General features: G+C 61.0%; 50 protein-coding genes and 1 pseudogene (1 of these 51 running past the window's edge). 21 read left to right on the forward strand and 30 right to left on the reverse strand.

Features of this window, described 5'->3' with window-relative positions; all coding sequences use genetic code 11:
• Positions 1-97 precede the first annotated feature (97 nt).
• From AW06_RS06145 to AW06_RS06155, 3 genes are all read right to left on the reverse strand, one after another.
• Entirely contained in the window at positions 98-349 is a 252-nt protein-coding gene (locus AW06_RS06145; protein WP_034947257.1) for a hypothetical protein, read from the reverse strand.
• Between the two features lie 124 nt (positions 350-473).
• Positions 474-890, reverse strand: coding sequence for a type II toxin-antitoxin system VapC family toxin (locus AW06_RS06150; RefSeq protein WP_246149052.1), 417 nt, complete (start codon positions 888-890; stop codon positions 474-476).
• Positions 872-1,102, reverse strand: a complete 231-nt coding sequence (locus tag AW06_RS06155) for a type II toxin-antitoxin system prevent-host-death family antitoxin (protein ID WP_138678907.1) — start codon at positions 1,100-1,102, stop codon at positions 872-874. Before AW06_RS06155 ends, AW06_RS06150 begins: the two co-directional genes overlap by 19 nt.
• 223 nt (positions 1,103-1,325) lie before the next feature.
• Between AW06_RS06155 and glnE the strand changes: the two genes are divergently transcribed.
• Positions 1,326-4,061 carry a bifunctional [glutamate--ammonia ligase]-adenylyl-L-tyrosine phosphorylase/[glutamate--ammonia-ligase] adenylyltransferase gene (gene glnE, locus AW06_RS06160; protein WP_034947262.1) on the forward strand — a complete coding sequence of 912 codons (2,736 nt, stop codon included), beginning with the start codon at positions 1,326-1,328 and terminating at the stop codon, positions 4,059-4,061.
• A 249-nt stretch (positions 4,062-4,310) separates the two neighbouring features.
• Entirely contained in the window at positions 4,311-5,417 is a 1,107-nt protein-coding gene (locus AW06_RS06165) for an EAL domain-containing protein (protein ID WP_034947264.1), read from the forward strand.
• Positions 5,418-5,571: 154 nt separating this feature from the next.
• On the opposite strand, the gene pbpC is transcribed toward AW06_RS06165, so the two are convergent.
• Positions 5,572-7,752, reverse strand: coding sequence for a penicillin-binding protein 1C (pbpC, locus tag AW06_RS06170; protein ID WP_273704439.1), 2,181 nt, complete (start codon positions 7,750-7,752; stop codon positions 5,572-5,574).
• Positions 7,749-13,559, reverse strand: a complete 5,811-nt coding sequence (locus tag AW06_RS06175; protein ID WP_034947267.1) for an Ig-like domain-containing alpha-2-macroglobulin family protein — start codon at positions 13,557-13,559, stop codon at positions 7,749-7,751. Before AW06_RS06175 ends, pbpC begins: the two co-directional genes overlap by 4 nt.
• Positions 13,560-14,044: 485 nt before the next feature.
• On the opposite strand from AW06_RS06175, the gene AW06_RS06180 reads away from it, so the two are divergent.
• A complete protein-coding gene (locus AW06_RS06180; protein ID WP_273704440.1) occupies positions 14,045-14,563 on the forward strand; it encodes a hypothetical protein in 519 nt (172 codons plus the stop codon).
• 154 nt (positions 14,564-14,717) lie between these two features.
• On the opposite strand, the gene ybiB is transcribed toward AW06_RS06180, so the two are convergent.
• Positions 14,718-15,704 (reverse strand): DNA-binding protein YbiB, encoded by a 987-nt coding sequence (gene ybiB, locus AW06_RS06185; RefSeq protein ID WP_034947273.1) that lies wholly within the window; start codon positions 15,702-15,704, stop codon positions 14,718-14,720.
• A gap of 17 nt (positions 15,705-15,721) precedes the next feature.
• Positions 15,722-18,457: a nitrate reductase gene (locus AW06_RS06190; RefSeq protein ID WP_034947276.1), complete on the reverse strand. Its 2,736-nt coding sequence runs from the start codon at positions 18,455-18,457 to the stop codon at positions 15,722-15,724.
• 304 nt (positions 18,458-18,761) lie between these two features.
• On the opposite strand from AW06_RS06190, the gene AW06_RS06195 reads away from it, so the two are divergent.
• Entirely contained in the window at positions 18,762-18,956 is a 195-nt protein-coding gene (locus AW06_RS06195; protein WP_034947279.1) for a YjfB family protein, read from the forward strand.
• A gap of 96 nt (positions 18,957-19,052) precedes the next feature.
• On the opposite strand, the gene mog is transcribed toward AW06_RS06195, so the two are convergent.
• A complete protein-coding gene (gene mog, locus AW06_RS06200) occupies positions 19,053-19,664 on the reverse strand; it encodes a molybdopterin adenylyltransferase (RefSeq protein ID WP_034947283.1) in 612 nt (203 codons plus the stop codon).
• The gene (gene yjgA, locus AW06_RS06205; protein WP_034947286.1) at positions 19,648-20,184 is read right to left on the reverse strand and encodes a ribosome biogenesis factor YjgA; all 537 of its coding nucleotides are present in this window, start codon (positions 20,182-20,184) and stop codon (positions 19,648-19,650) included. Before yjgA ends, mog begins: the two co-directional genes overlap by 17 nt.
• Before the next feature lie 138 nt (positions 20,185-20,322).
• Here yjgA and pmbA point away from each other — a divergent pair, with 138 nt between their 5' ends.
• From pmbA to AW06_RS06215, 3 genes are all read left to right on the forward strand, one after another.
• Complete coding sequence (pmbA, locus tag AW06_RS06210; protein WP_034947290.1) at positions 20,323-21,678, forward strand: metalloprotease PmbA; 1,356 nt, start codon at positions 20,323-20,325, stop codon at positions 21,676-21,678.
• 5 nt (positions 21,679-21,683) lie between these two features.
• Positions 21,684-21,809 (forward strand): hypothetical protein, encoded by a 126-nt coding sequence (locus AW06_RS20030; RefSeq protein ID WP_273704441.1) that lies wholly within the window; start codon positions 21,684-21,686, stop codon positions 21,807-21,809.
• A gap of 166 nt (positions 21,810-21,975) precedes the next feature.
• Positions 21,976-23,001, forward strand: coding sequence for a glycosyltransferase family 2 protein (locus AW06_RS06215; RefSeq protein ID WP_324547287.1), 1,026 nt, complete (start codon positions 21,976-21,978; stop codon positions 22,999-23,001).
• Positions 23,002-23,033: 32 nt separating this feature from the next.
• On the opposite strand, the gene AW06_RS06220 is transcribed toward AW06_RS06215, so the two are convergent.
• The 5 genes from AW06_RS06220 to rfbA all read right to left on the reverse strand — a co-directional run bounded on the left by AW06_RS06220 (position 23,034) and on the right by rfbA (position 30,208).
• Complete coding sequence (locus AW06_RS06220; protein WP_034947293.1) at positions 23,034-26,243, reverse strand: methyltransferase domain-containing protein; 3,210 nt, start codon at positions 26,241-26,243, stop codon at positions 23,034-23,036.
• Positions 26,240-27,685 carry an ABC transporter ATP-binding protein gene (locus AW06_RS06225; protein WP_138677253.1) on the reverse strand — a complete coding sequence of 482 codons (1,446 nt, stop codon included), beginning with the start codon at positions 27,683-27,685 and terminating at the stop codon, positions 26,240-26,242. Before AW06_RS06225 ends, AW06_RS06220 begins: the two co-directional genes overlap by 4 nt.
• Complete coding sequence (locus AW06_RS06230; RefSeq protein WP_246148253.1) at positions 27,675-28,466, reverse strand: ABC transporter permease; 792 nt, start codon at positions 28,464-28,466, stop codon at positions 27,675-27,677. The genes AW06_RS06225 and AW06_RS06230 overlap by 11 nt, the downstream gene beginning before the upstream one ends.
• 208 nt (positions 28,467-28,674) lie before the next feature.
• Positions 28,675-29,220 (reverse strand): dTDP-4-dehydrorhamnose 3,5-epimerase, encoded by a 546-nt coding sequence (gene rfbC, locus AW06_RS06235; RefSeq protein WP_034947299.1) that lies wholly within the window; start codon positions 29,218-29,220, stop codon positions 28,675-28,677.
• Between the two features lie 100 nt (positions 29,221-29,320).
• Entirely contained in the window at positions 29,321-30,208 is an 888-nt protein-coding gene (gene rfbA / locus AW06_RS06240) for a glucose-1-phosphate thymidylyltransferase RfbA (RefSeq protein WP_034947302.1), read from the reverse strand.
• A 260-nt stretch (positions 30,209-30,468) separates the two neighbouring features.
• On the opposite strand from rfbA, the gene AW06_RS06245 reads away from it, so the two are divergent.
• From AW06_RS06245 to AW06_RS06255, 3 genes are all read left to right on the forward strand, one after another.
• Entirely contained in the window at positions 30,469-31,383 is a 915-nt protein-coding gene (locus AW06_RS06245; protein WP_034947305.1) for a glycosyltransferase family 2 protein, read from the forward strand.
• A gap of 205 nt (positions 31,384-31,588) precedes the next feature.
• Positions 31,589-32,269, forward strand: coding sequence for an NAD-dependent epimerase/dehydratase family protein (locus tag AW06_RS06250; RefSeq protein WP_324546226.1), 681 nt, complete (start codon positions 31,589-31,591; stop codon positions 32,267-32,269).
• A gap of 52 nt (positions 32,270-32,321) precedes the next feature.
• On the forward strand, positions 32,322-34,235 hold the full coding sequence (locus tag AW06_RS06255; RefSeq protein ID WP_246148246.1) for a nucleoside-diphosphate sugar epimerase/dehydratase: 1,914 nt from the start codon (positions 32,322-32,324) through the stop codon (positions 34,233-34,235).
• A gap of 38 nt (positions 34,236-34,273) precedes the next feature.
• Here the strand turns inward: AW06_RS06255 and AW06_RS06260 are convergent, their stop codons facing one another.
• From AW06_RS06260 to AW06_RS06275, 4 genes are read right to left on the reverse strand one after another with little or no spacing between them, the layout of a single operon-like run.
• A complete protein-coding gene (locus AW06_RS06260; protein WP_034947446.1) occupies positions 34,274-35,227 on the reverse strand; it encodes a TerC family protein in 954 nt (317 codons plus the stop codon).
• A 29-nt stretch (positions 35,228-35,256) separates the two neighbouring features.
• Complete coding sequence (locus tag AW06_RS06265) at positions 35,257-35,490, reverse strand: carbonic anhydrase (protein WP_034947311.1); 234 nt, start codon at positions 35,488-35,490, stop codon at positions 35,257-35,259.
• Positions 35,491-35,540: 50 nt separating this feature from the next.
• Positions 35,541-36,419, reverse strand: coding sequence for a protease HtpX (gene htpX, locus AW06_RS06270; RefSeq protein WP_034947314.1), 879 nt, complete (start codon positions 36,417-36,419; stop codon positions 35,541-35,543).
• A 31-nt stretch (positions 36,420-36,450) separates the two neighbouring features.
• The gene (locus tag AW06_RS06275; RefSeq protein ID WP_138677252.1) at positions 36,451-36,861 is read right to left on the reverse strand and encodes an HPF/RaiA family ribosome-associated protein; all 411 of its coding nucleotides are present in this window, start codon (positions 36,859-36,861) and stop codon (positions 36,451-36,453) included.
• A gap of 118 nt (positions 36,862-36,979) precedes the next feature.
• Between AW06_RS06275 and nhaR the strand changes: the two genes are divergently transcribed.
• Complete coding sequence (gene nhaR / locus AW06_RS06280; RefSeq protein WP_034947317.1) at positions 36,980-37,903, forward strand: transcriptional activator NhaR; 924 nt, start codon at positions 36,980-36,982, stop codon at positions 37,901-37,903.
• Positions 37,904-38,005: 102 nt separating this feature from the next.
• Positions 38,006-38,872 carry a TIM44-like domain-containing protein gene (locus tag AW06_RS06285; RefSeq protein WP_034947320.1) on the forward strand — a complete coding sequence of 289 codons (867 nt, stop codon included), beginning with the start codon at positions 38,006-38,008 and terminating at the stop codon, positions 38,870-38,872.
• Between the two features lie 123 nt (positions 38,873-38,995).
• Here the strand turns inward: AW06_RS06285 and AW06_RS06290 are convergent, their stop codons facing one another.
• From AW06_RS06290 to AW06_RS06300, 3 genes are read right to left on the reverse strand one after another with little or no spacing between them, the layout of a single operon-like run.
• A complete protein-coding gene (locus tag AW06_RS06290; RefSeq protein WP_034947323.1) occupies positions 38,996-39,769 on the reverse strand; it encodes a DUF3047 domain-containing protein in 774 nt (257 codons plus the stop codon).
• Positions 39,721-40,410 (reverse strand): TIGR04282 family arsenosugar biosynthesis glycosyltransferase, encoded by a 690-nt coding sequence (locus tag AW06_RS06295; RefSeq protein ID WP_273704442.1) that lies wholly within the window; start codon positions 40,408-40,410, stop codon positions 39,721-39,723. Before AW06_RS06295 ends, AW06_RS06290 begins: the two co-directional genes overlap by 49 nt.
• A complete protein-coding gene (locus AW06_RS06300; RefSeq protein WP_034947326.1) occupies positions 40,385-41,095 on the reverse strand; it encodes a TIGR04283 family arsenosugar biosynthesis glycosyltransferase in 711 nt (236 codons plus the stop codon). Before AW06_RS06300 ends, AW06_RS06295 begins: the two co-directional genes overlap by 26 nt.
• 191 nt (positions 41,096-41,286) lie before the next feature.
• Here AW06_RS06300 and rplU point away from each other — a divergent pair, with 191 nt between their 5' ends.
• The 7 genes and pseudogenes from rplU (at position 41,287) to AW06_RS06330 (ending at position 46,814) form a co-directional block, all read left to right on the forward strand.
• Positions 41,287-41,622, forward strand: a complete 336-nt coding sequence (gene rplU / locus AW06_RS06305; protein ID WP_034947329.1) for a 50S ribosomal protein L21 — start codon at positions 41,287-41,289, stop codon at positions 41,620-41,622.
• A 19-nt stretch (positions 41,623-41,641) separates the two neighbouring features.
• Positions 41,642-41,905 (forward strand): 50S ribosomal protein L27, encoded by a 264-nt coding sequence (gene rpmA / locus AW06_RS06310; RefSeq protein ID WP_034947332.1) that lies wholly within the window; start codon positions 41,642-41,644, stop codon positions 41,903-41,905.
• Positions 41,906-42,001: 96 nt separating this feature from the next.
• Complete coding sequence (obgE, locus tag AW06_RS06315; RefSeq protein WP_046536870.1) at positions 42,002-43,105, forward strand: Obg family GTPase CgtA; 1,104 nt, start codon at positions 42,002-42,004, stop codon at positions 43,103-43,105.
• Positions 43,106-43,107: 2 nt separating this feature from the next.
• Positions 43,108-44,226: a glutamate 5-kinase gene (gene proB, locus AW06_RS06320; RefSeq protein ID WP_034947335.1), complete on the forward strand. Its 1,119-nt coding sequence runs from the start codon at positions 43,108-43,110 to the stop codon at positions 44,224-44,226.
• Between the two features lie 4 nt (positions 44,227-44,230).
• Positions 44,231-44,374 (forward strand): annotated as a pseudogene (locus AW06_RS20035) (helicase HerA-like domain-containing protein); the annotation flags it as partial.
• Positions 44,375-45,374: 1,000 nt separating this feature from the next.
• Positions 45,375-46,058, forward strand: a complete 684-nt coding sequence (locus AW06_RS06325) for a class I SAM-dependent methyltransferase (protein WP_034947338.1) — start codon at positions 45,375-45,377, stop codon at positions 46,056-46,058.
• Positions 46,059-46,082: 24 nt separating this feature from the next.
• Entirely contained in the window at positions 46,083-46,814 is a 732-nt protein-coding gene (locus tag AW06_RS06330) for a lipopolysaccharide kinase InaA family protein (RefSeq protein ID WP_171047193.1), read from the forward strand.
• Positions 46,815-46,847: 33 nt separating this feature from the next.
• Here AW06_RS06330 and AW06_RS06335 read toward each other — a convergent pair whose 3' ends face one another.
• The 3 genes from AW06_RS06335 to crcB form a co-directional block, all read right to left on the reverse strand.
• Positions 46,848-48,014 (reverse strand): MFS transporter, encoded by a 1,167-nt coding sequence (locus AW06_RS06335; protein WP_034947342.1) that lies wholly within the window; start codon positions 48,012-48,014, stop codon positions 46,848-46,850.
• 16 nt (positions 48,015-48,030) lie between these two features.
• Complete coding sequence (locus tag AW06_RS06340) at positions 48,031-48,384, reverse strand: DUF190 domain-containing protein (protein WP_034947345.1); 354 nt, start codon at positions 48,382-48,384, stop codon at positions 48,031-48,033.
• A gap of 63 nt (positions 48,385-48,447) precedes the next feature.
• Positions 48,448-48,834, reverse strand: a complete 387-nt coding sequence (gene crcB, locus AW06_RS06345; protein ID WP_034947347.1) for a fluoride efflux transporter CrcB — start codon at positions 48,832-48,834, stop codon at positions 48,448-48,450.
• Between the two features lie 271 nt (positions 48,835-49,105).
• On the opposite strand from crcB, the gene AW06_RS06350 reads away from it, so the two are divergent.
• The gene (locus AW06_RS06350) at positions 49,106-49,846 is read left to right on the forward strand and encodes an FkbM family methyltransferase (RefSeq protein WP_034947348.1); all 741 of its coding nucleotides are present in this window, start codon (positions 49,106-49,108) and stop codon (positions 49,844-49,846) included.
• 118 nt (positions 49,847-49,964) lie between these two features.
• Here the strand turns inward: AW06_RS06350 and AW06_RS06355 are convergent, their stop codons facing one another.
• Genes AW06_RS06355 through AW06_RS06375 form a run of 5 tightly spaced genes read right to left on the reverse strand, consistent with a single transcriptional unit; the run spans position 49,965 to position 55,103 of the window.
• Positions 49,965-50,486, reverse strand: coding sequence for a hydrogenase maturation protease (locus AW06_RS06355; protein WP_273704443.1), 522 nt, complete (start codon positions 50,484-50,486; stop codon positions 49,965-49,967).
• Positions 50,479-51,957 carry a Ni/Fe hydrogenase subunit alpha gene (locus AW06_RS06360; protein ID WP_034947350.1) on the reverse strand — a complete coding sequence of 493 codons (1,479 nt, stop codon included), beginning with the start codon at positions 51,955-51,957 and terminating at the stop codon, positions 50,479-50,481. Before AW06_RS06360 ends, AW06_RS06355 begins: the two co-directional genes overlap by 8 nt.
• 11 nt (positions 51,958-51,968) lie before the next feature.
• Entirely contained in the window at positions 51,969-52,532 is a 564-nt protein-coding gene (locus tag AW06_RS06365) for an NADP oxidoreductase (protein WP_034947352.1), read from the reverse strand.
• Position 52,533: 1 nt separating this feature from the next.
• Positions 52,534-53,265, reverse strand: a complete 732-nt coding sequence (locus tag AW06_RS06370) for a 2Fe-2S iron-sulfur cluster-binding protein (protein WP_034947355.1) — start codon at positions 53,263-53,265, stop codon at positions 52,534-52,536.
• Positions 53,262-55,103, reverse strand: coding sequence for an NAD(P)H-dependent oxidoreductase subunit E (locus AW06_RS06375; RefSeq protein ID WP_246148238.1), 1,842 nt, complete (start codon positions 55,101-55,103; stop codon positions 53,262-53,264). Before AW06_RS06375 ends, AW06_RS06370 begins: the two co-directional genes overlap by 4 nt.
• A gap of 336 nt (positions 55,104-55,439) precedes the next feature.
• Between AW06_RS06375 and AW06_RS06380 the strand changes: the two genes are divergently transcribed.
• Positions 55,440-56,855 carry a bifunctional enoyl-CoA hydratase/phosphate acetyltransferase gene (locus AW06_RS06380; RefSeq protein ID WP_034947357.1) on the forward strand — a complete coding sequence of 472 codons (1,416 nt, stop codon included), beginning with the start codon at positions 55,440-55,442 and terminating at the stop codon, positions 56,853-56,855.
• Positions 56,856-56,904: 49 nt separating this feature from the next.
• Here the strand turns inward: AW06_RS06380 and AW06_RS06385 are convergent, their stop codons facing one another.
• On the reverse strand, positions 56,905-57,671 hold the 3' portion of the coding sequence (locus AW06_RS06385) for a glycerate kinase (protein WP_138677257.1). The gene runs 448 nt beyond the window's last position; only the last 767 of its 1,215 coding nucleotides appear in the window; the start codon falls outside the window, past its right edge; it ends in the stop codon at positions 56,905-56,907.

Genomic DNA, 57,671 nt, shown 5'->3' on the forward strand with positions numbered 1-57,671 from the left:
ATCCGCCCGGCCGGGCGGATGGCCACAGGCACGAGTCCTCCCAGCACGAGCGATGACCACTCGTCTTGCTTCAGTCTGGACCCTTGCGCATTGGCATCTACCCGGCAATGCGCCGGTCGAATTCGTACTTCGGCGCCGATTGGGGCTGCGATTCGTCCTCGCCCAGAGTGGCGCCCTGCCTCTCCCAGAGTGGGGGCGCAAGGGCTTTCATCAGACGTGGCGGCGAGGTCGGTTCGCCCAGATGGGTCAGGATCTCGCGGACGGCACCGGCGTCGGTGATGAAGGTGATGATTCGCATCTCGCCGCCGTAGTGTGGACAGACGAGCGGAAAAAACTCATCGATCGGCACGAGCAGCAGCGCCCAGACGTTGCATGCGGCTCAATGGTGGATCGCTTCCTCCGGTGCTTCCCTCCATCCCCTGAGACGACCGGCTTGGCACAGCGGTCGCTGCGAGAAGGATGTGCTCCGGTCGTCACAAGCGCGCATCCTGTCGCGGCAAATGCGATGCCCACGCCAGTATGCTCACGTCGGCTGTGATCAGCGTTGCCTGGTGTTGCAACGAAGTAGCCACGATGAAACGGTCGGCGGGGTCACGGTGCATGTTTTCCAGTTGGGTGGCGAGGATGCCGATGCGGCCATCCAGCGCGAATTCCCGAAGGCCGGCCTGTAGCAGCTCGGAACGCCATTCTGTCGCTGGAAGGGGCAGCACGATACGCCCGCGCTGCGCGAGCATGGCCGCCTCCCAAAAGCTGATGGCACTCACGGCGACTTGACCTGCGCGCCAGACATCTTCGATCAGGCACCGCGCGAACGGGCCGAGAGCCGGGTCATCCCGATCCATCCAGAGCAGGGCGTGGGTGTCGAGAACGATCACGCCAGCGCCTTCCATTCGACCTCATCGAGCGGTTCGACAATGTCGCCGGATATTTCGAGTTTGGGGTGCAAGCCGAAGGGTGAGGTGGAACGTCCACCGCGGTACGGATGCAACTCGGCGATCGGGCGGCCGTTCTTTGTCACGACCCAGATTTCGCCCTTGCTGGCGACCTCGTCCATCAAGGCAAGGCACTTGGCTTTGAATTCGGAAGCTTGAATTGTCGGCATGGTACAGTCCAATCGATTAACCATATTGGTGACCATAGTCTTCAAAGTGGTCACCGTCAAGAGGCGGCACGGCTTTTTCAGAGGTGGCCAGCGCAGGGAGACTTTTGCCAACAGTCGGTAGGCATGACTAGAATGTCGGAGTATCTGGTCAGACCCACCCCCTGATTGTAGCGGCTTTGCCGGCCCCTGATCCGTTCCGGAAAACCCTTCTGTGAGAGACGAATTGGACACCACCCTCAATCCCCTCTGCGCCAACACAGCGGCAACCCTTTGGCCGGCCGCACAGAGGCACAGCCGCTATCTGCGCGATCTGCTCGCCGCCCGCCCGGAGATCGCCTCCTGGCTCATGGAACACGCCTCCTTGCCGCTCACCGCCCGACAGATGGGCGACTTTCTTGCCGCCGCCGCGCCGAGCAGCGAGGAGGGCCTGCAGCGCGTCCTGCGCCAGTTGCGCCAGCGCGTGATGGCCACGCTGATCATTCGTGACCTCGGTGGCGCGGCGCCGTTGAGCGAAGTCGTCGAAGGCATGACCCAGTTCGCTGATGTCACCACCAACTTCGCGCTCGACTTCCTCCATCGGCAATTGTGCGAGCAATTCGGCGAACCGCTCGACAGCCGTGGTCAGGTTCAGCGGCTGCTGATCATCGGCATGGGCAAGCTGGGTGGACGCGAGCTGAATGTCTCATCCGACGTCGATTACATCTTCGTCTATCCCGAGGAGGGGCAGACGGCAGGCGGTCGCCGACGCATCGACAACTACGATTTCTTCCTGCGCCTTGGCAAGCGCCTGATCGCTGCGCTCGGCGACTGTACCGCCGACGGACAGGTCTTTCGCGTAGACATGCGCCTGCGCCCCAACGGCGACTCCGGGCCACTGGTGGGTTCGCTCGGCTCGCTCGAAAACTATTTCATCACGCAAGGCCGCGAATGGGAACGTTACGCCTGGATCAAGGCCAGGGTCATGAATGAGGGAGTCAATCTGCAACAGGAATGGCATCAGGCACTGTACGACAGCGTACGCCCCTTCGTCTTCCGCAAATATCTCGACTTTGGCGCCATCAACGCGATGCGCGATCTGCATGCCCAGATTCGTCGCGAAGTGGCCAGGAAGGACATGGCCGAGCACATCAAACTGGGACCTGGCGGCATTCGCGAGATCGAATTCATGGCGCAGGTCTTCCAGCTGATCCGCGGCGGCCGCGAGCCGGCCCTGCAGATCCGGCCGACCTTGCAGGTCCTGGCGCTGCTTGCCGAGCGTCAGTGGTTGCCGGCCGAAAGTGAGCGAGAACTGACGGCCGCCTACGTATTTCTGCGCCGCCTCGAACACCGTCTACAGTATGTGCGTGACGCCCAGACGCACAAACTGCCGACTGGCGACGCCGATCGACTGCAGATTGCCGAATCGATGGGGTTTGCCGACTGGCCAGCCTTCATGGCGGTGCTCGACGCACACCGCGCGACTGTTGGCCGGCACTTCGAGCAGGTATTTTCGGAACCCGAGGAAGGCCGGCACCCGCTGGCCGGCATCTGGGAGGAAGCTGCGGCTGACGATTCGCTCGATCGACTGGCCAATCTGGGTTTCCGTACTCCGCAGGCGCTGCTGCAGCGTCTGCAGAGCTTTCGTCAGAGCGGTCGCTACCTGCAACTGCCAGCGAGCAATCGCGAGCGTCTCGACGCGCTCGGCCCGCGCCTGATCGATGCTGCTGCGGCGACGGCAACGCCCGACGCCACCTGGCAGCGTGGACTCGATTTTCTCGATACGATCAGCCGTCGCGGCGCCTACCTGGCCCTTCTGCAGCAGTATCCACAGGCCTTGATGAAACTCTGCGAACTGATCGGCAGTTCGGCGTGGGCCGCCGACTACCTGACCCGTCATCCGATCCTGCTCGACGAACTGCTCGATTCGCGCATCTTCGACGTCCGCACCAACTGGCAGCACTTCCAGCAGGAGCTGCAGATGCGCTTGGCGCAGCATGTCGGCGATGTCGAGCGCGAAATGGACATCCTGCGCGAAACCCACCACGCGCAGGTCTTCCACTTCCTGGCGCAGGACATCGTTGGCCTGCACAGTGTCGAACACCTCGCCGACCGGCTCAGCGAGCTCGCCGACATCATGGTGCAGACGACGCTGGACCTCTGCTGGCAAAAGCTGCGGCAGCGACATCCGCATCCCGAGCGGCCGCCGCGCTTCGCGGTCATCGCCTATGGCAAGCTCGGCGGCAAGGAACTCGGCTTCGCCTCGGATCTCGACCTGGTCTATGTGCACGATGATCCGGAACCCGACATCGGAGGACTCTATGCGCGTCTCGGGCAGCGCATGAGTACCTGGATGTCGTCCCAGACGCCGGCCGGGATGCTCTTCGAAGTCGATCTGCGCCTGCGCCCCAACGGTGATTCGGGAATGCTCGTCTGTCCGATCACAGCCTTTCGCGACTACCAGTTGCAACACGCCTGGCCCTGGGAGCACCAGGCGCTGACGCGTGCCCGCTTCTGCGCCGGTGACCCGGCCGTCGGGGCACAGTTCGAGGCCATCCGGATCGAGATTCTGCGCCAGCCGCGCAATCTCGCCACGCTGCGGGACGAAGTCCTGGCCATGCGCCAGCGCATGCTTGACCAGCACGCTTCGCGCAGCGAAGAAGACTTCGACATCAAGCACGATCGTGGCGGCCTGATCGATGTGGAGTTCATCGTTCAGTATCTGGTTCTCGGGCATGCGCATCGCCATGACCGGCTTTGCGGCAACCTCGGCAACATCGCGCTGCTCGGGATTGCCGTCGAAATCGGCCTGATTCCGGTCGAGCTGGCCGAACCTGTGCAGAGTGCCTACCGTGAGTTTCGCCGCCTGCAACACGTTCTGCGGCTCAACGCCAAGCGTCGGGCACGCGTCGAACGCGGCTCGGTCAGCCGCCGCATCGCAGCCGTTCGCGCACTCTGGGAGTGGGTATTTGCCACACCTTGAACTGCGCCTTTACCCCGGCTTCAGCCAGCGCAGCGGGCATGCCTGCCCATTTCGCACTCAACAGGATTGACAGTAACCGAGAGGGCTGGGCATACTCATGCGCGTGCCATGCGGGGGTCACGCCGACAGGCGATAGGCACCGTGACTTGCGCACGACCCGTCGGGGCAGAGTGGGTGAAGTTCGGCGTCCCGACCACATCCCATCGCGAAGGGCCGTGGCCTGTCAGCGGATAGTCTCTGGAGTGTCCTGTGGAGAGTAGTCATTGGTTTCTGGAATCCATTGCTGCCGATGGTTCTCATTTGAACTACGACATCGACGACCTGCCTTTCCGGATCGGTCGTGGTCAGGAAAACGATCTGGTTCTGGCGACGCCCGGCCTCAGCCGAAAGCATGCCATGCTCTACGATGACATCAGCGCGCAACTCCGCCTGACCGATCTGAACAGTACCAACGGCACCTTCGTGAACCGCAAGCGTATCGAAGGCTCCTGCCTGCTGCAGGAAAACGACATCATCCATTTCTTTACGGCGGAGTTTCGCCTCCGCCGGCACCATCCTGATCAGACGCGTTTCATCCCCTCGAACGACTCGCGAACCATGCTGATGCCGATTGGCGCGAACCTGTCCGAACTCTTCGTCGCGAATGAGGGCGAGTTTCTCGACCTGCTCAACGGGCAGGGGATTTCCGGTGCTGCACAGCCCATCGTCGATGCGCACAATGGCCGTATCTTCGCCTACGAGTTGCTCGGGCGAGCGAATCATCCGCAACTGTCCGGCAGCCCGATCCGCCTGTTCCGAATGGCGACGGCGCTGAACCGCGAAATCGACCTCAGCGTCGCTTTCCGGAAATTCGCGATCACCTCGATGGCTCCACGCTTGCACAAATTTCCCTTGTTTATCAACACTCACCCCAAGGAGACTTTCAGCAAGCCGTTTTTCGCATCGCTGACGGCCTTGCGCCGGCAGACACCGGAAATACAACTGGTCGTCGAGATCCATGAATCTGCGGTCACCGACCTGCTGCGCTTACGTGAATTAAGCGCTTTCCTGCGCGACATCGGTGTGCGTTTTGCCTACGACGATTTTGGGGCAGGACAGGCGCGGCTGAATGAACTTGGCGAAGCGCCGGCGCACTTCGTGAAATTCGACATGGGCCTGCTGCATGACATCCATCTGGCAAGCGAACGCAAACGCCAAGTGATCAGCGATCTGGTCAAGCTCGTGTTGAACCTGGGCTCAGTGCCGCTGGCCGAAGGCATCGAGCTCGAAGAGGAAGCGCAAATCTGCCGCGACATGGGTTTCCATCTGATCCAGGGCCACCTCACCGGCCGGCCGATTCCTGCCGACCGACTGTAGCACCGGGCTTCCGGCAACGAGTGTTGCATCGTCGGACACGGTAGCGATTTCAGCAGGATCAAAGGTCACGGATTGCAGCCATTCCCCCATCAGCCACGGCTGCGATCTCCAGCAGGAGTGCACCAATGCGCGCCAAGGCGTGCGCGACGGATGTTCAGCGCGAGGATGCAAGCCCCGATCCGGGCCTTCGCAATCCTCTCACCTCAAACCGTACCCGGTCGATTTCCGTGCCCTGCGCGTCCACCAGGGCCATCTCGTGACGGCCCGGTGTCGGCGGCCAGAGCTGCGGCGCATCCGCGCGCAGACGCGTACCGTCGTCAAACTCGAACCAGTGGCCGCGCGCTGCGGTACGCGCTGCGGCGCGTGCCCTCAGCGTCAAGCGCTGGCGGTCGCGGGGAATGTCCGGATCGACGGCGTAAATCGCACCGTTGGCCGGCGACTCGATACGCGGACGGCCGGCCATGGAACCTACCGGGGTGACCGTCGCCGTTTCGGTTCCCGCTACGAACCATTCCTCGCGCGCCGGCTCGCTGCCATCCGCATAGACGACGCGCTGGCGGACCAGGCCCTCCGGCGGCTCCCGCTGGGCAGGCTCGACGCCTTGCTGCAGAAAGTCCATCACCTCGCGCCAAACCGGCGCGGCGCCGGTGACGCCGGAGACATCATGCATGGGCTTGCCCGAGAAGTTGCCAACCCACACTCCCACCGTGTAGCGGTCGCTGTAGCCTACCGCCCAGTTGTCGCGCATGTCCTTGCTGGTGCCGGTTTTTACGCTTGCCGCGTAGCGCGTGGCCAGCGGACTGGCGAGACCGAAGGTCAGCGCACGCGCAGCCGGGTCGGCAAGGATGTCGCCGACGATGAATGCCGCCTGCGCCGTCATGACCTGCTCTCCTTCATCGTCCCGCGTCTGCGCAGTCGGCGTGGTGACCACAGCCCCTGACCAACCGCCATTGGCGAGCGTGCGATAGGCATTCGTCAGCTGCAGCAGCGTCACGTCTGCCCCCCCCAGCGCCAGTGCGTAGCTGTAGTGGTGGGCATCACGGTCGAGCGTATCGAAGCCCAACCCCTTCAATTGCCGATAGAATGCCTCGTGCCCCACCAGCGTGACCGTGCGTACTGCAGGCACATTCAGCGAAGAGGCCAGCGACTGCCGCAGCGACACGCTGCCTCGGAAACTGTGGTCGTAGTTTTGCGGTACATACAGACCTGCCGGTGTCGTGACCGCCAACGGCGAGTCATCCAGAATCGACGCTGCGGTCAGCAGTTGCTTCTCGATCGCCAGCGCATAAAGAAAGGGCTTGAGTGTGCTGCCCGCCTGCCGCCGTGCCGTGACGCCGTCCACCTCTCCGGCGTTCGACAGGCCGCCGCTGGAACCTACCCAGGCGATGATCTCGCCGGTGGGGTTGTCGAGCACGAGCAGCGCTCCGTCCTCGACCTGGCGCCCGTTCAGTTCATGCAGGTGCCGCGTCAGCGTTTCGACGGCAAAGCGTTGCACACGTGCGTCCAGCGTACTCACCAGCCTTTGTCCCGGCGCGGAGAGCAGCCGGCGCGCGAGATGCGGAGCATCGCCGCCGATGGCATGCCGCGCTGGCCCGTGCCGCAGTCCTTGCGCCGCCATCGACTGGATCAGCAGGCATTCTTCCGAGTCCACGCCAAGCGCCAGCAGCGCGCAGGCCCGGCGCGCAACCTGCACCAGGCGGGCATTCGGCGCGCGCACCAGCGACGCCAGCAGGGCGCTCTCGCTGCGGTCCAGCCCTGCCGCCCGTTTTCCAAACAGCGCGCGCGCGGCCGCGTCGGTGCCTTCGAGTTCTCCGCGGAAAGGCGTGAGGTTGAGCCACGCTTCCAGCACTTCGTCCTTGCGCCATGAGCGCTCGATCGCGAGCGCCTGTCGCATCTGCCGCCATTTCTGCAGCACGTCGCGCGCGCCGCTCCTGGCGAGTTTCGGGTGCACAGCCGCCGCCACCTGCATGGTCAGCGTGCTGCCGCCGCGCCGCCCCCCGGTCAAGGTCTGCCAGAATGCGCCGATCATGCCGGGCCAGTCCACCCCGGCGTGTGCGTGGAAGCGGCGATCCTCGGCGGCCAGCACCGCCGCCACGAATGCGGGCGACACCTCGGCCGGCGTAATCCAGTCGCCGCGGCGGCGCTGGTGGTCCACGCGCACGCGCGACAGCGGCTCGCCATGACGATCGAGCAACCAGGCATCGGAGGCGCGCCAGGCCGCGCGCACCGAGTCGAGCGGAACGACCGGATACGGCGCGATGAACATCGACAGGGTCAATGCGCCTGCGGTGACGAGCGTGCCACCGGCAAGCGCAAGGAGGATGCGGCGTTTCACGGCGCCACGGCCAGCACCGAGTTCGGCACCTCGCCGAACATTTCCGGGGCGTACATCGCCTCCACCCGTGTGGCTGGAAGGTCGAAGCGGCCAGGATTGTTCACGCGCACCGTGTATTCAAGCTTGAAATGGCCCTTGGGAACGAACTCGTAGTAAGCCCGGTAAGCCTCGAAGCTGCGCTCGATGAACATCGGCCCTGCCGTGCCAGTGTTCATCTCGCCCGCCGTCAGGACAGCGGCATCGCGGCCAAGACCGCTGCCCAGGATCGCTGCGCCGCTGGGGATCGGATCATCGACCACCACCCAGGTCATGTCGTTTTGCGCGTCGATTTCCAGCGTCACGCGGTAGACGTCGCCACGCGACCAGACCGCCTTGTCCTTCTGCTCCACCGGCGTCAGCGTGCGCTGGATGCGGTAGCCGGTGAACAAGGGCGCCTTCAGCGGCAGCGCCGCACGCGCCTGCACGATCGCCCACGGTGCACCCTGGCCGGTATGCGTCAGCGAGAACATTTCGCGCGCCGGGGGCCATTCGAAGTCGCGCGTCTGCTTTACGTTACTCACCGGGAGGTTGAGCGTCGAGCCGCCGAGCGTGGCGACCGCGCTGCCGCTTGCCGGCACCTGCTCGAAGGCCTGAGCGAAGCGCGCGATCGCGACCGTGCCCCAGGCATTCGCAACCGTGGTGCCCCAGTGCCCGCGCTTCTGCCGCGCCAGCGATCCGCGCACGAGGCGTCCCATGTCCTCACGCCAGTCGGCTTCGTTCAACACCGCCAGCAGCGCACGGTTGGCGTTCACGTCCGCCGACACCATGAGCCACCACAGTGCATCCGTGCGCTCGGTGGAGAAGGTCATCACCGTGCCCTGGAAGTTCAGGCGTCCGCGCAGCAGCGCCAGCGCTTCCTGCAGCCGCTCGGTGCGGCGCTGCAACTTGTCCACCCGCTGCAGGATGCCGATCCAGTCGAGCAAGGCCGAGGTCGGCCACAGCGCCGGGTCGATGCTGATGGACTCCAGCATCTCCGGTTTCGCGCGGCCGTGCCGTGCAAGGGCTTCGATGGCGGCGAGCTTGCGTACCGTCAGATCCGCCGTCGGCAACGCACTGCCGCGTACGATGCGGCCCGTCGCGAATGCTTCCAGTCCCCTCAGCATACGATCCAGCGCCTGTTCCGGCCATTCCCGGCCGCTGGCGTTCGCGATCTGTACCAGGTATGCCGTCAGCGCATCGCTGCCCTGAGCCGCGTCCACCGGGAAGTAACGGACCAGCCCGTCGTAATCCAGATAATTCGGCAGGCTGCCTGCGACGCTCTTCCACAAGGCGTCATCACCCAGGCCGATGGCCCGTGAGGTGCGCTGTTCGATGCAGGTGTAGGGGTAGCGCTGAAAATACTCGCGCACGCCGGACATTTCGCCGGCCAGGGTCCCCATCACTTCCACGCGGATGCCGCCGCGCCCCGGCACCGCGCCGGCTGGACGCTCTGCCAGGAATTCCAGACGTTTGTCGAGCTGAGCAAGCGTCGCCTGATGAACCCGCACCGGATGCACTTCGATGACCTTCTGCGCCACGCGCAGCCGGTCGCGCGTGCTCTCCTTGGCGGTCGCGGTCACTTCCCAGTACAGGCCGGTGATGTTGACCGGCACCTTGACCGGCACGGGGACGAGCTTCGCTTCATTGGCCGCGAGCGCCACCGCAGCATTGCCGTGGGCGATCACGTGGCCGTTGGGATCATCCGCTGGCAGGTCGCGTAGCAACCACTCGAAACGTGCCGCCAGCGCCTGGCCGGTGGTGTTGCGCAGCGTGAACATGCCGGTGAATTCGTCCTCTTCGCGCACCAATGGCGGCAGGCCGGAGAGCAGCATCAGGTCCTGCGTGGTGCGGATATTGGTGCGGCCGGTGCCGAACCGGTCGGCACCGGCCTGCGCGACGGCCACGATGCGGAAGGCGGACAGCACATCGTTGAGCGGCACGTCCAGCACGGCGTGACCCTGCGCGTCGAGCGGGACGCGAGCCTTCCACAGCAGCAGCGTATCGAACAATTCACGCGCGCCACCCTGTCCGCCACCGCCGCCGGGCGCCGCCGCCTTCTTGCCGAAGTGCCGTTTGCCGATCACCTGTCCCTGCGCCGTCGCGGTGCTCACTTCCACGGGACGCTCACCCAGCAGGGCATCGAGCAGATTCCACGAGGGGTTGTCCGACAGTTCCAGCAGCCCTTCGTCCACCGCGGCGAGTGCGATCTCACCGTGGGCAGCGGGTTTGCCGTCGCTATCCGTGACCTGTACATTGACTCGCGCCGTTTCACGAACCCGGAAAACGTCGCGGTCGGCGGTGACCTTCACCGCGAGCGTGTAAGCACGGTGCCCAACCTTGATCTCGGCCATGCCGAGCTTGTAAGCGGGCTTGGACAGGTCCACCAGCGCTGTCGGGCGGGTGTCGCGCTCGACCGGGATTTCGTCCACCAGGCCGAGCCAGTAGCCCAGACGGTAGAACGCGCGCTTAAGCCACGCGTACGGACCCGGTACCTCGGGGTCGACGCGCCCGCGCACGGCGAGAGCCGACACGAAGACGTTGGGACCATAGCTGCCGATGATCGGTACTTCGATGACCGGCGACTGGCCATCGAGCGCTACCACCTTCTGCTCCAGCACGCCTTCGCGCTCGACCGTCACCAGCACGGTTGCCGCACGGAACGGCATGCGCACCTGGAACTTCGCCGTCTCGCCTGGCTCGTAGCGCTTTTTCTCCGGAATCAGGTCGATGCGGTCGCTGTCCGAGGGTTCGAACCACCATTCGTCGACACCGCGGACCCAGACGCTGGTGCTTGCCTGCGTCTCGTGACCCTGCTTGTCCTGCGCGCGCGCCAGCAGGATCAGCTCGCCGGACAGACCGGGTTTGACCGTGCAGAACAGGAAGCCGCGCTCGTCGGTCGTGCCCGAGCAGCCGCCGCCGAGTTTTTTCGTTTCGGTCGTCGATTCGTAAGCGTAGAAGCCGCCGATCAAACGCCGCCGGCTGGAAAAGCTCTTGCGCTCGTAGAGATCGACCCGCACCGCTTGGCTGGCGAGCGGTTTGCCGGCCGGATCGAGCGCCACCACCTGCACCCGCACGCCGTTCTTGTTGGCCACCCAGCCGTCTGGCTTGAGGCCGAGGTAAAGCGCTGCCGGATGCAAGGCGACGCGGGTTGCGACGGCCAGGCGTTCGCCATTCGGATCGTTATATTCCATCTCGACGAACAGACTGGCAGGCCGAACGACCGGTGCGAGCTGGTCAATCGAAATCGCCGCTGTGCCGGCGCCATCGAGCGTCAATGTGCGTGCGGCCGTGGGGCCCGCGCTTTGGTTGCCGGGAGCACCGCCGTCCTCGTCAGGATCGTAGGTACCGAAGGCGTCGGTGGACGAGCCGATGACGATTCCTTCCTGCAGGGGTTCGCTATCGAAACGGAACCCGGGGTAACTCGCGAACGACACCCCGCGGTTCTCGATCCGATGGCGCACCTTCACCGGCAGGCCGGAGGCAGGACCGCCAGAAAGGTAATTCACCGCCGCGTCGAGCTTGGCCGCCGATGGGCGGATCAACGGCTCTTTCGGTGCGGCGAGTGCAGCACGCATCAGCGGCACGCGGAACGCTTCCACGCGGAACTCGGCCTGTCCCTGGATGGCACGCCCTGGCCAGTTGAGCCGGTAGCTGCCGAGCTTTGCCTCGGGCGGAATCTTCCAGGTACCGTCGGCCACGCCCTGGTCGTCGAAGTGCGTGGTGAGCTTGTATTTCTGGCCACTGCCAAGATGTTCGATCTCGATCGCGGACGGCAATTCGGCATTGCTTGGAACGCGGAAACCGGCACTGACCGGCACGCGCGCGACATGCTTCATGCTGACCGTCTCGCCGGCGCGGAACAGCGTGCGGTCGAACACCGTGTGGATGGACAGCGGCGTCCTGCGGTCGGCGTTGTGGCGCAGGTTGAAATTCCACGGCTGGATGCCCTCGTTCCAGTCCGAATACGTGAACGACAGGTCTTCGCCCACGCGCGCGAACGCCACCAGCGCGCGCCGGTAGTCGCCGCACCTCGCAACGTCCTGCGCGAAAGGCAGCTGGTCGCCTGCCCGTGCAATGCCGTTCGCATCGGTGGTGCCCGTGAACCAGGCCCGGCCCGTGCAGTCGCGCACGCTGACCTTTGCTTCGGCCACCGGTCTGCCGTTGTCGAGCGCGGTTACCCAGACCAGCGACCCTTCACGGCCATGTTTGAGGTGCACGGCAAGGTTCGTGACGAGCACGCTGGTCGACACGTAATAAGGCTTCTCCGCATCGTGCAGTGCGCGCCCGAGGCGTGGGCTTGCCAGCTCCACGATGTAAAACCCCGGCTTCGGCAGCGGAATGCCGATCACATCCATCGGCTTGTCGCCGCCAGCGCGCGGCAGCTCGAAGGCGGTCGCCTGGTCGCCCTCCCGGATGGCCGAGATTTCGCCCTCGCGCGGATAGGGGCGGTTCTCACCGCGCAGCCGGTCGAAGTACTCCGATTCCTTGTTCAGGAAGCGCTGCAGTCGCTGCATGATCTGCGTCTCGTCGTTGGCGAGGCGCAGCGAGCGGCCGGGAACAGCAGCGGTCGCCGGCAACGCGATCGTCTGCCCGGCCAGCGTGGGCTCCACATTGCGTACCGTCACCGGCAACACCGGCTCGGCCTTCAGTTCGAGGATACCGAAGCGGCCCGGAAACTTGACGAGCGGCGGGTGCTCGTCGGTGGCCGTGGGCAGCGGGAAGGATGCCTTGTTCTTCGGTTCGCGGCCGGCATCATCCTTGAAGCCGCGCGGCAGTTCGACGGTGAACCGGGTCTTTTCCGGGAACGGGCCGCGGAACTCGACGCTGTCAACGGTCTTGACGTGCGGCTCCAACACCGGTTCGAAGGTCTGCCCGGGTTCGCTTTTCAACCGGATGCCCGCCGCCGCTGCGCGCGGCACCGGCGCGTTGAATGCCAGCATGATTGGTGTGATCGGCAGACAGGCCGCATCCTTTTTGACGCGCTGGCAAGTCAGGTCGACCACGAAATCGGGCCGCACCCGGAACTTGAGACGCTGCGGCGCCCCGCGCGCAAGACCGGTCTTCGATTTCACCTCGGGGCCGATCACGATGGACACCTGCGCACCGGCCGGCAGCCGCCGCGCGCATTTCGCGCCGGCCACCGGCAGATCGCGGAAGCGTTTGTCCTCGACCTTCAGCTTGCCGATGGAGAAATCATGGCCATCCGGGAAATATAGCCTGAACAGGTTGAACGCATTGTCCCGGTTGGCCGTGAGCAATTCACGGGTTTCCTTTTCCGGCAGCAGCTTGAGCGGAATCTGTTCGTTGATCCCGTCCGCTTCGCACCAGGCACCGGCAAAGCTCGCCGGGTCGAGCGGTGCATCGAAAGCAAGCAGGAAGATCTGCTCTTCATCGATGTCTTCTTCTCCCTCGCCGGGGAGCGAAGACATTGCCGCCGGGCCACCGGTGTCGAACGTGAACTCCCGCTTGCCCGCCAATGCAGTCCCGGCTGCAGACTTGACACCCGCGTTCAGTGTGAAGCGGCAGCGCTGACCTGCCGGCAGGTCGGCAGCGAAGTCATAGATCCAGCTCCTCTGGTCGGCCCAGCGGCCACGCCCCTGGGTGCGCTCGGGATCGCCTTCGCACTTCACGCTGAAGGGATCGGCCAGCCGCGGGTCGCCGAAAGCAACCATAGACTCGGAAAAGCGCACGGCCACTTGGCGCACGCCCTTCGCCTGACCCTGCGGAGTAAAACGCTCCACCTGCGGCGTACCTGCCGCACCTACCACCAGCACCACCGCCAGCAGCATAATGACCTGTACAATCCTTGCCCACCACCCCGCACGTCGCCGCATGATCGCACCTTTCGATAATCGCATGACCTTGCACCCGCCGTGCCCACGACTGCGCGTTCAGTGAACACGGCCTTCCAGTCTAGCAGCCTGTCGGACTTTTCAGTTGTCCGGGGCTGGCCATGCCAAAATCATGGAGGTTCAAACCGCCGGGGCCTGCCATGCCCCATTTCATCGTCACCGACCGCAAGACCGCCTATCTGCCGCCGCCGTCGCTGGACGACTGGCTGAACCCGGATCACCTGGCGTGATTCAGATTCATCGTGGAGGTGGTCGATCAGCTTGATAGAAGGTCACCGACGAGTGGACGCCGGTTTGCCTCGCGTGGAACTTGAAGCGCATGGCCGTATTCCGTCCGCAGTAGGTAAAATGAGGGGGAAACCCTCCAAAAACCCGGCATCCCAATGCAGAAATTGCAGAGAGAGTTGCAGAGAAAGGTCCATATGGAACTATTCTACCCTTCGAAAAACGTTCTGGAGATCCGAAAACCATTTCCAATCCTTGCACGCCATGCGGGCAAGGTCCTCATCCTTTTCTCGGGCTTGTTCGGTGCGGTCGGTATGGTGACCGGATCTGGGGATATTCCCGTCCTCGTGCATGTCTCAAGCATTGTCGGTGTTCTTGTCTTTGGGCTCTACCTGTTGACGGGAGAGCAAATACTGCACATAGACCGTTCTTCACGTAGGATCAGTTCTGCCCATCGCGTTTTTGGTCGCGTATGGCAGCTTGCGGCTCGTTTCTGCCGGGCTTCTGGGGCGGGAGTAATCTCCTTACGATACCGGGAGTTTCAGGATGCCGAAAGCAGAAATGGGGGCTCTTATTTGTACTATGCCCGACTTAACGAAACGGGGCGCGCAATGGATTTGCTCTTTGGCTATTCAAAAGCGGAGATCGAGGAGATTGCCGACACGATTGGCAAGTGGCTCGAATTGCCGGTGCAGACAGAGTGGACGCCATGGTAGCGGTTTGTAAGACCGACCGGCGAAACTACTGAAATTGTTCGGGCGCAAGAGGTTCTCGGGGAATGAAGCCTGTTCCAACACGCTGGTTCGTCGGGGAACAGGGATGGGGTCGTGGTCAGAAGCGGGGCGCAGCACGGTCGATGACTTCGTCATTCTAAACCATTGCCACCCCCTTCCCTTCCACCGCTACCAGCGCCTTTGCCTGATAAAAGCTGCTTGCCCGACCGCAGGCATAAAGACAGCAGGCAAGCTGGTTGGCGATCGGTAGCGGCAGCGAGACTTCGCCGACGAGAACGCGGTGCATCCAGGCGACGGTAGCTTTGGCGTCACAGTTCTCGGGGAGTTGCGGCAGGTTTCTGAGACTGTCGTGCTCGGCTTCGAAGAGGATATCGTTGACACCGCCGTGGATGTGTTCGATCAGCGGGCGGCGCTTGGGATTGGCAAAGGGTTCGCCCTCGGTGCCGCGCAACAGAAGCGCATTGGCACCGGTACCGGTGAGCAGCGCGCGCATGCTGGTGAGGTAATCCGGGTGTGTCGCGGCGGTGACCAGCAGAGAGTCACCCGCGAAAGGGTCGATCATCTTGACCAGGCTGTGCGCGCTGTTGCGCAGGCCGAGGCGACTGCGCAGGGCGAGCAGGTGGTCGAGGCCAGGAGAAAGCAACGGCAGCGGCAGGTAGGCAATACGGCGTTGATCGATCAAATGCTGTGCCTCCTGCACACTGCCGCACGCCCGCAGGCCGTACTCGCACAGGATCTGCTCACTGGTGACCCGCCCGTAATCGTCGCTCAAGCCATGCAGCAGCACCGGAACATCGAAGCGTTGTAACAACAGCGCCAGCAGCGGCGTCAGATTGGCATTGCGGCGTGCCCCGTTATAGGTCGGGATGACCACCGGCCGGATCTTTCCACAAGGTGGACGTCGCAGGGTCGGCAGGCGCGCGTTCGCGGCGGCGAGAAAACCGCCCATTTCATCGACCGTTTCGGTCTTCATGCGCAACGCGATGGCAATCGCCCCGAGTTCGAGATCCGGAACCTCGCCATCGAGCATCGCACCGTAGAGTTGCTGGGCGTCGCTGCGAGACAGGTCGCGAGCGCCTGTCGCGCCACGTCCGACTGATCCGATGATCAACGAGAAATCCATGCCCTCTCCTGGTATGCTCACAGCACTGCGGCGTTACTGGCGCGCAACGCCTGGCCAGAAATCATCTGCCGAAGTTCCGGCAGACATGAGCCACAGAAGGTACCGCATTTCCGCTGCTTCTGCAGCACGGCCAGCGTCGCCCCAGCGGCGAGATCGCCTGTGATCTGCGCGGCAGTGACATCGGCGCATTTGCAGACCACATGGCTGCGTGGCGGCAGCTTGCCGGGGCGCTGGCCGATCGGAGCGACGGCCCAGCGAATCAGCTCGGCATCGAGCGTGTCGTCGGCCATTACCTCTTTGAGCCACACTTCTGCCTGCGTCTCGCCAGCAAGGCGAACACCGGTCAGCTTGCCGTCCGGTGCCAGCGCGCGCTTGCTGATCTGGCGGCGTGGGTCGGCATAGACGATCACTGCCGCGTTGTCGCCGAGGCCGAACAGGGTGTCAATTTCCTGCAGGCGACTTTCCGGCAGTGCCTGCGGGTGAGCGGCGCGAAAGATCACCAGCGGCTCGGCGCGGCCGTAGAGTCCAACACTGGCGAATGCGAACTCGCCGAGCAGGGTCCTTGCCTTGGCGAGCAGGGTAAGTGCGGACAGTTCGCCCAAACCGGTCTTGCGCAGGATCACCAGTTGCCACGGCAGGTCGGCCTTGTTGACCGCGACTGCGGCGTGCTTCAGTTCGGGTTGTTGCGAGTAAGGGTCGCGAGCCGAGGTAGTCAGCGTATTGACGCCGGCGCTGTTCATGAACTGACTGCCCCAGTGCATGGGTAGCCAGGCACACCCACGCGCCAACCCGACATCCGGCTTGACGCGCACAACGATGTCGCCTCGTGCGCTGTCCACCTCAGCCAGGTCGCCAGCGATGAGGCCGTGCTGCCGCAGGTCGTCCGGGTGCATCGACAGCAGCGGCTCGTCATCCAGGTTGAACAGCCGCGCGACGTTGCCGGTACGGCTCATGCCGTGCCACTGGTCGCGCAGACGTCCGGAAAGCAGGCTGATCGGGCGCTTGTCGCCGGTACTTTCGGCAGTCGGCTGGTGTTCGACCTGGACGAAACGGGCGCGTCCGCTGGGCGTCGCAAAGACGCCGTCTTCGTACAGGCGCTGGCGTCCTTGGCTGCTACCCTCGGGAAAGGGCCACTGCTGTGGGCCAGCCGTATCGAGCAGCGCATAGCTCAGGCCGGTGATGTCGAGGTCACGACCGCGCGTGCTTTCGCGATGTTCGATGAAAATCGCTTCGGCGTCGGCATAGGGGAACAGCTTCGTGGTCAGCGCTTGTTCGAGGCGGGTGCCAAGACGACGCGCGAAATCGACCGCGATCTGCCAGTCGTGGCGTGCCTCGCCGGGCGGGGCGACCGCCGGGGTCAGGTGGGTGATGCAGCGCTCGGAGTTGGTGACCGTTCCCTCCTTTTCGCCCCAGGTGGTCGCCGGCAACATAAGATCAGCATAGGTGGCGGTGTCGGTGCTGGCGTAGGCTTCCTGCAATACGACGAAATCGGCAGCCTGCAGTGCGGCGCGTACTTCGGCCTGGTCGGGCAACGATTGCGCAGGATTGGTGCAGGCGATCCAGACTGCCTTGACCCCCCCGCGCTTGAGTGCCGCAAACAGTTCGACTGCGGTCCTTCCGGGCGCTGCCGGGACCGACGGAACGCCCCACAGCTGTGCCACTTCGTCCCGGTGTTTGGGGTTGGCGAGGTCGCGATGCGCTGAAAGCAGGTTGGCCAGGCCGCCAACTTCACGGCCGCCCATGGCGTTTGGTTGTCCGGTCAGCGAGAAGGGGCCAGCGCCGGGGCGGCCGATCTGGCCGGTTGCCAGATGCAGGTGGATCAGCGCCGCGTTGTTGTGCGTGCCGTGCGATGACTGGTTGAGTCCCTGGCAGTACAGGGACAGCGCCGCACCGGCAGTACCGAACCAGCGTGCCGCCTTGATGATGTCGGTTTCAGCAAGGCCGCAGATCCCGGCTACCGCCGCTGGTGGGTAGGCAGCAACGATTGCTTCGAGTTCGTCGAAGCCCTCGGTATGCCGAGCGATATAGTCGCGATCGACGAGTTGCTCGCCGAGCAGGACGTTGAGCAGACCGTTGTAAAGTGCAATGTCGGTGCCAGGCCTGAGCGCCAGGTGCAGGTCAGCCAGCGCTGCGGTTTCGCTGCGGCGTGGGTCGATGACGATGATCCGCAATTCCGGATTGGCTGCGCGTGCGTCCTCGATGCGGCGAAAGACGATGGGATGCGCGATCGCCGGGTTGGCGCCGGCAATCAGCAGGCAGTTGGCCAGGGGGATGTCCTCGTAACAACAAGGTGGGGCATCGGCGCCGAGCGTCTGCTTGTAACCGGCCACCGCCGACGACATGCACAGGCGCGAGTTGGTGTCGATGTTGTTGGTGCCGATCAGCCCCTTGGCGAGCTTGTTGAAGACATAATAATCCTCGGTGAGCAACTGCCCCGAGACGTAGAAGGCGACGCTGTCCGGCCCATGCGTGCGGATGATCTGGGCAAAACGGTCGGCCGCATGATCGAGCGCCGTGTCCCAGCCGACGCGCTGGCGCGGCAGATTGCGGTCCAGGCGCAGTTGCGGATGCAGCAGACGATTGTCTGGCTTCGCCGTCAGGTGCAGCGTCGCGCCCTTGCTGCACAGCCGGCCGAGATTGGCGGGGTGGTCGGGGTCGCCGCGTACGCCAACGATCTGTCCGTCTTCGGTTTCGATCAGCAACCCGCAACCGACGCCGCAGTAACAACAGGTGGATTTGATTTGCTGGTTCATGATGATTGCTCCTGATTGTGCAGAGCAATAGACGTGCCACCATGATATATCATGGGGATGGCATGTTTCGTGGGGGTTTCCCGGCAATGGCGCCTCGTCATGGTGCGCCGCGTCTCGCGGCTGCCTCAATGCGGGGCGTTCCTGACCACACGGGCCGACGGACTATCCTGTAAGCGCTGCAGGCGCAGGACAGTCAGCGAACTGTCGTGCCGGTGAGCAAAAGAGGTATGGCTCGGCCTCAAGAGTCGGCCGGATGTGCCGTAGAAACAATCTCACGAGTCATCATTTCATCGGAGTAGAGATCATGAACGTAAATGGAATCGCCGCTGCGGCGACTGAAATGAGTCAGGCCAGAACTGCCGATGCGGTTCAGATGGCGGTACTGAAAAAGTCGCTCGACGTACAGGCGCAAGGCGCACTGCAATTGGTTGAAACGGCTGCGCAGGGGGTTCCCAGCAACCCACCGCATCTGGGTAATCGAGTCGATACCTCCGCTTAATTCAAACGTCGCGTCAGCCTCGAATCACGCGTCTTCGCCAGCTGGTCGAGCGGCGGTGGCGTCCGCGATGCTCGGCTTGTTGCCCCTGTCTGGCGTCTACGGTTGCTCCTTCGGGGCAGGACTGCGCGCGGATTTTGGTCGGAAGGCCTTGATCACCGCTTCGACCGTTTCGATGTACGGACCGCCGATCAGGTCGATGCAGTAAGGGACCGCTGCGAAGATGCCATTCGCCAGCACCACACCATCGGCAGCCTTGACCCCTTCCAGGGTTTCCCGGATCGACTTCGGTTGCCCCGGCAGATTGAGGATCAATGCCTGCCCACGAATCACCCCGACCTGACGCGAGAGAATGGCGGTCGGAACGAAGTGGAGGCTGATGCGCCGCATTTCTTCACCGAAGCCCGGCATCACCTTGTCGGCGACCGCCAGCGTGGCTTCTGGCGTGACGTCGCGCGCGGCTGGGCCGGTGCCACCGGTGGTCAGCACCAGGTGGCAGCCGACAGCATCGACCAATTCGGTCAACGTCGCTTCGATCGTCGCCTGGTCGTCAGAAATCAGACGGGTTTCCATTCGCCAGGGGCTGCACAAGGCGCTGGCAAACCATTCGCGTAGCGCCGGGATGCCTTGGTCCTCATAGAGGCCTTGCGAGGCGCGGTCGCTGATCGACACCAGGCCGATCAGCAATTCTTCATCAGAGTTCGTGTTCATCGTGGCTGTCTGGTGGGGGGGCGCCCTGCTCGAGTTCCTTGAGGAACCGAAAGATGGCGCGAAAACTGCGTGGTGGCTTGCCCTGTGCCTGCTCAAGCAGGGCGGCCCGGCGCAGCGAGCGCAGTTGCTGCAGGTCGATCGACGGGGACGCACTGGCGATTCGGAAGAGGACCTTCTCATCCGTCATCAGTTCGGCGCGCAGTCGTTCGAGGCGGTGCAGTTTGCCGGTTTCTTCGGCTGATTCGCCGCGCACCGCCGCCAGAGCATTGCGGATTGGTGCCGGATCAACATCGCGCATCAGGCGGCCGATATACTGTAGCTGGCGCCGCCGCGCATCGTCGTGCCGGGACATGCGCCGGGTTTCACGGACGGCAGCGAGTAGATCATCCGGAAGTGCAATCTTGTTGAGCCGATCGGTGGCCAGTTCCACGAGTTCCTCGCCGAGCGCTTGGAGTTCTTCCATGGCCCGCTTGCGTTGTGTTTTCGATGGGGGTGCGAGCGCTTCTTCGGGGGTGCTCATCGGCTTACGACGTGTCTTTCGTTAGGGCGGGTGAAACTGGAAAGGCCTGCAATGCGGCAAGCGGCGCCTTTCGGGGAACTGCTATGATAACGTTTTTTTCCTCTGGCGACCGCTCTCATGCCCCGTTCATCCGCCCCCATGGCCGTTAGCGAATCACGCTTCAGCCATCGTCTCGAAGTTCTTCAGCAACTGGCACAGGAGGTCATGGCGTATGCCGGAAAGCAGGGTGCAAGCGCCTGCGAGGTCGACGTCTCGGTGGGCTTTGGTCAGTCCGTGACGGTGCGCTGCGGTGAGGCCGAAACCATTGAATACAACCGTGACAAGGGAATTTCGGTCTCGGTCTATCTGGGTCAGCGGAAGGGGCAAGCAAGCACCTCCGACTTTTCTTCGACGGCCTGGCGCGAGACCGTCGACGCAGCGTTGAACATTGCTCGCTTTACTGCCGCCGACCCTTGTGCCGGCCTGCCCGACCTGGAGTTGCTGGCCATCGACACCGGCAGCCTACCGGATCTCGATCTCTACCACCCTTGGCTGCTCTCGGTCGAGGCGGCCGTCGAGCTTGCCCAGCGTTGCGAGCAGGCGGCATTTGCCGTCAGCCCGAAGATCAGCAACTCGGAAGGGGCGACGGTGTCGATCCAGGAAGGGCAGTTCATTTCAGCCAACAGCCTGGGTTTCATGGGCGGCTACCCGAGCTCGCGGCATTATCTTTCGTGCTCGGTGATCGCCGGCAGGAACGAAAACATGCAGCGTGACGACTGGTATTCGACCGCTCGCAATCCTTCGGCGATCGGCTCTCCCGAATCGATTGGCGAGATCGCCGCGCGGCGGGCCGTATCGCGACTCGCCGCGCGCAAGATCAAGACCTGTCGGGTACCGGTCGTCTTCGAGGCGCCACTCGCCTCCTCGCTGATCGGCAACTTCGTGCATGCGGTCAGCGGTGGCAGCCTGTACCGGAAGACGTCCTTCCTGGTCGACAGTCTAGGCAAGCGCGTCTTTTCGAAGAAGGTACAGATCAGCGAACGGCCACATTTGCCAGGTGGCCTGGCGAGTGGCTATTTCGATAGTGACGGGGTCGCGACGCATGACCGTGAAGTGCTGGTCGACGGCAGGCTGCAGGGCTACTTCCTGAGCGCCTACAGCGCACGCAAGCTGGGGATGCAGAGCACGGGCAATGCTGGTGGCTGCCACAACCTGATCGTACGACCGGGGAAACGCGATCTGCAGGGTCTGCTCAGGAAGATGGGGCGTGGATTGCTGGTCACTGAGTTGCTCGGCCAAGGCGTCAACTATGTGACCGGCGATTATTCGCGCGGCGCAGCCGGTTACTGGATTGAAGGCGGCAAGATCGTATACCCGGTGGAAGGAATCACCATTGCCGGCAATCTGCGCGACATATTCAGGAATCTTGCGGCTGTCGGCAACGACGTCCTGGTGCGCGGCTCGAAGCAGGTGGGCTCTTTGCTCATAGAGGAAATGAAGGTGGCTGGTGACTGACGGCCATGATTTCCATGCTCTGGCTGGGTAATGTCATGGCCGTCAAGCCCGATTCTTTCCAGTCAAGTCTATTACGTGATGTGCGTCTTTTCGCTGCCGTGACCAGCCTCTCTAAGGAGGCGCTGATTTAATCGGATCACGAAACTCTAGCCTCCATACAATCAATGACTTGCACTACTCGACCAGATGGGAAAGTGAATTAATCAGCGGTTCCCTAAATCCAGCAGTGTGTTCCTCCCAAGGACTGGTTGATAAAGACGCACCATTTTGAATTTTTGGATCTTTGTAAGGATCACATTGAATGATCAGATGAATGTGATATGGCCCAAGGTAACCGTGATCATTGTCAACTGGAATGGCGAACGATTCCTTGACCGATGTATTTCAGCGCTGCTGGCTCAGACGGTAGTACCGCATGAGATTCTGCTTGTAGACAACGCGAGTTCCGACGGCTCACTGGACCTTGTGCGGAGATTCCCTGCGGTACGTTTGCTGGCACAGGACCGAAACCTCGGATTTGCGCGCGGCAACAATCTGGCAATCGAAGAGGCAACAGCCGAATCTGAATGGATCGCCTTGCTCAATCCGGATGCATTCGTCGAGCCGCGCTGGCTGGAAGCATTACTATTGGCAACGCGCGACTATCCGGCTTTTGAAATATTCGGTAGCAAACTGGTTGCTGCTGCCGATCCGGCCATATTGGATGGAGCCGGTGATGCCTATCACGTCAGCGGACTGGTCTGGCGGCGAGGGCATGGGGCGCCTGTCACATCAGTTTCGGAGCAGGAGCGGGAAGCGTTCTCACCCTGTGCAGCGGCGGCGCTGTATAGGCGAAGTGCATTGGTTGAGGCAGGTGGCTTTGATGAGGATTTTTTTTGCTACCTGGAGGATCTGGACCTCGGTTTCCGTTTACGACTGGCAGGGTATCGCTGCCTCTATGTGCCCGCATCGGTAGCCCATCATGTGGGCTCGGGTACAACCAGTGGGCAGCATAGCGATTTTGCCGTGTATCACGGTCATCGTAATCTGGTGTGGACCTACGTCAAAAACATGCCATGGGTACTGTTCTGGGCGTTCCTGCCCTTGCATCTGGCGATGAATCTGGTGGCCCTGATGGTGTTCTCATGTCGCGGCCAGGGACGAACAATGCTGCGCGCCAAACGGGATGCGCTCAGGGGTATTCCGAAAATGTGGTGGAAGCGGCGGTCTATTCAATCATCCCGCATTACAACGGTGCGTGAAATCTGGCGCCTGATGGATAAGAGCATCATTCCGATAGGACGAATCAATATATGCAATCATCGAAATAAGTGCAGGAGATAATCTACGAAAGCGGTCGACCATGCTCGGCAGCCTTACGGAACGAACCATCTCTCCAATGAAAAACGCATCGCAGCCAAAGAGAAGTGCTCCTGGACATAAGCAAGTTCGGCCGCTGATCGCATTCGCCACTCCTCGTCATCGGACAGCAAGCGAGTTATATCTTTGGCATAAGCCGAGGGATCTTCGAAAACCCCCAGAGCGCTTCCTGCCTCCACCAACCCCTGCGCCCCGATCGGCGTAGTCACCATCGGAATACCGAAGCGCATCGCTTCAACCACCTTGCCTTTCATACCGGCGCCAAACAGCAGAGGGGCAACCGCAACTCGAGCATTAAGATAATATTCAGCAAGTTGCTCGTCAGTAACGAAGCCAGTTACAGCGATATCCGCGCAAGCCAGAGCAAGCACCTCTGGTGTTGGATTGGAACCTACCAGCGTGAGCCGCACATCGGGAAAGCTTTCCCGTACCAGCGGCAAGACTTCGTGCACAAACCAGCGGGCGGCAGTAGCATTAGGCGGATGACCGAATCCTGCCACGAAAAGGATATCGTGGCGATCGGCCAGATTGACTGCCGCATTATATGAAAATGAGTCGAACGCATAAACCGGCAGCGTTACCGATTTATCTTCCAGTCCTTCAGACTTGAGGAATTTGGCAACTTCCTCGGTTTCCAGGTTGGATGGATAATAAATGGCATCCATTTGTCGCCAGTGTTGTTTTTCGATCTTTTCGATGCGCTTCATCTCATTGCGGACGGTATGATTTTCCGGCTCCAGTTTCAATTGCTCCTTCAATCGGAGATGATGTATATCGTGCCCATAGTAAATGAGTGGTAATTTTGTATATTTCCTCAAAGCCTGGACGAAATCCGCAGCGACGTCTGGACGCGAGAGCAGAACATAATCAAGATATTTACCATTCTCCTCGATCCAGGTCGCAAAACGCCCCCAGTAACGGGAACCATATTCAACCTCGATACCCAGGGCTTGCAAGCGCGGGGTATAGACAGGATCCTGCCAATGGTTGTGAGGCCAGAACTTGACATTGAAACCCATGGCGAGCAATTCCTGCATGATCGCCAGCATGGATCGGGAACCGGCATCCCTATCCGGTCGCGGTACATAATGGTCAATCACCAGAACCGCTTTTTTGGAGCGGGAACGGTCACGTGCCTGAAATAAGTGATGCGCATTTTGGAAATGGTCTCTTTCAAGTACGTTTCGCCATTTCTCCCTGAATTTTTGCTGATTTTGCACCTGATAGGACTTGACACCTTCACCAGTATCCGTGCCATGTGAAACACCCTCGTAGTGGATGACGACGGAAGCAGGTTGGTAATACACCTTTCTTCCAGCAGAACGAACCGCAAAAGCCAGGTCGGTATCCTCGAAATAGGCTGGGACATAGCGTTCGTCGAATCCGCCGAGACTCTTGTACAGTTCCCGCGGAATCATGATTGAGGCGCCGGAACAGTAGTCCGTTTCGCGCAGGTAATTGAATTCTGGTAGCGACGGATCCTGGAACCTGCCGTAATTCCAGGCAGATGCGTCGTTCCAGACGATGCCACCAGCTTCCTGCAAGCGCCCGTCCGGATATACCAGTTTGGAACCTACCAATCCACAGTCAGGGTGGGATTTAAATACGGCAAGCATCGCATCCAGCCAGCCTTCTGTGACCTCGGTATCGCTATTGAGGAGATAGAAATAGTTTCCTTGGGCGAAATCGGCAGCCCGGTTGGCGGAGCGCAAGAATCCAAGGTTCTGTGGATTCCGCAGGTAGCGCAGCCCTAGTACTTCCGATAAACGATTGATTTCCGGATCTCCCGAACAGTCCTCCATGAGAATGACTTCAACCGGGACAGCCGGAAGATTCCTCGCGATGGAGCGAAGACAGCCAAGGGTAACGGGCAGATTGCCATAAGCTGGAATGACGATCGAAACCAGCGGATGCTCTGGCAGTTCGAAGCTTAGCTCCTGAAGTACGGAATCAATCTCATCCAGCTTCACGGCACCTTGCATTGCCATGGGGAGGGGTACTCCATTCCGCTGGTGTTGCCACGTTTCGTAATGGCTCATACCTGCAAAAAGAGGACCGGCGAACTTGTACATCCCGCCAACAAGCTTGAGCTTGAATGTTTGCGATAGCGGCAGTTGGTGGTATAGCCTCTTCCCTTGGGAACGCACCCAGGTGCGCAGCCAGGTGCGCAGCCAAGTGCGCAGCGGTTTCATGGCCGTAGTCCATTGTCCACGGGCAAGACCTGCAGCGAATGGTGAGAGTCTGGCAACGCTACTGGACCCGGAACGAATCGATTGATCGAGTTTCGCCTGGGTCGCGCTGAGCTTCGCCTCTGTCTCGGCCACTTCGCGCTCCAGAAGCTCACATCTTTGATACAGGCTCTTCGCCCAATTGGCGACGCGATGATGTTCTTCGTCAAGATTACTATACAGCTCTCGGCAAGTAGCGAGTTCTGCATCGACTCGCACGGCCCATTTCGCGTAACCCTGATACTGCCGCAGGAGATCGAGTTCCCTGGGAAGCAGGAAGGATGAACGTACTTCCGGGAAAGCGGATGCCTCGTCACCACAGACTGCAATGAAATAGACCGGATACTGCAGGGGCGTAATACTGTTCCTGATCCCACCCTTATGTTCGCATAGCGCGTCAAAATGCTTGCCTCCCCCCTCAAGCGGTTGAAGAACTGAGCCCATCATGAAACGCTGACCAAAGTATCGAATGCGTGAAAATTTGCTGCGTAACAGGCTGTCGAACTCGGAAAAATCCAGCTCCTTGACGTGGAATTCGTTGTGCTGCCCACTTTCTTCCGAATAGACCGGTCTGTTGGGTGACGAGATCATCAGAATCCCTGCCGGGCGAAGCACCCTTCGCAGTTCACACAGCATCTGCTCCTGTTCGGCCAGATGCTCGATGGTCTCAAACGAGACAACGACGTCGAAACTGCTGTCGGGAAATGGCAGGGCGATAGCGCTGGCCTGCAGAAATCTAAGATTTCCCCGTTCGGCATACGTCCGTTTGGCGTGCTCCACAGCCTCGGCAGACAGGTCTACGCCAACGACACTTGCCGCCCCCAATGCCATCAGATCCGAGCCATAGCCTTCACCGCAGGCGACATCGAGAACCACCTTGTCCTTCACGTACTCGCTGGTAGCCGCATAGCGATGGTAGTGTTCCAACGAGATTTCCCCGTGTTCCGTAGGGATGAAGCGTTCACCGGTAAATTTCATTTGCCCTCCCCGTTTCCTGCCGCAGACACCGAATTGTCATGATCATTGCCTGGCAATCCGGAAACGGCGCATGCCGATACCTCCAGAACAATCTCTTCCATGGGAATGCCGATCAGACCGGTTGCTACGCTGGAACTGATGGAGTGAACCGCCAGAGCGTCGTGTATCCAGTGATGCTGCACATGCTGGGCCTGGCTGCCTTCAGCAAAAGCGACACCGACCGTGTAGTCACCAGCGGGCAGAATGGGCATACGGAAGGCAAATCGTGCCTCGAAACATTGCCCGCCGTGAAGCCTCACAGGCGTATCCAGGTAACGTAAAAAAGTATTGTCGCCAAACAGAACCTGTCCCAGCCTGTCCTTCAAATGGAAACCGGCAATTGCACCGATAATTCCCTGATGTGCCACACCAGAAATGATCAGACAGACGTCCTCTCCACCCACCACCCAATTCAGCGGCTGAGCATTCCTGTCCGTCAGGCAGACTCCGGTAATCGTGGCGCCACCGGCACCAAAGCTGTGTGCGTCTTCAACGAACGCGAAAATTTGGATATCGTTGCGCAGGCTTGAGCTATTCAGGAAATCCTGGCGCATGTCCCTTGGGATGCCCCGCCGCACTTGCTGCAATGTCGCGGCAGGCTGCACAGACCGTGACCCCGGCTGATGGTCAATGCCAATGGCTGACCTGGCCAGGTTTTCCAGGTATTTTTCGGAAACCGCTTTGGGCTCCCCATGGCTCACCACTTCGCCGTGGCTCAGCCAGAGGGCGGTGTGGCACAGGTTAATTACGGCAGCTGAATCGTGACTGACGAACAGGACGGTTCCACGCTCCATGAACTTGCGCAGGAAGCGCATGCATTTCTGGACGAAGAAGACATCCCCGACCGACAACGCCTCGTCGATGATGAGTACGTCGGCATCGACATGCGCAATGACGGCGAAGGCCAAACGAACGTACATTCCACTTGAATAGGTTTTCACGGGTTGATCGATGAACTCGCCAACCTCCGAGAATTCGACAATGTCATCAAAACGGGCGCGTATCTCCTCGTCAGTGAGACCCAGTACGGATGCGTTGAGAAAAACATTTTCCCGTCCGGTGAATTCCGGATTGAAGCCGGAACCCAGTTCAAGAAGGGCAGCTACTCGACCGGCAATCTCTACCGAACCCGAACTAGGCGTCAGGATGCCGCACAGTATCTGCAGCAGCGTCGATTTTCCTGAACCATTACGGCCGATAACTCCCATGGTCTCGCCGCGCCGGACCTCAAAGGAAACATTGTTCAGCGCCCAGAATTCCCGGTAATAGGGTTGTTCCGTCTTCCCGGTCAGGCGCCACAAACGAGGCATAATGGCCTGCTTGAGTCTGTCCTGTGGTTTATCGTAGATCTGATAGCACTTGGACAGCTTATTGACCCGAATGACGGGATCGTCAAAGGACATCAGCGAAGCCTTTCCGTGTCCGCTGGAACCACCAGAACCCTGCCCAAGACATCAGTAGGGAAACACCGGTAGCCAGCAGGAACCCCTGGAAATCTGGAACGGTACCGAAAAACATGATCCTGCGACTTTCCTCGATCACGAAAGTCAGAGGGTTGAGCAACAGAATTTGCTGATACTTCGCAGGCAGACTGGAGATCGGGTAGAACACCGGCGAGATGAACAGCAGGACGGTGGTCAATAATGAGGTGATCTGCCCAATATCACGAATGAAGACGCCAAGCGCTGCAAGTACCCAGGCGATTCCCAAGGTGCCGATCAGCAGAGGAAGCAGTGCCATCGGTAGAAAGAGCAGCGTCCAGGGTACAGAACCATGGACGAGCAACTTTGCAACGAGCAACACTACAATACTGACAGCCGCATGGAAAAGGGCTGAGCCCAGGGCCACCAAAGGTAGTATTTGCAGCGGGAAGACCACCTTTTTGACATAACTTACATTGCCGACAATCAGAGACGGAGCCCGATTGACACATTCTGAGAACACGCCATGGATGATCATCCCGATGAACAGCAGGATGGCGAAATCTGCGCGGCTTTCCTCAGCGCCAGTTCCCCATCGGGCTTTGAAAACAATGGAAAAGACGAAAGTGTAGACGAGGAGCAGCAATACTGGATTGAAGAAAGACCACGCCAAGCCCATGATCGAGCCACGATACCGGCCAATGACTTCTCGACGAGTCATCTGGATGATGAGTTGTCGGTTATGCCACAGGCTCAGTACCATCGCCGATGGCGTGGCGGGATGTCTTTGATGAGGATTCATAATCTATATAATGGCTGTCAATGGTTGTCGGCGCTCAAGGGTGGTATTCCTGGTTGAGAGACTGGTTCACCGGCGAGAACCGGCAACGCGTGATGCGCATCGTAATTCGATGAACTATCCCGGCGATTGCTTGGTCGTGCAACGAGTGGAGAGACGGCGAAGTGCCCTATCACGCAAAGAGTTCAGCTTTATGTAGTGCCACTCCTTGCGCGTCTTTCGTGGAAAGCACCGGTTCACCCTGGAGGTGCCAGTTGATCGCCAGATTGGTGTCATTCCAGACGATGCAGCGCTCGTGCTCCGGCGCCCAGTAGTCAGTGGTCTTATAAAGGAATTCGGCTGTATCGCTGAGCACGACGAAGCCGTGGGCAAAGCCCTCGGGGATCCACATCTGTCTCTTGTTTTCTGCACTCAGGATTTGGCCCACCCATTGACCAAAGGTGTGTGAGGACTTGCGGATATCCACCGCCACGTCAAAAACCTCGCCAAGCACAACGCGTACCAGTTTGGCTTGAGGCTGCTTGATTTGATAATGCAGACCACGCAGTACGTTCTTTGCCGAGCGGGAGTGATTGTCTTGCACGAAATCGACTTTCCTGCCAAGCGCGGTTTCGATTTGTGCCTGGTTGAAGCTCTCGAAGAAAAAGCCCCGGTCGTCTCCGAATACCTTGGGTTCGAGTAACATGACATGGGGGATAGCCAAAGCGGTTGCTTTCATTGCGTCTGGGCTGCCTTTCGTGATGGGTATGTGGCAAGTTCACAGTGGTCGACGGTGCCGCGACAAGGGGCGTTGGTAGCGGCGACCGGAACAATCCGCTTCAACCGGCCAGATTTTTTTCGTTCAGTAGGCGCAGCAGGTATTGCCCGTAGCCGTTCCTGGCCATTGGCTGCGCCAGGTTGACCAGTTGCTCGGCATCAATCCATCGCTGTCGATAAGCGATTTCTTCCGGGCAGGCCACCTTGAGTCCCTGGCGGTTTTCCAGCGTGGCAATAAACTGGCTGGCATCGAGCAGCGATTCGTGGGTACCGGTGTCCAGCCAGGCATAGCCCCGTCCCATGATTTCGACCTTGAGTTTCCCCTGTTCCAGATACAGGCGGTTGAGATCGGTGATCTCGAGTTCGCCACGCGGCGAGGGTTGCAGGTTCCTGGCTAGCTCGACTACTTGTCGATCATAAAAATACAAACCGGTGACGGCGTAATTGGATTTTGCTTGCCTTGGTTTTTCTTCCAGCGATAGCACCTTGCCGCAGGAATCAAACTCGGCCACTCCGTAACGCTCGGGGTCTTTCACATGGTAGGCAAAGACGCTTGCTCCCTCGTCACGAGCCATGGCATTCGCCAGGAGGTGGTGGAAGTCATGGCCGTAGAAGATGTTGTCGCCCAGCACCAGGGCCGACAGGTCATCGCCAATGAACGACTCCCCGATGATGAACGCTTGCGCCAGACCGTCGGGACTGAACTGAACAGCATAGTGAAGACGGATACCCCAACGCGAACCGTCACCGAGCAGTTGCTCGAAGCGTGGCGTGTCCTGTGGCGTCGAGATGATCAGGATGTCACGTATTCCCGCCAGCATGAGGGTGCTGAGCGGATAATAGATCATCGGCTTGTCGAATACCGGGAGCAACTGCTTGCTGATTGCCAGGGTGGCTGGGTGAAGCCGGGAGCCAGAACCACCAGCAAGAATGATGCCTTTACGTTTCATGCAGATATTTCCAGTCAAGACGGATCATCAGTGGAATGGCCTGCGAGTCTACCACTTGGGAGCGTCCAGACACAGTACGCGGAGCGGAGAAGTTGCCAAAATTGGCGGTCGGACCCCCCGAAAAAAACTGGCAATTTCACCACAGCGAGGGGATCAAGATAGAATTCACCCTCTCCGGCCAGACGGGCTCACTCGGCAATCACCTGGAAATCTGCCATAAATGAATAACGACACTGGGAAAGCAATCCACAGGGGGCTTCTTGACGCCAACGGCATCCCCTCCTGATTGTGATGTAGTCATTGTCAATTACAACGCAGGCAAACTGTTGACCAACTGCGTTTCCTCAGTGCTCCGCGCGAATGCTGCGCGGGTGATCGTCGTGGATAACGGTTCAACAGATGACAGCCTGGAATGTCTCGAACGTGTCATCCCGAGCAAGAAACTTTCGCTACTCCGCAACCACCAGAATCTGGGATTTGCTGTTGCCTGCAATATTGGTGCAAGAGTGTCATCGGCCAGCCACTTGCTGTTCCTGAATCCCGACGGTGTTCTGACCGAGCATGGATTGGCACGCATGATCGAGGTGCTGGATTCTTCACCGACGATTGGAATGGTCGGGGGGTTCCTGTGCAATCCCGATGGGTCTGAACAGGCTGGAGGCCGACGCTCCTTCCCAACCCCCCAGCGAGCCTTCCTGCGGGCTTTTGGCCTGTCTCGCCTGGCCCGCTTCTTCCCTGAGGCATTTTCGGATTTTCTGCAGCACGCCGAGCCATTGCCTAGTCAGCCGGCGGCTGTCGAGGCGATTTCCGGTGCCTGCATGTTGGTCAAACGTGCGGCGATAAATGACGTGGGGCTCTGGGACGAAGGGTACTTTCTCCATTGCGAGGATCTCGACTGGTGCATGCGCTTTGCACAACGGGGTTGGAAAGTGATGTTCGTTCCCGATGCAAAGGTCGTTCATGTCCGGGGGGCGTGTGGCCGCAATCGTCCTCTGTTCGTGGAATGGCACAAGCATCATGGGATGTTGCGGTTTTATCGCAAGTTCTATCATCATCAGTACCCCGGCCTCCTCTGGGGGCTGGTCGTGGCGGGGGTATGGATGCGGTTCATCATGGTTGCCAGCTACCATGGCATCCGCTACGCTCTGGTCAGAATGGGAATGGGCCGTGCCTGAGTCTCAGATGGGCGTCCTCGGTGCCTCCAGCTTGGTGGGTGAATGTCTGTTGCCCCTTCTGACGCAGGCCGGGTGGCGCGTCGTCGCCTTCTCGCGACGGCAGACTGGACAAGTGGCTGATGGGGTGGAGTGGAAATGCCTGTCAAACGCGAATTCTTTCTCATCCCCAAGCCCCCAGCCTCTGCCAACGGCAGGGAGTTTACCCTTGTGGATCTGCGTGGCACCGATCTGGGTATTGCCCGAACATTTCGCCTTGCTGTCGGCGCATGGAGTACGGCGCGTGGTCGCACTGTCTTCGACCAGTCGCTTCACGAAAGATGACTCCTCCGATCTGCAGGAACGTTCCGTGGCCCATCGCCTGGCCGAGGCCGAGGCACGCCTGCAGGCCTGGGCTGAAGATCACGGAGTGGAATGGGTGATCCTGCGGCCAACCCTGATCTACGGTCACGGACAGGACAAGAACATTGCGGAACTGGCCCGCTTCATCCAACGCTTTGGTTTCTTTCCACTGCTGGGCGAGGCAATAGGGGCTCGCCAGCCCGTTCATGCCGAAGACGTCGCATTGGCGTGCCTGAAGGGATTGCACTGTGCTGCCGCGGCAAACCGGGCATACAACATTTCCGGCGGTGAGACTCTGCCTTACCGGGAGATGGTGAGGCGCGTATTTGCCGCACTTCATCTTCGACCGCGGCTGTTTGCAATCCCACTGGTGGCATTCAAGTCGGTGGTGTCACTCTTGCGATTGTTGCCCAGATACCGGCACTGGTCAGGCAGCATGGCTGAACGCATGAATCGGGACCTGGTTTTCGATCATACCGATGCAGCGCGTGATCTCGGATTCTCTCCGCGCCCTTTTCTGCTCGGGCAGAATGACCTGCCGAGATGAAGCCGCAGGCTGCGCGTGTCACCCTCCCGGCCTTCGCAGCCAGTCAGGATGAATGATGCATAGACTCGTTCCCGAGCATATTTCGAGCGCACTGATCCTCTTGCCACGCCGGGGCAAGCAGGGGTTGATGCTGCTTGCCGATGCGCTGCTGCTGATATTCGCTGTCTGGGCGTCGTATGCCTTACGTTTGGGCGAATGGTTCGTCCCCAACCGTTCGCAACTGGTTTTGATGGCCGTTGCACCCCTGTTGGCGATGCCTGTCTTCCTCAAGATGGGATTATATCGCTCGGTCATTCGCTACCTGGGCGAACAAGCACTGTGGTCGGTGTTCAAGGGGATGTCGCTGGCAGCCCTGTCGTGGGCGGTGCTGGCCTTCATGACCCAGATGACCGGACTCGAAGGCGTTCCCCGGGCCGTGCCGCTGCTATACTGGCTGATTGGCATGGTGCTGGTCGGTGGTTCCCGGTTTTCCGCACGCTGGTTGCTCTGGTTTCCACTGCGCAATCGTTTTTCTGGCCGACAGGTACTGATCTACGGTGCCGGCGAAGCCGGTCGGCAACTGGCCGCTTCACTTCGACGTGGGCGTGATCTCTTCCCCGCCGGGTTCCTGGATGACGATACCGCCCTGCAAGGCAAGGACATGGGCGGTCTGCGGGTGTATCCTCCCGAGCACCTGTCGGCATTGGTTGAGCGTTTCGATATTCACGATGTGATCGTCACCCTGCCTTCTGCCTCCAGTGCCCGGCGGCGTGAAGTCGTGTCGTTTCTCGAAGAGCACCCGGTACGGGTACGCATTCTTCCTGCACTGACCGACATTGCCACCGGCCGGCACCTGGTGAACATGGTTCGCGAAGTGGATATTGGCGACCTGCTGGGTCGCGACCCAGTCGGCGCCGATCCAAACCTGCTCGGACGTTGCATCACCGGCAAGAGCGTGCTGGTGAGCGGTGCAGGAGGCTCGATCGGCTCGGAGCTGTGTCTGCAGATTGCCGCGCTCGCCCCGGCCCGGATGGTTCTGCTGGAAACGAGCGAACATGCCCTGTACCAGATCGACCGCCTGCTACGTTCCATCGCGGATTGCAGGATCATCGCCAGTCTGGGATCGGTCGGCGATGCCGCTCTGGTGTCAGGGCTGCTGGCCGAACATCGGGTGCAAACCATTTACCATGCCGCCGCTTACAAGCATGTACCGCTGGTCGAGGCCAATCCCCTCGAAGGCGCCCGCAACAACGTGCTCGGCACCTTGACCCTGGCACAGGCGGCATTTGCTGCCAGCGTACAAACTTTTGTCCTGATTTCGACCGACAAGGCGGTGCGCCCAACCAACATCATGGGGGCCAGCAAACGCTGGGCAGAACTGGTCGTCCAGGGCATCGCCCGGCAGGCCAGCGCGCAAGGCAGCGGTCAGCAATTCTGTGCGGTGCGCTTCGGCAACGTCCTCGGTTCCAGCGGCTCGGTGATTCCACTGTTCAAGGACCAGATTGCCCAAGGCGGTCCGGTGACCGTCACGCACGCCGAAGTGACGCGCTATTTCATGTCTATTCATGAAGCCGTGGAACTGGTCATCCAGGCAGGCAGCCTGGCGCTCGGCGGTGAGGTCTTCCTGCTCGACATGGGCGAACCGGTGAAAATCTTCGACCTGGCCCACAACATGATCCGGCTGGCTGGCCACTCGGTGCGTGATGATGACAACCCCGAAGGCGACATCGAGATTGCCATCACTGGTCTGCGTCCCGGCGAAAAACTCTACGAGGAGCTGCTCATCGCCAGCAGTAACGCCGAGGGCACCTTGCACCCCAAAATCATGAAAGGCGACGAGCCTTGTCTCGACGCGGAGGAGTTGAGCGGGTTGATTGGGCAGCTCGGCGTGGCGCTGGAGGCACGCGATGAGAGAGCCGTGCGCCAGGTATTGATGCGGGTGGCCAGCGATCGCTCCGGCCCCCGTCGCACGGTCACGGATTTCTAAGCGTTGCAGAGCACCGGGAACATTTCAGGATGAACAACTCAAACTCGATCTCCGGCACTGGTCGCGTTCACTCTTGCCTGCGTCAAGGCTAGACTTGCGGCGACCGAAACAAGAATGACACCGGCAACGATGCCCAGGGACCACTGGATCGGCAGATGGAACCAGGGCGCCGCGAGCATCTTGCCGCCGACGAAAACGAGCACGATGGCAAGGCCGTACTTGAGCAGGTGAAAACGATCGGCCATGTCGGCGAGCAGAAAGTAGAGCGCGCGCAGGCCCATGATGGCAAAGATGTTTGAGGTGAAGACGATGAACGGATCGGTGGTGACGGCAAAGATGGCTGGGATGCTGTCTACCGCGAAGACCACGTCGCTGGCCTCGATCAGCACTAGCACAAGGAACATCGGCGTCGCCCAGAGGATGCCGTTCTGGCGCACAAAGAATCGTTCGCCGTGGAAACTGCTGGCGATGCGCAGGTGTCCGCGCAGCCAGCGGAGCAGCGGATTCTTTTCGAGATCGGACTGATGATCAGCAAAGATCAGCATCTTGATGCCGGTGACGACCAGAAAGGCACCGAAGACATAGAGCAGCCAGGAGAATTGCGAAACCAGCCAGACGCCGGCGAGGATCATCGTCGCGCGCATGACGATCGCGCCGAGTACGCCATACAGCAACACCCGACGCTGCAACTCGGGAGGGACCGCGAAGTAACTGAAGATCATCACGAAGACGAACATGTTGTCGACCGACAGCGATTGCTCGATCAAATAGCCGGCAAGGAACTCCAGTGTCTTGCGGTTGGCAATCTCGCGGCCGAGCGCGCCATCCAGATACCACCACATGAGGCCAGAGAAGACCATGGCCAGGGTCGCCCAGACCAGCACCCAGGCCAGCGCCTCCCTGACCGGTACGCGATGCGCCTGGCGTCCGCCGAGAACGAACAGGTCGAGCGCCAGCATGGCCAGGACGAAGACAATGAAGCCGACCCACATCGGGCCGGTGGCAAAGGTTTCGACCGCGCTCACGCGCTGACTCCGGGAGCGGGTTGCTGGCTCGGGCGGGCTTCCTCAAAGGCGTTGCAAGCAGGATCATAGTGCAGCAGAGCGTGGATGCCGCCGCACCGGGCATGGTCAAGAATGAAGCTGTGCTCAACCTTCAGCGACAGAACGGCGAACTCCAGCAGCCCCCCTTCCTCAGTGAAACACTTCTCCTGGAAACGTTCGAAACCGGCGATGAACCTGGCGATATCCTTCACTTCATTTCCCTTTAATTGCTTGCTGATGGTTGGAATGGTCTGCCTGGTGGTCAGGATCGGCTTTCCAGCACCGCGATGCGCTCCTCGATCGGCGGGTGGCTGGAGAACAGGGCCATCCAGCCAGGGCGACCGTTGATGCCAGCAGTAGCGACGTTCTGTGGCAGTTCGCCGGCTTCCATGCCGCCGAGTCGGCGCAACGCCGCCGCCATCGGCCGGGGCGACCCCATCAGTTGCGCGGCACCGGCATCGGCGCGGAATTCGCGCTGCCGAGAGAAATACATGACGATGATGCTGGCCAGGATGCCGAAGAGGATGTCGCAGACGACGACAGTGATCGTGTAGCCGATGCCCGGTCCCGACGGCTCGTCGCCGCCCTTGCGCAAGGCCGAGTCGACCAGCCAGCCTATGACGCGGGCAATGAAGATGACGAAGGTGTTCACCACCCCCTGGATCAGCGTCAGCGTAACCATGTCGCCATTGGCAATATGCGCGACTTCGTGAGCAATCACTGCCTCTGCCTCGCTGCGCGTCATGCTTTGCAGGAGACCGGTAGATACCGCGACCAGTGAGCTGTTGCGGCTGGCACCGGTGGCGAAAGCATTTGGCTCACCCTCGTAGATTGCCACCTCGGGCATTGGCAAGCCGGCCTTTTCGGCAAAACGTCTAACGGTATCGATCAGCCACAGTTCGGTGGAATTGGCCGGTGTGTCGATAACGCGTGCACCGGTACTCCACTTGGCGATGGTTTTCGACAGCCACAATGAGATGAACGAGCCGCCGAAACCCATCAGCAGTGCGAAGAACAGCAGCTTGCCAAGATCGAGGCCGCTGCCCGAAAAGAACTTGTGCGCACCAGTGAGTGTGCTGACGATACCCAAGACGAGCATGATCGCCAGGTTGGTGCCGATAAGCAGCATGATCCGTTTCATGATTCGATTCCCTTGAGAACAGTTGGCCGTGTCACTTGCCACGGGTGATGAACGAGGAGGAAGCAGCCCTCGTGCTTTCGGCTTCCCCGACGATGTCTGCATTCTTCGTGCTGCCATCACGCGGACTGCCATGGCGATGTTCGCGCTGGCGTGCCACCTGGCGCGCCAGCGTCCTTCCTGCGCGGTCGGTAGCGCGGTCGATGGCAACATAGAGGTCGGGCTGGATATCCTCGATCAGCACATCTGCGGAACCGAGAACCGCCACCTGAATGCTGCAGCATTTGTCTTCTCCACCGCGCGGACCATTGAGATCGGAAAGACGGATCGATACCTTGCGTACGTGCTGATGGGCCCAGTTGAGTGCGAAGTGAATGCGACGCTCGACATGCTCGCGCAAACCTGCGCTGAGATCAAAGCCGCGGGCCTGGATATATATCTGCATAAGAGGGCTCCTGGAGAGTTGAGTGTTGACGGCGAAGGGAAATGTAGCGCAGGAAAAAGAATCCAACAAATCGAATATAATTTAACAATACATCGATTTTTTGGATGCTTCTGGAAGCATGGCCATGCTCAATTACAAGCACCTGCGCTATTTCTGGGCAGTCGCCAAATCAGGTTCAATCGCCCGCGCCGGCGAACAGTTGCATCTCACGCCGCAATCGATCAGCGGCCAGTTGCGCGAGCTGGAGGAAAGTCTCGGCGTCGCGCTTTTCCGCCGCGCCGGACGTGCTCTGGAACTGACCGACGCCGGCCGGCGCATTATCGGCTACGCCGAAGAAATCTTCGCTCTCGGCGACGAACTGCTCGACGCGGCGCGCGACCAGAGTACAAGGAAGAGCCTGCCTTTTGCCGTTGGCATTGCTGATTCGGTGGTTAAAGCGGTTGCGCACCGGCTGGTCGAACCGGCGCTGCAACTGCCGGAACCGGTGCGGCTGATCTGCCGGGAAGGCCGCCTGAGCTCGCTGCTCGCGGAACTTGCCATTCATCATCTTGACATGGTGATTGCCGATCGGCCGATGCCGGCCAATCTCAATGTCCGCGGCTACAGCCATCTGCTCGGCGAGAGCACACTGACGGTTTTCGGCGCAGCGGCACGAATCAAGACCTTGCACGGTGACTTCCCGGCGCTGCTCGACGGTGCGCCCTTTCTGATGCCGGGTGAGGATGTCGCGATCCGTCCGCGGCTCGAACAATGGCTGGAAGCACAGCGACTGCACCCGCGCATCGTCGGTGAATTCGACGACAGCGCGTTGCTCAAGGCTTTCGGCCAAGCCGGCGCCGGGCTCTTCGTCGCCCCGACCGCCATCACCGCCTACGTTTGCGAACAGTATCACGTCGACATCGTCGGGCGCATCGATGCCATCAGCGAACAGATCTTCGCAATCACCAACCAACGCCGGCTGACCCACCCGGCGATCATCGCCATCAGCGAAGCGGCGCACAATGAGGTTTTTAATGTGGAAGTCGCGTCGGCGACTCCCTGATCATCAGTTTTATTCGAAGTGTCGTTACGGATAATTCTTCTTTTTTATTAATCTTCGGGCGTCTATGCTCACCCCCTGTTTCACTACTCACAGGAGACAACCATGAAAACCTTCTCTATGCTCACCGCCGTTCTGGCATTGGGCTGCACCCTTGTGCTCGGCGATGCGGAAGCCGCCAGCAAACGCTTCGGTGGCGGTCAGTCCACTGGCATGCAACGTCAGTCGACCATGCCCGACAAAGCCGCCGTCGCTCCGACGCAGGCAACGGGCGCGGTGCAAGCAGCCCAACCCAAGCGTTCATGGATGGGGCCACTGGCCGGACTCGCCGCCGGCCTGGGCTTGGCCGCGCTGGCTTCGCACTTCGGCTTCGGCGAGGAACTCGCTTCGATGCTGATGATTGGCCTATTGGTCATGGCCGTGCTGGTGGTGATCGGCCTGGTCATGCGTCGCCGCGCTGCGGCCCGCGAACCCGCTGGCGGTGGCCTACAGTACGCGGCGGCCGGTGCAAGCGGCGTGCCGGCCGGTGGCCATGCGCTTTCCCTGCCGGACGCCGGTGGCAGTAGTGCACCCGCCGCCGTCGCCGGCCACATCCCGGCCGACTTCGACCTTGCCGGTTTCGTGCGCAACGCCAAGGTCAGCTTCATCCGCCTGCAAGCCGCCAACGACGCTGGCAATCTCGACGACATCCGCGCATTTACTACATCGGAGATGTTTGCCGAAATCAGCCTGCACATTCGAGAGCGTGGCCACGCCAAGCAGGAAACCGATGTCGTCAGTGTCGAGGCAGTTGTGCTCGATGTCGCAGAAGAGCCAGACCGCTATATCGTCAGCACTCGCTTCAACGGTCTGATCCGCGAAGACCCGAACGCTGCCGCAGAACCTTTCGACGAGATCTGGCACCTGGTCAAGCCACGCGACGGCCATTCCGGTTGGGTGGTCGCTGGCATTCAGCAGACGCAGACGCACTAAGCCGCTGCAACCAACGACAGTCCGGAGCCATCCTGATGCAGGACGGGCTCCGGCCTTGCGTGCGCTCATCATTGCATCAGCCGCGGCCCTGGCGATCACCGATCCCTGCGGGCTTCATTCATTTCATGGCCGCGCCTCGAACCACAGGTCACTGAACCGTGCTTCGACTCGCCCGCCGGTGTTGTCGGTGTCGGCTGCGAGAGCGACACCCGAGATCGTCGGCACTGGATCGCCGAAGGCAGCGCGAAAATCGGCGGCAACATCGCGAACGACCGCCTGCCATTGTCCGGCATGGGCGTTGCCGGAATCGACGACGATCATCCGAAGGCGGTCGCTATAAGCATTCCATCCCGACTCGCCGGCGGCCTGTGCCGTACCCCATACGTAGCACAGCGCTGCCGCCGGTAGCTCGGCGCCGTACAGGAGGCGCGCTGCAGCGATCCTCATGCGGTCACTGACGCTGAGCCGTTCGGCTGGCAGATCGAACAGAACATAGACACGCGCGGCGTAATCATCACCGGCCTTGCGCCGCAGATCCGAACCCGCAACAGCGTTGGAAACCCACCAGCGCCATCTGAGCAGGGGCGTCGCCGTCGGGTCGATGCGCTGTGCGATCGCCAGGCTCGACGCCGAGTGATCGGAGATCACTCGCAGCACCGTGATACCATCATCGGCCAACAGATCGAAACGGTTCGGCCGTTCGACCGAGGGCAAGGTCTGGTGCAGCCATTCCTTCGGCAAATGATTTCCCGGTAGCCCGCCAGAAAAACCAGGCAGCACGACGCGCCGGAAATCGGCACGTGCCAGCAGCACCGAAAACCCGCCGACAACACCGATGAGTGGAGTGGTCAACAGCGCCAGCGCAGCCCGCCGGCGTCCGGGATTCCTTGGTTCCATTCGACGAATCCTTCCAGTGTAGCCAGACGCAGCAGGTCGGCTGGCCGATCGACGTCCCACAGCCGGGGCAGCTCGATCCAGCTCAGATCCAACTCGGACAGGCGGCGCCGCGTTTGTGCCATGACCCGCTCGCTCCCCCACTCGATGGCCTCGAAAAGCTGTGGCTGCGGACAACGCAGGCCAACGAGCACGTAACCACCATCTTCTGCGGGAATGAACACCGCATCCTTGCCGTGCGGGTGCTCGTCGAGCAGGACCTGAGCGGCAGCCACAAGATGTGCCGGCTGCAGCGCCGGACAATCGCTGCCGATCAGCAGCAATGGTCCGGCCTGCGCCACAAAGGCCGCTGCCATGCGTGCGCCGAGGTCAGAGCCCGACTGGCTGCGCAGATCAACGCCGCAAGCGCGTTGCACGGCGCGAAAGAAGCGCTGCTGGTCATCCGGCGCTCCCCAAAGCGTTACCCTGCCGAGCGCCGCCTGCTGCGCGACCGTCAGTGCCTGCAACGTCAACCGGCGTTGCAGGCGGGCGGCGGCGGCCGCACCGAGGGCAGGAATCAGGCGGGTCTTGGCAGCACCGGCCTGTGGCGCGCGGGCAAAGACGGCGATGCCGGGCAACTCAGCGCTGGCGTGGCCGATAGCCATAGCGAATCGCCAATTGCTGCGGGTCCGCGCCAAAAAAATAACTCGCGCGCAGGTGCCACATCAGCAGAATCGTTCGCAGAACGCCGTGCTTCTGCCAACGTCGTCCGGAGGTCAGTACCCGTTCGCGCAGGCAGGCCGGTCGAGCGATTCGCCTGAGCTGCCTGGACAAGGCGATGTCCTCCATCAATGGCAGTTCTGGATAGCCACCGAGGCGCTCGAAAACCTCACGGCGAACGAAAATCCCCTGATCACCGGTGGCAATACCGCTCAAGCGCGAGCGCCAATTCATCATCGATTCGACAACGCGCAGCAGTGGCTGGTGACCGTCAATACGCACGTCGAAGCGTCCCCAGGCTACATTGGCAGTCATCGCGGCCCGGATCAGCTCGTCGGCCGCGGGCGGCAGCGTGGTATCAGCATGCAGAAAGAGCAACACCTCACCCTGGCTAGCGTGCGCCCCTGCGTTCATCTGCGTCGCCCGGCCACGAGGCGATTCGAGCAGTCGGTCGACCCCAGGTCGCGCCAGGTCTGGCGTCCCGTCGCAACTGCCGCCATCGACCAGCAGCAGTTCGACGCCGCGACTGCGCAACTCTTGAAGCAACGCCAATTGTTCGCAGATCGTCGCCGCTTCATTGAGAACCGGGAGGATCAGCGAAAGGAAAGGGCGATTGGTCGAGGTTTGCATAGCCTGCTGCGATTCATGGACTTTGGCAGAAAGCGGTCTGCCGGGCAGAGATTCTGGGGCTTGACCGGTGAGTGTTCAAGACCGGCAGCGCTCGGTGTTGGCGGAAGCACGCCGAGCACGCAAACCCTTTGACGATGCACCAATGAATACTTACAATATGCGGTTCTTTGCATTGTTATTTGGAGTCCAACATGTACGCGGTCATAAAAACCGGTGGCAAGCAGTATCGGGTTGTCAGCGGCGAAAAATTGAAAATAGAACAGATACCGGCAGAAGTTGGCGCAGAACTCACCCTTGATCAGGTTCTCATGGTTGGCGAGGGCGAGACCGTGCAGGTCGGCACGCCAATCGTCAGCGGCGCCACGGTCAGGGTCACTGTGCTGTCGCATGGTCGTCACGACAAGATCCGGATTTTCAAGATGCGCCGTCGCAAGCACTCGATGAAGCATCAGGGGCATCGCCAGAATTACACCGAAATTCGCGTTGACGCCATCGCCGATGGCTCTAAGCTCGAACCCTCGGCCTGACTTGGAAGGAACTTGACTCATGGCACACAAGAAAGCAGGCGGCAGCGTACGTAACGGCCGCGACTCGGAAGCAAAACGTCTGGGTGTCAAACGCTACGGGGGGCAGCTGGTGCGCGCTGGCAACATCATCGTTCGCCAGCGTGGCACCGCCTATCATCCCGGCGATAATATGGGCATTGGAAAGGACCACACCCTATTCGCGCTGATCGATGGGCACGTGCAGTTCGCGATCAAGGGAGCGCTGAACCGGCGCACCGTCAGTATCATCCCGGTTGCCGTCTGAACCACGCTGGCAGCCAAGGCCAGCCAGCCCTGCACGAAGCCCTATCCTTGCCGGTAGGGCTTTTTGCTTTCAAATCTCTCGAAACAGGAAGCACACATGAGATTCATCGACGAGGCGAAGATTCTTGTTGGCGCCGGCGACGGAGGCAACGGCATTGTCTCGTTTCGGCGTGAGAAATATGAACCCGAGGGTGGTCCGGATGGCGGCGATGGCGGACACGGCGGCAATGTACACGTGCTTGCCGATCGCAACGTCAACACCCTGATCGAGTACCGTTACGCACGCAGGTTTCGCGCCAAGCGCGGCGAGAACGGCGGCTCCAGCGACTGCTATGGCAAGCGCGGCCAGGACCTGACGCTACGCGTGCCGGTCGGCACCCTGATTGCCGATGTCAATACCAACGAAATACTTGCCGACCTCGATGAGGATGGCAAGAAAGTGCTGCTGGCCAAAGGCGGCCGTGGCGGCCTCGGCAACATCCATTTCAAGTCGAGCGTCAATCGCACACCACGTCAATGTACGCGCGGAGAACCCGGCGAGCAGCGTGACCTGCGGCTGGAGCTGCGCCTGTTGGCCGATGTTGGCCTGCTGGGCCTGCCTAACGCCGGCAAGAGCACCTTCCTGCGCGCAGTCTCGGCAGCCCGTCCAAAAGTGGCCGATTACCCGTTTACAACCATCGAACCGCATCTCGGCGTCGTGCGTGTGGACCAGGACAAAAGCTTCGTGATCGCCGACGTACCCGGCCTGATCGACGGCGCCGCTGAAGGTGCCGGCTTGGGCATCCGCTTTCTCAAGCATCTGATGCGCACACGCTTATTGCTGCATATCGTCGACCTGGCACCGTTCGATCCTCTGGCCACCCCCGTTCGTGACGCAATGACCATTGTCCGTGAGCTGGAAAAATATGACCCGGAACTCGCCAGCAAGCCACGTTGGCTGGTCCTCAACAAGCTTGATCTGATTCCCGAGGACGAACGCGAGCAGCGTATTGCCGACTTTCTGGAAGCCTACAAGGCCGCCGACACGAGTGAGACTCCGAGTTTTCGAGTCAGTGCCATCAGCGGCGACGGCTGTCGCCTGCTGGTGAAGAAACTCCAGGAGGCGCTGGACCAACTGCCCCGCGCCGCCTCGACTGCCATAAAGTCAGCCACCGCCGCGCATTTCCCGAACGGCTTCTGCGAAGACGGGCAAACCTCCTGAACATGGCCACCACCCGTACTTCTTCTGCCCGCCGGCTGGTCATTAAAGTTGGTTCGGCACTGGTCACCAACAACGGCGAAGGTCTTGACCTGGCGGCCATCGATGAGTGGGCAAGACAGATCTCCGAGTTATGCGCAACCGGGAGACAGGTCGTTCTTGTCTCTTCGGGAGCGATTGCCTGCGGCCTGCAACGTCTGGGCTGGCACAAGCGCCCGCGCGCCGTGCATGAGCTGCAGGCGGCTGCGGCCGTCGGCCAGATGGGACTGGCGCAGGTTTATGAGCGCGCTTTTGCCCGCTACCACCTGCATACCGCGCAGATCCTGCTCACCCATGACGACCTCGCCGACCGCAAGCGCTACCTCAATGCCCGCTCGACGCTGAGCACTCTCCTGCAGCTCGGCGTGGTGCCCATCATCAATGAGAACGACACCGTCGTGACCGACGAAATCAAATTCGGTGACAATGACACGCTTGGCGCGCTGGTGGCCAATCTCATCGAAGCCGATTGCCTGCTCATTCTCACCGATCAGCAAGGCTTGTTCACCGCCGACCCCCGCAAAGACGCGACCGCCACGCTGATCAGTGAAGCGCGGGCCGGCAATCCCGCCCTGGAAGCGATGGCCGGCGGCGTCGGCAGCGCATTCGGTAAAGGTGGCATGATCACCAAGGTAATTGCCGCAAAGCGCGCGGCACGCAGTGGCGCACACACCGTCATCGCCAGCGGGCGCGAGACCGACGTCATTGTTCGACTGGCACGTGGGGAGCCGCTCGGAACCTTGCTGGTCTCGGAAACTCCGCCGCTCACGGCACGCAAGCAATGGCTTGCAGACCACCTGCAGCTGAATGGGAAACTGATCCTCGATGGCGGCGCCATCCATGCGCTCAGAGATGGGAAAAGCCTCCTGCCGATTGGCGTCCTGACGGTTCAGGGCGACTTCGAACGCGGCGCAGCGGTTGCCTGCGTCTCCAGCGAAGGCATCGAAGTTGCCCGCGGCCTGGTCAACTACGGCAGCAGCGATGGTCGGCGTATCGCACGCCGCGCCAGCCAGGATATCGAAGACATTCTCGGCTATATTGACGAGCCCGAGATCATCCATCGCGACAACCTGATTCTCACCTGACCACCGCCTGAACCCGAAGTTCGACACCGAGACGGCGATTCCCGAACTCGGTGTCGGCGAGGCGCTGCTTTCCTTCCTCAACGACAAGGGGAAGCCAAGTGTCGTCGAGCAGTCATCCATTCTGCCACCGGCGTCGCGCGTCGGTCCGCAGAACGTCTGGCGACGATCACCAGTTCAGCAATCTACGGGCATTAACACAACCAGGAGTATCGCGCTTGCCATCGGGTCGCAGGCGGTGCCCTCAGTTCCGTGGACAGAAGTCTCCGGGAGAACGGGTCTGGCAGGGCACGGGGTATCCGGGAACAGCGCGATGGGGTGCGGGGATCAAGGTGAGTGGCGGCCTCGGCCTCGCCGCTTTCACGTTCCACCAGTTGGCCCAGCGGCCCCGCCATGCGTACGGAACCCCGGCCGAACCGTTGGCAACGGCGCTTCGCCACCAGCAGCTTCAGGCGCTCGTTCGCCTTCATCAGCCTCAAGAATAGCGATGTTCAGGGAGCAGCAGCAAGCGGGCGAGGACTTGCTGACGGTAGTTGCCGAATAAAAGTGGGGCGAGCATGTTTGTAGCCGGTTTCAATACGATTGAAGCCGATCATGCTACATCAAAGCCTGCGCGCAATTTCTTCATCGATTCCGCGTCGTCCACTCCGAGAAGCAACCCAGGCTCGCGCAGTCGGCGTTCAAGCCACGGCTTGGTGGCGCCCAGAAGATCCTGGAGTACTGACATTCTTCGGGAGGTTGCCTTACGCTTTATATCCTGCCGGTCAAGGACAATCAGCACACCCTGGCCGCGTCGCTCAAGGATTTGGTCGGCGCCTTCGAAGCGGTTTCAGACAAAACGACGCATCATTTTCACGAAGTCGTCGAGAAAGATCACAGCCGGTTCGAAATCCGCAGCTGCCACGTTTTCAACCCGGTCGACTGCCTGCACGCACCTGACCTCTGTCCTGACCGGAAGTCATTCACAGTGCTCACTCGCGAGCGGACAATCAAGGGAAAAATTCCATTGAACGTCGTTTCTACGTACAAAACATTCATGCAATTGCCCTGAGGCAAGGGCCCTGCCGACGGTGCCGACCGCCGGCTCTATGGTATGCTTGGCTTTCCACTGAACACCCGCCACACCCCGCCCCCCTACGCCAAGCGATGACATGAGCGACCAGCAGAAACCGGCCATTCACCTGTCCTTTTCGGACAAGTACACCGACACCCATTCGCAAGAGTACTTCCGGAAGCACAACGAGAAAAAGCTCTCTGACCGCATGGAGCACCGCATGGCCGCCCGCGCCCTGGCCCTGGCCGGCAACCCGGTGTCGGTGCTTGACCTGCCCTGTGGCACGGGGCGCTTCTGGTCCATGCTGGCCGAGAACCCACAACGCGAACTGCTGGCCGCCGATTACAGCGCAGCCATGCTCGAAGTCGCCAGAAAAGTCCGTGACCCGGCCGTAGTTCGGCGTTTCCGTCTGTTGCAGTGTTCCGCCTTCGAGATTACCTTGCCCGACAACGGTGTCGACTGCATCTTCTCGATTCGCCTCATGCACCACATTGGCGAATCGGCCAACCGCCTCGCAATGCTGAAGGAATTTCGTCGCGTGACCCGCGATACGGTGGTGCTGTCGCTGTGGGTTGATGGCAACTACAAGGCCTGGCGCCGCCGCCGACTTGAACAGAAACGCCTGCAACAAGGCGAAATGAGCGACAACCGCTTCGTCGTACAGCGCGCCCAGTTCGAACGTGAGTGCCGTAATGCCGGCTTCGAGATCGTCGGCCACATCGATTTCCTGCCCCGCCTGTTCATGTGGCGCACCTACGTCCTGCGCAAGAAAGCCGTCTAACCTCTGCATCGCATGGTATTCCCGGTGAAGGCTCGTGATCTGTTTCCGGACCAGCTGGCGCGCGAGCAACTGAGCGCCAGCCAGCTCGCCGACTTCGAAGGGCTGTGGTCACTCAGCTCCGACTGGCATGAAGCCCCCAATGAACGCCGTGGCGGCTGGAGTGGTGTCAGCCGACATGTGCTCAATGATGGCAGCGCCATCTTCCTTAAACGACAGGAAAACCACCTGTGCCGAACGCTACGTCACCCGTGGCGCGGCATCCCGACCTTCTACCGCGAGTACCTGAACATCCTGCGCCTTGGCGCACACCAAGTCGGCACCGTCGAGGCACTCTATTACGGCGACCGGCAGGAATCCGCCCGCTGGCGTGCGATTCTGGTGACGCGCGCGCTCGACAGCTTCATCAGCCTCGATGAGTGGAATGTCACAGCTGGAAATGGCGAGCCATTGCAGCGCCAATCCCTGATCACCGCCACTGCCCGTGCCTGCGCCCGCCTCCATCATCATGGCCTGCAACACAGTTGTCTGTATGGCAAGCATGTGTTTGTCCGTCGCATGCCGGCAATGGGTAACACCTATCAGGAAAGTGACGTTCGTTTCATCGATCTGGAAAAGCTGCGCCAGGGCATCAGCCGTGAGCGCGTGCGCAGGCATGATCTCGATCAGTTGCTGCGCCACACCGACGGCTGGAATGATGGCGACTGGAACATTTTCCATGCCGCCTACCGGCAACAGCAAGCGGCTTTGCAGGAGTAGGCGGTCACGGTTCGCTGAAAATATGTATCCTGATCAACTCCGCCGCAGCACCCACAGGTGCAGCAGAAGCGCCGCCAACCAAGCACAGGCCGCAGAGAAGGCGAAAGCCACGAGCGGACTGACGGATTGCCACAAGCCGCCGAAGATCACCGAGGCAGGCAGCAGCAGAAGACCCGTTGTCAGGTTGAACCAGCCGTAAGCGGTGCCCAGCATTTCCTTGCCCACCAGGTCAGCGATCAGCGCCTTCTCTGCCCCTTCGGTCGCAGCCAGGAACAGGCCGTAGAACGCGAACAGCGGCCACAGCAACAGAGGCTGCGGATTCATCCCGAGCAGCAAGTAGAAAATACTATAGACACTCCAGCCGCCGACAATCAGACGGGTGCGGCCGAGCCTGTCGGACAATGCCGAGAGCGGCGTGGAAAAGAGCGCTGCGCTGCAGGACACCAGCGCCCAGAGCAGTGGTATCTGGTATTCGGCAAGACCGAGTTCCTTTGCCCGCAGCAGCAGGAATATGTTCGACGAGTTGCCCAGGGTGAATAGCGCCAGTACCCCCAGGTAACGTTTGAACGGTGACGGCAAGCCGTGCAGTGTCCAGCTGAAGGGCTTCCCTGGCGTCGCTGCGTTCCGCTGCGGTTCCCTGACCGCCAGCGTCAGGGCAACCGTGATCGCCCCCCCCAGCGCAGCCCAAAGAAAAATGTCTGCCAATGGTACTCGCTCGGCGAGAAGCCAGGCCGCCAGCAGCGGCCCGACGACGGCCCCGGCGTTGTCCAGTGCACGATGAAATCCGAAGGCCAGTCCGCGCCGGCTCGGATCCACCGTCAACGCCAGCAGTGCATCCCGCGGCGAACTTCGCAAGCCCTTGCCGACCCGGTCGGCAAAGCGCAGCAACAGCAGTATCGGCCAGGAAGTGGCGAAGGCCAGCAGCGGGCGTGCGATCGCAGCCAGCGCATAGCCGCCAACCACCCAGGGCTTGGCCGAGCCGCGACGATCCGCGAGCACGCCGGAAAGAAGTTTGAGCAGACTCCCTGTGGCTTCAGCAATCCCCTCGATGATGCCCAAGGCCTTCGGGCCGGCCATCAATACCGAGGCTAGGTAAATCGGCAGCAGCGGGTAGATCAGCTCGCTGGTGGAATCGTTGAAAAAACTTACCAAGCCGAGCAGCCAGACGGTTCGCGGCAATTCACGCAGGCTTCCGAGCATATTCACGGCTTTTGCGTCAATCGTCAGTGCTCATGCCCGGCGGGTCTTGGACATCCGGATTAATGATCGCGAACTGGGCCGGGATGCGCGTGTAAAAGATGCGGAAATTCTCCCGGCGAATCAGATCGAGCAGGCGTTTTCCTTCTTCCTCGGTAACCACGAACTCGACCTCGATACCACCGCTTCCTGCCAGTTCAAAGAAACGGTCTTCATGCAAGGCATGGCGTCGCCCGAAACCACCAATCGACCGGAACGCCGAGCCGCCCCGGATTCCGAGTTGGTTGCCTCGTTCGAGCAACCACTCCCAGAGCAGAACACCGTGACATGCCTCGCGTTCACTGACGTAAAATCTCAAAAATGCGCCTTCCATGCTTGTCACCCTGTCCTTGAACCCGCTTTGTTGCGTCACTCCTACCTGCCCTGTGGGGTAGCATCAGATCCAAATCCTTGCCCAGACGATGGTGGCCATGCCGGCAATAGTCATGAGAACCGAGCCCACGACATGCGCCGCGACAATACCGAGAGCCCACAAGACACGCCCCTGCTGCAGCAGTGTTACCAGTTCGGCGGAAAAAGTCGAGAAAGTGGTCAACCCGCCGCAGAATCCGGTAATCACCAGCAGACGCCATTCCGGGGAGAAGGCCGAGAAAGAGGCGAAGAAAGCAATCGCCAGACCGATCACGTAGGCACCGATCAGGTTCGCGACCAGCGTGCCGGGTGGGATGGTTGGAAAAAATGCGTTGAGCCTGATCCCGAGTTGCCAGCGCAATAGTGCGCCGAACGCAGCACCGACGGCGATGGCAAGAATTGATTTCCACATTTACAACTGCGCCTTAGGATCATGTGGCTGGTGCGGACAGGCTGGAAAGAGGCGCCCACACGGATCAGCCGCAAAGCATGAGGCACCGGCCACCGACGGTTGCGGGAGGATACAATCTTCCGGAGACCCAATATAGCATTGGATCTTGTTTGCTGAATAGTCTCCATCGGCAGGCCATCCCTAACCGCCATGACTTCCGGACGTGGGGTGTCGGTATCGCCATGACCGTTAACGGGACTGACTCGCTACCTGTTCAACTGTAAGGAGAGAGATGAAACTTGTTCCTGCATTGGCCGGCTTGTTTGGCTACGATGCGATTTCCCGCCGCAAGAATCACCTGCAACTCGACAGGCACCTGCTGCACGTCCTCGACAAGCACGCGATTGATACGGTGATCGATGTGGGCGCCAATGCCGGGCAATTTTCATTGCGGCTGCGCGCCGCTGGATTTTCCGGACGCATCGAGGCATTCGAGCCCATTCCGGCGATGGCCCATGCGCTCGCCGAGCGATTCGCAGCGGATCGTTTGTTCACGGCCCATTCTTGCGGGCTGGCCGAACAGGACGACGTAATGGAACTCAACATCCTTGCCGGTAGCGATTTTTCATCGTTCCTGAAAACCAACGAGAAATCCGAGCAGTATTTCCCTCACCGCACCGGCCTGAAAGAAATCATCAAGGTGCCGGTTAGACGCCTGGACGGCATCGAGGGTATTGCCGGGCCGGACAATCGCCTGCTCCTCAAACTGGACACGCAGGGATTCGACCTCAAGGTATTCTCGGGGGCGACGGCCTTGCTGCCACAGATCAGGGCCGTCCTTATCGAGTGTTCGGTGATCCCACTCTACGAGGGAACCCCCGGTTTCATCGAATCTCTGGCCGTTTTCAAGGAGGCGGGATTCCTGCCATCCGGCTTCTTCCCCGTCTCGCGCGACAAAACAACCATGGCAATCATCGAATTCGACTGCATGCTGGTTCGTGGCCTGGCGGCGACCCAGAGCTTGCCGGCTTGAAGGGGAATATCCGGCAGGCCGGAGGGATACCCAAAGGCAACCCGAACCGCAGGCGCGGCTGGGCGAGTCGGAGTGGCGCTACGCGCAGCCCCTGGCGACCGGCAGGCGCCAGCCAACTTCAATCCCCGGATATGCTCGCCTGCCAGGCGTCTATCCAGGGAGAACGACACAGGGCTTGCAGCAGTTCGAAAGCGCAATCGGCATGGCGGATCGCGACAGCGCTCAGACCATCGCCAAGCTCGAAGTGCTGACCGGAGACACAGAGCACGAAAGCGGGCGGGGCTGGCTGAGCGATGCGCGGCAGCACGGCGAGCACCGCTGTGGGAGACAAGGCATGCGTGCCGGGTATTGCGGCGTCGATCGCCGGCACCGCACCGAAGCGTAGCGGCGCCGGCGTCTGCATGCCTGCATCGATGAACAGCGCCAGCCGTCTTCCCATGAGGTCGAGCGCATGCTCGATCTGCCACTGGAAGTCGCTGATCAGCTCGAAACCTTCAGCCAGACCAGCAGCATCGAGCCACTCCTGCAGACGATCGAGCAGTAGCGGCCCAAGCGCATCGTCACCCCGACTGGGATTGCCGCAAGCCAGAATGACCACCGGCGCGAGTGACAAGGGCAGCGCCTCCGGGATCTCAGGCAACAGGGCGCAAGCGCTCGATCAGTTGCCCCCTGGCATCGTGCAATTCGAGCTGCAGCGGCATCTTGCCGAGGGCATGCGTGGCGCAGGAGAGGCAGGGGTCGAAAGCGCGAATCGCGACCTCGATATGGTTCAACAAACTGTCGCTGAGCTGGCGACCGTTGAGGTAACGGCGAGCGACGCGGCGGATCGCCTCGTTCATTGGCTGATTGTTGTGCGTCGTCGAGACGATCAGGTTGCACATCGTCACCAGGTCGTCGTCATCGACACGGTAGTGGTGGATCAACGTGCCGCGCGGCGCCTCGATGACACCAACGCCCTCACGCTTGCGGGTGCCGCTGCTGCAGAGTTCAGTCCCGGAAAGATCGTCGTCGTTCAGCAGTTCCCCGATCTTCTCTGCCGCGTGCAGCATCTCGATCATGCGCGCCCAGTGATAGGCCAGTGGCGCGTGGATCAGTTCGCCATGGCCGTGGTCGATGAACTCGCGGCGCTCGATTTCGGCGAGTGGCGTCGGAATCGAATCGCAATTCTGCACGCGCGCCAGCGGCCCGACCTTGTACCACCCTTCCTGCGAGCCAAGCGCCGCCAGGAAGGGAAATTTCATGTAACTCCATGGCTTGACTTCCTCGCGAATCAGCTCATGGTATCGGCTGACAGCGAAAGCATCGACAAGGATTTTGCCGTCGGCGTCACGCGCGCGCAGCGCACCATCGTAAAAGTCGAGCGCACCGTCGGCGCCGACCAGCGACAGGAGATTCGATCGAAAAGTGCCAAAGCCGTCGTAGAACGCCGGGTCAGCCGCATGCAGACGCTTGACGAGCTGTACCGCCTGCCGGCTCCAGCAGATGACCGACTCGATTTCAGCCAGCAAGCGATCTCGTTCGGGACGGCTCAAGGCGCGGTTGACGCCACCGGGAATTGCGCCGGTGCCATGCACGCGCTTGCCGGCGGTCAGGCGAATCACTTCCTGGCCGAACTTGCGCAGCAGCACACCCTGCTTCGCAACCTCGGGATACGCCGCCGCGACACCGACGATGTTGCGCTGGCCAGCCTCGCTATCGAAACCGAAAAGCAGGTCCGGCGAAGAAAGATGAAAGAAATGCAGAGCATGCGACTGCAAAATCTGCCCATAGTGCATCAGGCGGCGCAGTTTCCCGGCACTCGGCGTCAATGGCGCGGCACCGACCACCTGGTCGAGCGCCTTGGCGGCCGCCAGATGGTGCGAGACCGGGCAGATCCCGCACAGCCGCTGCACCATTACCGGCACTTCCCAGTAGGGTCGTCCCTGGATGAACTTCTCGAAACCGCGGAATTCGACGATGTGCAGGCGAACCTGCTGCACCTGATCGTTCTCGTCGAGCAGCAAGCTCACCTTGCCGTGACCTTCGACGCGCGACACCGGGTCGATCGCCACCCGACGCAGCGGGCCAGCGTCGGCAGGCGCGGTTTCGAGTGCGAACAAGGCGTCTTCCATGCGAGCCTCCATCAATCAAAATGCAGCAAGGGATATTCGAGCCGTGGTGTCCGCCCATCGAGCAGGTCGGTCAGATACTTCCAGATCGCGTCGCCCGACGGTGGGCAGCCGGGAATGAAGTAATCGACGCGGACGATTTCATGAATAGGGTGCACCTTGTCGAGCGGCAGCGGCAATTCCGGATCGTTGGGCACCTGCCCGTTGACGATTCCCGGCCCGGTCAGATAGACCTCCTGCAGGCACCGACCGAGGTCGAGATGGTTGCGTTGCGCCGGCAGCCCGCCATTGACCGCACAGGCGCCGATGGCGATCAGCACCTTGCAGTTGCTGCGAAACTCCTGCAACACGTGGATGTTCTCGGCATTGCAGATGCCGCCTTCGATCAGGCCGATGTCGCAAGGGCCGCAGGTCTTGATGTCGGTCAGCGGCGAACGGTCGAATTCGACCCGTTCGAGCAGTTCCAGCAAACGCTCGTCAATGTCGAGAAATGCCATGTGGCAACCAAAACAGCCGGCCAGCGAAGTCGTTGCCAGACGTAACTTCCGCAGTTTCCGGTTCTGGGGCACAGCGTTCATCTCAGGCCTCTTCCTCGGTCGCAGTCCGGTTGGCCAGGCGCTCGACCTGCATTCCGATCGGTTCGACATCGAAGCGACGCCTGCCGATCGGGATCGCAAAGCCCTTGCGTTTCTCGATGATCACCCCGACCGGGCAGACATGCGCCGCCTTGTCGGCCAGGGAAAAGTCGGTATCGGCCAGCCGCCCGGACTCGGCATTGACGATCAGATGCTTGGTCAAGCCCCGCCCGGAGAGGGCAAAGACATTCTTGCCATCAACGTCACGGCTGGCGCGCACGCACAGCTCGCAGAGAATGCAGCGATTGAAGTCGAGCAGCAGATCGGGGTGCGAAGCATCGAGCGGCCGGTTTGGATAGAACTGGTTGAAATGCGGCGACAGCATTTCAAGTTCGTAGGCCAGGGCCTGCAGCATGCAGTTGCCGCTCTGTTCGCACGAGGGACAGAAATGATTGCCTTCAACGAACAGCATCTGCAGCATCGTCCGCCGTTTGTCGTTGAGATCCGGCGAATTGTTCTCGACCTCCATGCCATCCTTCGCCGGCATCGTGCACGACGACACGTAACGGCCGTTGGCCTTCACCGTACATAGCTTGCAACTGCCTTGCGGCTTGAACCCGGGATGATGACAGAGGTGTGGAATGAAAATCTCGGCGGCCATCGCCGCGTCCATGATCGTCTGTCCGTCCTCGAAAGGCACCGCCAGGCCGTCGAGCAGAATATTGGGTGTTTTCATGGCGCACATCCCTTCATTCGGGCGGCAAGACCGAAGTGCGCCGCTGCATCGTCGCGTCCGGTCATCTGGCGAGCCGCGTCGAGCGCCTGGTCGAGGTCGAAAGCCGGTACGAAGTCGAGCGAGCGCAGGCGTCGCTCATACGCCGGGCGAAACTTGTTGAGCGTATCGAACACGGGATTGCATGCCGACTGTCCGAGCCCGCAATGGCTGGCGGCATGCAGAAGGCGATGGATTTTGAAGATCTCGTTGATGTCGTACTGCGAGCCACGGCCGTCGGCGATCTTGTCCATGCAGTTGGCGACCAGCGCTGTGCCTACGCGGCAGGGCGTACAAAAGCCACAGCTCTCGTGTGCGAAGAAGTGGGCGAAATTGCGAGCCACCTCGAACATGTCGCGATGCGCGCCGAAAACCATGAAAGCGCCTGCCGTCGGTACATCCTCGAAAGCAATGTGGCGGGAAAACTCGTGCATCCCGAGGCAGATTCCCGAAGGCCCGCTGACTTGCACTGCTTGCGCGTTACCGGCGCCGCAGTCCTTGAGCACCTGCGCCACCGAAACGCCGAAGGGGTACTCGTAGATCCCCGGCGTTTCGACGTCGCCCGAAATTGACAAGAGCTTGGTGCCGGTCGACTGCTTGGTGCCCAGACCGGCAAACCAGGCGCCCCCATGGACCGCGATCAGTGCCGCCTTGCACAGCGTCTCGACGTTGTTCACTACTGTCGGCTGCCCGCGATAACCAACGCTGACTGGGAAAGGCGGGCGAATCCTCGGTACGCCGCGCTTGCCTTCGAGTGATTCGAGCAGCGCCGACTCCTCCCCGCAGACATAGGCCCCGGCACCGAGGTGAATGTCGATCTCGAAGTCACGACCCGCCTGGCCGCACAGGGATTGTCCGAGAAGGCCGCTCTGCCGGCGCCGCGCGAGGTTTGCACGCAATGCCGGCAGCAGGTACGCATACTCACTACGCAGGTAGAGCAGGCCCTTGCCAGCACCGATCGTCAAACCCGCTACACTCATGCCGTCGAAAACCAGGTCGGCATAGCTGGAGAGCAGCACGCGATCCTTGAAGGTGCCGGGTTCGCCCTCGTCGGCATTGCAGACCACGTAGCGGCTTAGGTGCTCGCCCTGGCCTTCCGCCCGGCGTGCCGACTCCCACTTGACCTGTGTGGTGAAACCAGCACCCCCGCGTCCGCGCAGATTGGAGGCCTTCATTTCCGCAAGCATCGCCTCGGCGCCGCGCGCAATCGCCGCCCGCATCGCTTCGCCGGCCGGCCAGGACACGTTCAGCAAGGCATCGCGGCGGCGCAGATTGTCGTCGACCCGAAAGTATTCCTCTGGCCAGTCGGCCAATGGCACCTTTGCCCGGATCAGTTCGCTGATACGGTCGATGCGCTCGGCCGACAAGCGTGTCAGTGCCCGCCCATTGACCAGCAGCGCCGGCCCTTGGTCGCACATGCCGGTACAGGAAGTGGTATCGACGCTGACCAGCCCCTCCTCGGAAACCTTGCCGCGCTCGATCCACAGGCGGTTGCACAGGCGATCCATCAGCTCGGCGCTGCCGAGCATGCGATCGGTGATGTTGTCTGAGAACAGTACGCGATAGCGACCGACCGGCGCCAGGTGCAGGAAGGAATAGAAACCGGCAACGCCTTCGACGCGCGCGCGCGGCAGTTTGAGCGCCCTGGCGATCGCGGTCAGCGCCGCTGCGGGCAGGTAAGCCAGCGCGTCCTGCACCGCCAGCAGAATCTGCAGCAACTGGCCCGGATCACCGCCATGACGGTCGATGATCGGCTGCAGCAGTTCGTCCAGCCTTGCGGCATCAAAACATTCTTCCGTCACGACAGTCTCCCACCGAGCGCAGCGATTTCCGATCCACCCCAGGAAGCCTAAGCCTCTCCATCGCAGTACGTACTGATGCAGGTCAACAAAATGTCCGATGAGCCACCGGATCGTGCCGCGCAGATTCAGATCGTCATGGCATTTTGTGCTGCGTTGCAGCATAATAACATCCATCAGTGAGTCATTGCCGATTCCAGAGTGCGTCACTGCGGCGACTAGCCTGCCACATCGCTGCGAGAACCTGCAGCCGGGTCGGTGACGGACTTCTGAGCGGCGGCGGGTACAATATCCCGGCCTCGTTCTGATCACCCCTGCAATCGTCATTCGGAGCCCAGCATGCATTTTGAGACCCCGCTCGAATTTCTCGAAAGTCGAACCTACGACGAGATCAATGTCGGTGACAGCTCGTCACTGATCCGCACACTGCGCCCGGAGGATGTCAGACTCTTCGCCCTGATGTCCGGCGACATGAATCCCGCACTGGCCAATGCCGAATTCCGCCACAGCGGCCTGTTCCAGGATTTCATCGCACACGGCATGTGGACCGCATCACTGATGTCGACCACCCTGGGAACGCAGTTTCCAGGGCCGGGAACCGTCCTGATCGAATCGACCGTGCACTTTGCGCGGCCGGTGACCATCGGCGATACCGTTACCGTAACGCTTACCGTCAAACAGAAGTTCGACCACAACCACCACATCATCCTCGACTGTACCTGTTTCAATCAGGATCAGTTGCTGGTGGTGTCGGGCAGCGCTGAAGTGCTGGCGCCGCGGGAAAAAATCCGCACCAAGCGCACGACCATGCCGGAAATCACCATATCCGACAAATATGCGCGGCTGCAGGTGCTGGTCAAGCGTGCCGAAGGCCTGGCACCGATCGACATGACGGTGGTTCACCCCTGTGATCGTGAATCGCTCAGGGGCGCCCTGCTTGCCGCCGAGGCGAACCTGATCGACCCGATCCTGATCGGACCCGAGCAGAAGATTCGCGCCGTCGCTGAGGAACATGGCTTTGACCTCGGACCGCACCGGATCGTGAACGTCAAGCACAGCCATGAAGCCGCGGCCATGGCCGTAACGCTGATCCGCAGTCACGACGCCGAGGCCCTGATGAAGGGCAGCCTGCACACCGATGAACTGATGGCCGAGGTGATTGCCCGCAGCACGGGCCTGCGCACCGAGCGGCGCATCAGCCATGTCTTCCTGATGGACGTGCCGACCTATCCGCGGCCTGTGATGATCACCGATGCGGCTGTAAATATCCTGCCGACGCTGCAGGAGAAGGTCGACATCATCCAGAACGCCATCGACCTCGCGCATATCATCGGCACCGCCGAACCCAAGGTCGCCATTCTCTCGGCGGTAGAGACCGTCAACCCCAAAATCCAGTCCACGCTCGACGCCGCAGCACTGTGCAAGATGGCCGACCGCGGCCAGATCAAAGGTGGGCTACTCGACGGTCCCCTCGCCTTTGACAACGCCGTCTCGCTGGTTGCCGCGAAGACCAAGGGAATCAGCTCGGCGGTCGCTGGACGTGCCGACATCCTCGTCGTCCCCGACCTCGAATCCGGCAACATGCTCGCCAAACAGCTTGAATACCTGGGCAACGCGCTCAGCGCCGGCATCGTCCTCGGCGCACGCGTGCCGATCGTCCTTACCAGCCGCGCCGACACTGCCGAAACGCGCATCGCCTCCTGCGTGATCGCCGCGCTGATCGCGCACGCCGCCCGCGAGAAACAGGCGAGTTAGCGGTGGCTGCGACCTTGGCGCGTGACTTTCCGAACCCTTGCTCTTCTTGTCAATCGCCTGCTGCGCCAGCGCTGGCGGACAGTCCCTGGATGAGCGCAGCCGCACGGTCGTGAGTCGCTGAAGCGGCTCGCACATTAACCGCCCGGATGATCCGGCACAAACGGCTTGACGCTGCTTCGATCAGCGCGCTGCCGCGGTGCATGCATTCCTCGAGCGGCATCGGCCGGTCGCAGATGCTGAGAACAGCATCGATTCCCTGGGCCAGGACCGCGTCGGCGCCCTGGCCCAGACCACCCGACAGGCAGAATACCGGCACCTGGAACTGTTTGGCGATTCTCGCGACACCGACCGGAGCCTTGCCGAAAGCGGTCTGAAAATCGGTGTGGCCTTCGCCGGTCAGCACGAAAGCGGCGTCGCTGACGACCTCGGCAAAATTGACCGCGTCGAGGACGATGTCGATGCCGGGGCTGAGTTTCGCCGGTGTGAAGAACAGCAACCCGGCGCCAAGGCCGCCGGCTGCACCCGCGCCTGCGAGTTCGGCCACCTGGCGACCAGTCGTAGCCTGTGCATGGGCGGCAAAATGTGCGAGTGCGGCATCGAGTTCGGCGACGACGGCCGGGGTCGCGCCTTTCTGTGGGCCAAAAACGGCCGATGCACCTCGCGCACCGCAGAGCGGATTGTCCACGTCGCAGGCGACGGTGATTTCAGTTTCCAGCAAGCGTGTGTCGAGACCTGTCAGATCGATATGCTGAAGTTGCGCTAACGCGGCACCGCCTGCCGGCAGTTCGAGGCCTTGAGCGTTGGTGAAACGAACGC

Origin of the sequence: Candidatus Accumulibacter cognatus (assembly GCF_000584975.1) — a bacterium.
Classification (GTDB): Bacteria; Pseudomonadota; Gammaproteobacteria; order Burkholderiales; family Rhodocyclaceae; genus Accumulibacter; species Accumulibacter cognatus.

Bases quoted from the DNA above. Each gene is read 5' to 3' on its own strand.
- AW06_RS06150 (WP_246149052.1), bottom strand. From the start codon at position 890: ATGGAAGGCGCTGGCGTGATCGTTCTCGACACCCACGCCCTGCTCTGG.
- AW06_RS06155 (WP_138678907.1), bottom strand. From the start codon at position 1,102: ATGCCGACAATTCAAGCTTCCGAATTCAAAGCCAAGTGCCTTGCCTTG.
- AW06_RS06175 (WP_034947267.1), bottom strand. From the start codon at position 13,559: ATGCTGCTGGCGGTGGTGCTGGTGGTAGGTGCGGCAGGTACGCCGCAG.
- AW06_RS06180 (WP_273704440.1), top strand. From the start codon at position 14,045: ATGGAACTATTCTACCCTTCGAAAAACGTTCTGGAGATCCGAAAACCA.
- ybiB (WP_034947273.1), bottom strand. From the start codon at position 15,704: ATGGATTTCTCGTTGATCATCGGATCAGTCGGACGTGGCGCGACAGGC.
- AW06_RS06190 (WP_034947276.1), bottom strand. From the start codon at position 18,457: ATGAACCAGCAAATCAAATCCACCTGTTGTTACTGCGGCGTCGGTTGC.
- AW06_RS06195 (WP_034947279.1), top strand. From the start codon at position 18,762: ATGAACGTAAATGGAATCGCCGCTGCGGCGACTGAAATGAGTCAGGCC.
- mog (WP_034947283.1), bottom strand. From the start codon at position 19,664: ATGAACACGAACTCTGATGAAGAATTGCTGATCGGCCTGGTGTCGATC.
- yjgA (WP_034947286.1), bottom strand. From the start codon at position 20,184: ATGAGCACCCCCGAAGAAGCGCTCGCACCCCCATCGAAAACACAACGC.
- pmbA (WP_034947290.1), top strand. From the start codon at position 20,323: ATGGCCGTTAGCGAATCACGCTTCAGCCATCGTCTCGAAGTTCTTCAG.
- AW06_RS20030 (WP_273704441.1), top strand. From the start codon at position 21,684: ATGATTTCCATGCTCTGGCTGGGTAATGTCATGGCCGTCAAGCCCGAT.
- AW06_RS06220 (WP_034947293.1), bottom strand. From the start codon at position 26,243: ATGAAATTTACCGGTGAACGCTTCATCCCTACGGAACACGGGGAAATC.
- AW06_RS06225 (WP_138677253.1), bottom strand. From the start codon at position 27,685: ATGTCCTTTGACGATCCCGTCATTCGGGTCAATAAGCTGTCCAAGTGC.
- AW06_RS06230 (WP_246148253.1), bottom strand. From the start codon at position 28,466: ATGGTACTGAGCCTGTGGCATAACCGACAACTCATCATCCAGATGACT.
- rfbC (WP_034947299.1), bottom strand. From the start codon at position 29,220: ATGAAAGCAACCGCTTTGGCTATCCCCCATGTCATGTTACTCGAACCC.
- rfbA (WP_034947302.1), bottom strand. From the start codon at position 30,208: ATGAAACGTAAAGGCATCATTCTTGCTGGTGGTTCTGGCTCCCGGCTT.
- AW06_RS06255 (WP_246148246.1), top strand. From the start codon at position 32,322: ATGATGCATAGACTCGTTCCCGAGCATATTTCGAGCGCACTGATCCTC.
- AW06_RS06260 (WP_034947446.1), bottom strand. From the start codon at position 35,227: ATGTGGGTCGGCTTCATTGTCTTCGTCCTGGCCATGCTGGCGCTCGAC.
- htpX (WP_034947314.1), bottom strand. From the start codon at position 36,419: ATGAAACGGATCATGCTGCTTATCGGCACCAACCTGGCGATCATGCTC.
- AW06_RS06275 (WP_138677252.1), bottom strand. From the start codon at position 36,861: ATGCAGATATATATCCAGGCCCGCGGCTTTGATCTCAGCGCAGGTTTG.
- nhaR (WP_034947317.1), top strand. From the start codon at position 36,980: ATGGCCATGCTCAATTACAAGCACCTGCGCTATTTCTGGGCAGTCGCC.
- AW06_RS06285 (WP_034947320.1), top strand. From the start codon at position 38,006: ATGAAAACCTTCTCTATGCTCACCGCCGTTCTGGCATTGGGCTGCACC.
- AW06_RS06290 (WP_034947323.1), bottom strand. From the start codon at position 39,769: ATGGAACCAAGGAATCCCGGACGCCGGCGGGCTGCGCTGGCGCTGTTG.
- AW06_RS06295 (WP_273704442.1), bottom strand. From the start codon at position 40,410: ATGGCTATCGGCCACGCCAGCGCTGAGTTGCCCGGCATCGCCGTCTTT.
- AW06_RS06300 (WP_034947326.1), bottom strand. From the start codon at position 41,095: ATGCAAACCTCGACCAATCGCCCTTTCCTTTCGCTGATCCTCCCGGTT.
- rplU (WP_034947329.1), top strand. From the start codon at position 41,287: ATGTACGCGGTCATAAAAACCGGTGGCAAGCAGTATCGGGTTGTCAGC.
- rpmA (WP_034947332.1), top strand. From the start codon at position 41,642: ATGGCACACAAGAAAGCAGGCGGCAGCGTACGTAACGGCCGCGACTCG.
- obgE (WP_046536870.1), top strand. From the start codon at position 42,002: ATGAGATTCATCGACGAGGCGAAGATTCTTGTTGGCGCCGGCGACGGA.
- proB (WP_034947335.1), top strand. From the start codon at position 43,108: ATGGCCACCACCCGTACTTCTTCTGCCCGCCGGCTGGTCATTAAAGTT.
- AW06_RS06325 (WP_034947338.1), top strand. From the start codon at position 45,375: ATGAGCGACCAGCAGAAACCGGCCATTCACCTGTCCTTTTCGGACAAG.
- AW06_RS06335 (WP_034947342.1), bottom strand. From the start codon at position 48,014: ATGCTCGGAAGCCTGCGTGAATTGCCGCGAACCGTCTGGCTGCTCGGC.
- AW06_RS06340 (WP_034947345.1), bottom strand. From the start codon at position 48,384: ATGGAAGGCGCATTTTTGAGATTTTACGTCAGTGAACGCGAGGCATGT.
- crcB (WP_034947347.1), bottom strand. From the start codon at position 48,834: ATGTGGAAATCAATTCTTGCCATCGCCGTCGGTGCTGCGTTCGGCGCA.
- AW06_RS06350 (WP_034947348.1), top strand. From the start codon at position 49,106: ATGAAACTTGTTCCTGCATTGGCCGGCTTGTTTGGCTACGATGCGATT.
- AW06_RS06360 (WP_034947350.1), bottom strand. From the start codon at position 51,957: ATGGAAGACGCCTTGTTCGCACTCGAAACCGCGCCTGCCGACGCTGGC.
- AW06_RS06365 (WP_034947352.1), bottom strand. From the start codon at position 52,532: ATGAACGCTGTGCCCCAGAACCGGAAACTGCGGAAGTTACGTCTGGCA.
- AW06_RS06370 (WP_034947355.1), bottom strand. From the start codon at position 53,265: ATGAAAACACCCAATATTCTGCTCGACGGCCTGGCGGTGCCTTTCGAG.
- AW06_RS06380 (WP_034947357.1), top strand. From the start codon at position 55,440: ATGCATTTTGAGACCCCGCTCGAATTTCTCGAAAGTCGAACCTACGAC.